This is a genomic window from Oceanobacillus sp. E9, assembly GCF_001741975.1.
Classification (GTDB): Bacteria; Bacillota; Bacilli; order Bacillales; family Amphibacillaceae; genus Oceanobacillus; species Oceanobacillus kimchii.
On the sequence record NZ_LSNA01000009.1, the window covers coordinates 230,685 to 288,355 of the forward strand.

Consider the following 57,671-nt stretch of genomic DNA (forward strand, 5'->3'; position numbering starts at 1 on the left):
ACATTCTTAGCTAACGCAATTCCATATGCCATTCCACTAATCATAAAGGGAGCATTAATTTCAAGTGGTTTTTTTGCTTTTGGTCCAATTGTTACTGAAATATCTACCGCTACATCGTGATCCGTTGGGAATTTCGCCGCTTGAGCTGGTATAAACGTAATGCTTTCAAAGTGCGGCCATTGTCTTGTAGATCCCAATGGACGATGCAAAATCTTTCCAAACTCTGACCTCAGATTATTCTCAAATGTAGTTTGAATTCCCATATGTTTAAAACCAGCCAACATTTCAATCAGATTTTCTTGATATTTATCAGACATAATAATGGAACCATATTTTTTTGTCATTTTTTTAATTATTTTACGCCAATTCAAAAGCGTGAATAGAAACCCTAAAATTACGATACATAGCAATATTAAAATGATTATGTCTATCATTGTTCTATTCATTTCCTTTCTTTATTCAGCTAATAAAGACATATTACTGTTGGTTTGATTTTGATTGCTCATCCTCTTCTTTTTTCCATTTCGGGTCGGTTAATTGATGGTACTTGAAATTAATATAATTTATAGTTATTGGAACTGCTATAGATAGTAAGAAGCATATCAACGCAATATTATTTAACCTGTCTGTGATAAAATCCATCAAACCAATCCCTCCTAATCCGTATCCACTGAATTTCCCGGTTCTTTAATATCAATATTTACTGATAACGTAATTTCCACATCCTTGAAATAATTTTCTCCATAGTCCCAATCATCTTTAACTTGTTTCCAAATCTTCGGCTCCTTGGTTATCAGATGTTCAGCAAGACCTAAAATATCAGTTTCATACTCATCCCTAACCTTCTCTATTGTTCCTGTAATTAAACTCTTCACTCTTGTTTCTAAAGAACTTTCCAATTTTTTCATGTTTTTATGTGCAAAAAAATCTTCCGAATAAAAAGTTTCCACTAACTCAGCATCTAGAAAAGTTTCAAATTCAAAGTGAAGATTTTCAGGGTCTTTATTTTTTAATTTTATCTTTGTTTTTCCATCTGGAATATGAAAAGTTGCATAGGTATTATCTAATTTTGTTGTTACTGAACCATTATACATAGGTTGTATAATCATATAACCTTCTAGATTGTCATCTTTTAAAGCTCCGATCATTTTAGAATTATCCCCACTAAAAACAGCTAGACCCGTCAAATCAATACCGGTTGAAGACCCTTCCGTAGTTAACAAGGGCAACGTAAAACTACGATTATTAATAAAGTATTGTTGCATATTTCCAAATCGTTGTGGATCTCCTCCAACTGATCGGTAATTTCCTATAATGAGTTGTGTTAAATATTGAGAAGGCAATTTTACATCTTGTGGTTCAATGTACAATAATTCCCCAGCAGATCCTTCCGCAATAGAAAGTATCACTTCTCTATTCATTCGTTTTTCACGCATAAATACATCTACAACATCTGCTAATTGATATTCTTCTTTCACAACTTCATCAGAAATAACTACAATCTCTATATGGCTACCATCTAATTTTCTATCCTCTTGTTTTTCTATTGCATCTCCTACTTCATAAATTGTTCTTCCTTCCTCCACAATATTTCGAAAACCTTTTCCAGTACCACTAGATGCTGGTAAGGTAATCAGCCCATTTGGAACTACAATTTGTTCGGTCACATTTAAAGTTTGGTTTGTATTGTCATGAGGAAGATCAATCGCAATTCCAGATAAAAACGCTCGCTCTTCTAATTCCAAACTATCCCAACAACCTGTTAAAAAAAGAAAAGAAGTAATTATAATGCTGACTAATAACTTTTTCATGGTTTTATCTCCTGTTTTTTCTTGCGTTTAAAAATATACATAATATATAAGAACAATATAGTTAAAATTGTCACGATAACGGATGAATAACTTATAATTGTTGCATATAACCCGAGTTGATAATAATTAGCCGGTAGTATGGATAACAAAAATGCAATAGGGGATACTCCAAACGCCACATATTTTTTATTAGCCTTAGGGAATAAATCTGTAATTATCATGACACTAACATCATATGCAAGGATACAAGTGAGAAATATGGTAGTGTTCCATATAATAAAATATAAAGATTCAATACGGTCCAGAAGGCCTGCTGAATGAATTGTGTTGGCAAGCTCCACTAATGGATAGATTGTATTGGCTGTCGTAACATTTCCTAACACAGCTATACAACTTAGATATATTGCAACATATAGTATTATTACAACTAACATTCCCACAGAGGCACTTTTAGGACCATTTTTTGGATCTCTATTTAATTTCATATAGAATAATAAAATAAAAGCTCCCGTATATGATAAAATGCCGTTTGGAAGTTCTTTTATATACGTCTTCCAATCCGTAGTAAAAATCGGTAATAGATGAATAAAATCACCAAAGGGCAATGCCATAATTACTAACACAACAGTTGCAATGACCGAAAAGGATATAAATCCAAAACACATACGAAACACTGCATTTCTTTCACCAGAAACTGCATACACAATAACTAATAAGAATGCTAATATAACAAATTCTGATGGAGTTCTATCAAAAAGATAATGTTGTGATATATCCGCAATAAACGCTAATTCATACCCTACAATAAACCAACAAATGATGATATATAAAAGCGAAAAAACAACTGCAACAGGCCGGCTTAACAAAAAAGATGCATAATCTAAAAATGACTGATTAGGAAATTTGGATGCTATATTCGCAATCAACCAAGTAATTATAATTGAGATCAATCCAGCAATAATTAATGTTACCCATCCATCCGCTGCCTCTGTCTTACTTGCTAATAAACGTGGGTAAGTTAGGATCCCTACAGCCACAATCATACTTGGAATCGAAAAACCAATTGCTCTATTTGAAATTCTCCCATCCGTATAGTTCACTGTTTTCATTAACTTTTCCGACCTTTTTTAGATTGATGTAAATTATTCTGCAAAAAATTCTCTCGCTTCGATAAAACAGTAATTGGTGCACGGATAATAGTATCTGATAAATCTCTTTTCACCATTGGCATAAGAGGAATACTGTATGGCACTCCAAAACTTTTTAGGTTAGTAATATGAATCACCATTACAATTAACGATAATATCAGCCCATACAATCCAAGTAATGCTGAGGCTAACATAACTCCAAAGCGAATTGCGCGAAAACTAATTGCTACACTATAATAGGGAACACAAAAGCTTGCAATAGCTGTTAACGCTGTCACAATAACGATTATCGGACTAGCAATTCCAGCATTTACAGCTGATTCCCCAATTACTAAACCTCCTACAATACTGATGGTTTGACCAATTACCCTTGGAAGTCGTATAGCAGCTTCTTGAAGCATCTCAAATACCATTGCCATTAACAACACTTCAACAGCTGCATTAAAGGGCATTCCCTCTCTACTAGCTGCTATAGAAAAAACTAAAGATGTAGGCAGCATCCCGGGATGAAAAGATACCAACGCGATGTAGATCGCTGGTAAAAATAACGCAATTATACATGCGATAAATCGCAAACTACGTATCAAAGAAGCAGTTATCCAACGTTGATTATAGTCTTCCATTGATTTCACAATATCATTTAAAACAATAGGTCCAATAATAGAAAAAGGAGTGCCATCCACCAAAATTACAAATTTTCCATGCAACATTTCAAATGACGCTTTGTCTGGTCGTTCTGAACTTATCATTTGAGGAAAAGGAGATAGTGAACTATCCTCAATCCATTGTTCAATTTGTGCAGAATCCGTTACGTATTCGGTATCTATAGATTGAAGTCTTCGTGTAACTTCTTCTAGAATATTAGGATTAATTATATCCTCTATATAGCAAAGCATTACCTTTTGTTTTGACCTAGATCCAATTTCAAAACTTTTAAAACGTAATTTCGGATCTCTTATATCTTTTCGAATTAAAGACAAATTCACCTCTAAATTTTCTATAAAACCATCTCTTGGTCCATGTATTAATGTTTCAGATTGAGGCTGCTCCACAGAGCGTTCTTTACCACCGGTAGAACCGATGATTAAAGCCTTCTTTTCACCATCAATAAAAAATACAGTCTGTCCATCTAAAATATAATCAATAATCTTATCCATATTCTCAGATTCTTCAATAGAAGTTATTGATATTACCTCTAACTTAATATTCTCTATTAGATCGACGTCAATATCTTTTAAATTTTGCTGAAGGTTTTTAATAATATTATTATTAATACGAATTTCATCGGTTATTCCTGAAATATAGGCAATCCCACAGTTCGTATTCATCTTACCGATTTTAATATTACGTAAATTTAAATCTTCTGGATTACCTATCGTATCCTTTATATTTTGAAGGTTAGTAATTACCTTACTTGATACCGATAATTTCGTGTTTGCAGATACCTGTATAGAAGTAGCACGTTTGTTATCTGATTGAATATTTTTTAATTTAGATAATATTGACCTTCTCAACATGATACCTCCAAACATACAGTTTTTTTTACCATTCCACATAACCAGTTAATTATTCTCTAGTTTGTATAAAATATACAAAAGTAAAAAAGAAAAAGTGAAGCTTCATTTAGTGGACTTTTCGCTCTTGACCACTTAGATGTTAGTCCCACAATGGTATGACCTAAAAACCTTTGAATAGAATCGGACATTTACGCAGTAATTCCCCACTTATCTTTTTTAGTTGCCCCCATCCTTTTTGAATTGTGGCAATTGTTTTTCGTAACATGTATCGGATCCTTCATTAATAAATGCCATTATTAAATTCCTTCTTTAGAATCATATTCATATCGCTAACTAATAATTTTGTTCTATATTGCCTACCTTTTATTGAATTTATTAATCAATACGATATAATCGTGAGATATATTTACAATATTTTCTGATTTTTGTTTTTTACATTTATAGGGTAATTAGCCACAAGGAGGTTGAATATGGAGGACAAGCAAGATATTTCCCGACAAAAAAGAAAGTCAAGATGGGTGATGCCCGATACATATGTCATTCTATTTTTAGTGTTATTAGTAGCTTATATAGCAACATATATTGTTCCCTCAGGTAGCTTTGAGAGAGAAAACGTTGATGGTGTTGAAAAAGTTATACCAGATACTTATCAATCAACGGATGGAAATTCATTAGGATTTTTAGATTTTTTTAATGCTATTCAAACGGGTATGGTTGAGTCTGCGGATATTATATTTTTGATCTTATTTACTGGGGGAATGTTTGAAATTATTGAACGTTCCGGTGCTTTAAAGGGTGTAATTAACCAAGCTGTACGACTCACTCGGGGAAATGAATTTTGGCTTATTGCATCAGTATCTACAATCTTTGCACTCATTGGAGCAGTTGGTGCGGTAGCAAATGCTGTTATTGCTTTTGTAATGGTCGGAGTAATAATTGCGAGAGCATTAAAGCTTGATCCAATTGTTGCAGCAGCTATTACATTTGGATCTAATTTTGTTGGATTTAGTGTAGGATTTTTAAATCCTTACACTGTGGGTATAGCACAAGATATTGCCGGTCTTCCGATATTTTCTGGGTTATTATTTAGAATAATTATTTTCATTTTGATGCTTTCTTTAACGATTGCTTACATTTGGCGATATGCAAAGAAAATCATAGAAAACCCAGAGTTAAGTATAGTAGGAACTTATGAAGCAACGAATGAGACGGATAGTTTAAATCCTTCTTTCACGAAGAGGCATCAATTAATATTAATTTTTGTGGCTCTTTGTCTAAGCTTTTTCGTTTATGGGTCTATTCAACTCGAGTGGACGATAAATCATATGTCTGCCTTCTTTATATTTATTGCACTTGGTTCTGGAATTATTGCAGGAATGCATTATAATACTCTAGCTGAAACATTTTTACATGGGGCTAAAAACCTTATTTACGGAGCCTTAGTGGTAGGGTTAGCAAGGTCAGTTATTGTTATATTAGAAGAAGCAATGATTATTGATACAATTGTATATGCATTATCAGTACCTCTTGAAAATTTAATACCAGTATTTTCAGCAATTGGTATGTTTATTTCAAATTCATTGCTTAACTTTTTAGTAAATTCAGGTAGTGGACAAGCAATGATAGCAATGCCGCTTCTAACTCCATTAGCTGATATGATTGGAGTCACTAGACAAGTTGCAGTTCAATCGTATCAATTTGGGGATGGGCTGACTAATTTAATCTTTCCTACGTCAGGAATTCTAATGGCTAGTCTTGCTGTAGCTAAAGTACCTTATACAAAATGGTTAAAATGGGTTTTCCCTCTATTTCTTGTCTGGCTAGTAATTGCAATAATAGCTTTGATAATAGGAGTTCTCATTCAATGGGGTCCTATGTAAGGAATTCATTATAATATATTCATCCCCAAATAAATAATTAGGCGTAAATACCTAATTATTTATTCAATTTAGTTGATATCCTTAAATAATTACCGATATAAGATTAGATATACAACTTAATTAGCGAGGAATGATGAGGAATGTCATTTAAGATTCCTCCCTACACTTCAAAGTACAAATTAATTGCTACTTACCGAAGTAACGGGGATATCTGGCTTGCCATGCTTATTGATGAAGAGCCTTTTAATTTCAAATGGAGTGAACTGGGCAGTATCCAGGATTTAGAATTAAAAAATTATCTATCTTCATTGCAATCCGATATAGAGGCAGGAAGATATGAAATAGAAAATCATTAAAAAATAACAAAACAACGAAAAACACCTCAAGTTTTGAGCTTAGAACAGAACGAAAGGAATGTTGAAGATATACGTAATCTCTACGGGAGGAAAAACAAAGAAACGAGTAAGCTGACAACCGCCCGTAGAAAGTCACGTATGGATTTTTCGATTTTTTCAGTTCACTACATTAATTATTACACCGTATATCTTTTTTCTTGTATACTCTTTTCTTCTCCACGTTCAAGTTGAAGGATTTCCAAAATTTCTGCCTTTAAAGTTGCCATCTCTTGACTGCCTCTTAATCTAGGTTTTGATTGTTCCAATACAATTTCTGCAGACACCGTTCCAGGCTGTCCACGTAAAATTAGTATTCTATCACATAAAAACAGAGCTTCATCAATATCGTGAGTCACCAGTACCATTGTTGTTTGATACTTACTCCATATAGACAATAATAAATCTTGTAATTGCATTTTCGTAAATGCGTCTAATGCACTAAAAGGTTCATCTAGTAATAGAATCTCTGGAGAAGTGACTAGAGCTCGAGCTATTGCTACACGTTGAGCCATACCACCTGAAAGTTGCTTTGGATAAAGTTTCTCCTTTTGAGAGAGTCCAACACTTTTCAAATAATCTAAACCTCGTTGCTTTTTATTTATTTTTTTACCTGTTAATCCAAATGTTACATTTTCCATAACATTTAACCATGGTAATAACCTCGGCTCTTGAAATATATAACCTATCGATGCTTGTATTCCCTTTGTTCGTTTTTGGTTAATGGTAATTTCTCCATAGTACCTGGTATCCAACCCAGCAATTGAACGTAAAATGGTACTTTTTCCACAGCCACTTGTTCCGAGTAGTCCTACAATTTCTCCGGATTTTGTTCGAAACGATATATTATTTATTGCAGGGGTACCATTAAAAGTTCGACTTACTTCTTTTAGTTCCAAACTCACGACCCATCCTCCTTTATTTTTAAGACTTTACGATTCGATCTTGCCAATGTAATGTTCGACTTTCTAGTTTTTTCAAAATCCAGTCTGTACCTTTTCCAATGAATGCAAATAACAATATACTAGCTAAAATCGTTTCAGGAGATAGTGTGTTTTGACCTGCAATCAATAAATATCCTAAACCTTGACTTGCGCCCATTAATTCAGCAGCTACAACAAACATCCATCCAAGTCCTAACCCACTTCGAAGACCTGTAAGAAAAGAAGGTAACGATGCGGGTAATATAATTCTTCGGACAAGTTGAAAGGTAGACAATCGATTCATTTTACCAACTTCAATCAACTTTCGATCAACGCCTGTGATACCACTTATGATATTTAAATACACTGGAAAGAAGACGCCGACACTAATCATGGTAATTTTAGAAACTTCACCAATTCCCATCCACAGAATAAATAACGGAACCCAAGCTAAAGAAGGAATAGCCCGAAAAGCTTGTATTAATGGATCAAATAACAATTCTGCTTTTCTATACAAACCTACGAGTCCACCGAGCATAAGAGCGGCAGCAGTACCTAGAAAAAATCCAGCAAATACTCTATATAAGGTAATACCTACATGCCCCCATAAAGATCCATCTTCAGCAAGATTGATGATCGTACCAACAACTGTCGTTGGTGCAGGTAATAAATACGTAGGAAAGTAACCAAATCTACTTAACACTTCCCAGACAATTAATAGCAAAATAGGAATAATACTTCCCATCCAAATTACTTCATATGACAAAAATGATTTGTTTCTCTTAAACTTATTTTTATCCCAATTAATAACTTCTTCAGACACCTTAGACAAGACAGCCACCTCTAATTATTAATTTAGCTCTTCTATAAATGATGGTTGGACAAGTTCATTTACAACCTTCTCAATGTCCGTATCAGCTTCAATAACTTCTCCCTCTAGAAGAACCTCTGCTGAATTTCTTAACGTATCTCGATGCTCATCTCCAGGAATGGAATTGGAAAAATCATTCCTCTCTAAAGTCTGTTTCGCTACATCTAGTGACATCTCTGCTTCTTCAGATAAAATCTGTGCAGCTGCTTCTGGATTATCTATTGTCCACTCTCTTGCTTTTTCATACGCTTCAATCACAACATGAACATAATCTGGATATTCTTCTGCAAAATCATCTCGCACGTTTAAAAAACCATATGTGTTAAATTCTTTATTTCGATAAAACAAGGTTGCATCAGATTCTAATTCGGCTCGAGCCATATGTGGATCTAGCCCCGCCCATGCATCTACGGAACCTTTAGACAAAGCAACCGCTCCATCACCATGTTGTAAATTGACAATTTCTAAGTCAGCCGCTGTTAATCCAGCTTCATTTAAAGCCCGTAGTAGAAAAATATATGGATCCGTACCTAACGTGGCAGCCACTTTTTTTCCTTTTAATTCTTCTACCGATTGGATTCCTGACTCAGAATCAGCAACTAAAGCTGTCCACTCTGGTTGAGAATAAATATATACATTTTGAATTGGAGAACCCTTGGCTTTAGAAACAAGCGCTGCAGATCCTGCAGAAGAACCAAAATCAATACTATCACTTGTTAAAAATTCTAAAGCCTTATTACTACCTTGACTTAGTACCCACTCCACACCTATTCCTTCATCTTCTAAGGCTTCTTCTAACCATCCTTGTTCTTTTAATACAAGGCTTGTTGGTGAATAATACGCATAATCTAACCGAATCTTATCAGGCTTTCCATCTGCTGCACTTGAATCAGATCCACATGCTGCTATTAAACTAATTATTATTATCACTAAAGCTATACTCATTAACTTACTTCTCATTAAATTCTCCTCCTTATAATTATTCAAATAAGATTACTTGGTTTTATAACAATGAGGTTCGTACTTCTCCAACTGTATCTAAATGAATAGTATAGGAGATTTACCATCAATATAAGATTTGTTATGCCTTAAATCGATAGCCTACATTATGTTCTTTTAATGTTTTATCTTTCCCAAACAAGAAATGCTTCTCCATATTAGGAGAATAGGGAGAATTAATGGTCTCCTTACCGACTGCCTCTGCAACAGCTCTAAGCATTGCTGGAGATGCTCCACAACATAACCCAATATAATTAACACCAATCCCCTTTGCTTCTTTTGCCCACTCTGCTAATTCATAACGGTTATGGTACAGTGGATCTAAAGCAGTTGGAAAAGTTGTTTCAGTAGGCAAATGGCAACTACAACCACCATCAGGTAAATTAAAAAATGTCGGATGCTCATCTGATGTACGATATGGAATGGGTAATGCTCCTACATAACCGTCTACATGCTTTCTAATTTTTGCAATATAAGGTTGCATCGTATCTGGACCTCGGAAACAATTCATTCCAACTACAAGTGCTCCCTTTTCCGATAATATTTTACAAGATTCCTCTACCGTATAGCCATCCCTTAAAATGTTTTCTCCCATTAACCCTAGTGTAATGACAGCTGGCAAGTCTTTTTTCAATATTTCTTCCAAAGCAATTTCTGCTTCTTCATGATAATAAAATGTTTCACCATTAATAAAATCAACATCTTCTTCTTTACTCCACTGAGCCATTTCAGCGAACATCTCTCTAACTTTAGATTTGCTTGATTCATCATAAGGGTCAAAGATATTTGTATTAGATATATTTCCTGCAACTAATGCTTCTTCCAATGGATGCTCTTTCGCTACTTCCTTTGCTAAACGAATAGCACTTCTATTCAATGGTTCTAATAATTCTTCCTTGCCAATAATGCGCATTTTTTCTCGATGTGCATTGTATGTAAATGCTAATACAACATCCGAACCAGCATTCATAAAATCACGATACGTTTGTTTTAAAGCATCCGGGTTCGCAAGTGCTACTTCTGGTACAAACGAACCTGCCTGTAAATACCCTCTCCTCTCTAATTCAAATAAATATCCTTCTCCTACTATTACCGTACCTTCTTGCAAACGTCTTTTTAAACTACGCTTCATCATAATCTCCTCCTTCATTATTTTTACAAACAAAAACCCTTCTTCCAAAAGTAAGAAGAAGGGTTAACCTACATTGTTCTTCTTATCTTTAAGGCATATAAGCCTATTGGAATTAGCACCATACCTTATAAGGCTGGTTGCTGAGACTTCATCGGGCCAATCCCTCCGTCTCTCTTGATAAGTCTAACTATATTTAATTTTTTAAAAATTAACTTTTTAATATCTTATATGATAACCATAAAATAATCAATAGGAAATTTAAATTATTCATTTATTATTTTTTAAATGATTTCCTAGTGAGTGATGCCGTGCCTGATAAAAAACTGCCAGTTGCAATCTAAATCAAAAATATATTGTAAATATTTGTTATACTATTATCAATCATAGGATTAGGAGTGATGAAAATGTATGAACTAAAAACAAAAGAAACAGAAAACAGTGTTATTCAATTCATCGAAAGTGTTGATCATCTTCAAAAGAAAGAAGATGCTTATAAACTATTAGATATATTTACCGAATCTACTGAGTATCCAGCAAAAATGTGGGGAACAAGTATTATTGGCTTTGGAAAATACAATTATAAATACGCTTCTGGCCACTCCGGAGAATTTTTAATAGTAGGATACTCTCCCAGAAAATCAAAAATTAGTCTCTATCTCGCAACAGATATTGTTCAAGATAGTGAATTAATGACAGCTTTAGGTAAATACACTACCGGAAAATCGTGTGTTTATATTAACAAACTCAGCGATATTAATCTTGATATCTTACGTCGTTTAATTAAACAATCACTTTTCCATATCAAATCAACTTATCCTGATACTGCAAAATAACTTAGCACTGTTCGATCAATATTGCCATTCCTTGGCCGCCACCAGCGCATAAAGTTGCTATACCATATTGCTGTTTTCTTTTTATTAGTTCATAGATTAATGTCGTAATTATCCGGGTGCCCGTAGCACCGACCGGATGACCTAACGCAATCGCCCCTCCATTAACATTTACTTTTTCATGATCCAAACCTAGTTCACGAATAACAGCAACGGATTGAGAAGCGAAAGCTTCATTCAATTCTAGTAAATCTATGTCTTGGATTGTTTTTTGATTTCGTTTAAGTAGTTGTTTGACTGCCGGTACTGGGCCAATTCCCATTATTTCAGGGGAAACACCCGCTGTACTCCAATCTACGATTCTTGCGAGTGGTTGCAAGCCAAGATGTTTGGCATGTGATTCTTTCATAATAACCAAAGCTGAGGCACCATCATTTCTGCCGCAAGCATTACCAGCAGTCACCGTCCCACCTGCTTCAAATACTGGATTAAGATTTGCTAGTTTCTCTAGAGATGTATCAAATCGAGGATATTCATCTACTTCAAATATAGATATCTGTTTCTTTTCCACAACCTCAATAGGAGCTATTTCATCTTTAAACCGTCCACTTTCTATAGCTTTTTTTGCTCTGCGCTGACTTTCTATCGCAAATGCATCTTGATCTTCTCTTGATATATTATATTTTCTAGCAACATTCTCAGCTGTAATACCCATAGATAGATTCTTACCATAGATTTCTTGAGGTTGTTGTCCTGCTTCTAAATTAGAATCGACAATGGTTGTTCGATCTCCTCCAAATCTAGTATTTCGTAAGTATATTGGAGAACGGCTCATACTCTCTGTCCCACCCGCTATGACAATATCAGCTTGATTACTAAGAATTTGTTGTACTCCAGATGTCACTGCCTGGATTCCAGATGCACATAATCTATTTACTGTAAAAGCAGTCACTTGTTCAGGGATACCCGCTCTTAGCGCTGCTACTCTAGCAATATTCGATGATTCCGTCGTTTGTCTTACTTCTCCTAAAATAACCTCATCTACGTGATCAGCTGGCATATAAACTCTTTGTAGCACTTCTTTAATCACATGACTTGCTAGATGACCAGAAGATACATTTTTCAATGATTTACCATATGCTCCAATTGGTGTTCTAGTTGCACTGACAATAACTATCGGATCGTCCATACCTATACCTCCCTACAACTTGCCCTTAGCTATAATGTTTCTTTAATTGTCCAGCAATAATATTCTTCTGAATTTCCGATGTCCCTTCATAAATTCGTGTAATGCGCGCATCTCTATAAAATCGTTCCACAGGAAAATCTGAAATATATCCAATCCCTCCATGAACTTGAACTGCTTTATCTGCTACTCGGTTGTATACTTCCGAACCATACAGTTTTAACATCGCTGCTTCCTTAATTACATTTTCTCCATTGTCAACCATCCATGCCACTTTATAAGTCAAAGCCCGTAATGCCTCTATCTCTACAGCCATTTCAGCTAACATGTGTGCAACTGCTTGGTGTTCAATAATCGACTTACCGAATTGTTTTCTTTCAATTGCATAAGTAGTCGACATATCTAATAACTTTTGGCTTGAACCTAAATTCCGAGCTGCCAAACCAGCACGACCATTGGTTAAAATTTTTAAGGCATTTACATACCCCTGACCCTCTTCACCTAGTAAATTTTCCGCAGGCACTTCACAATTCTCTAAAATTATTTCCGCTGAGTGAGAACCTCTCAGACCCATTTTTTCTTCAATCGCTCCTATATGAAATCCCGGAGCTCTCTTTTCTTCAATAAAAGAAGAGATGCCTTTTGCTCCTTTCGTTGGATCTGTAACTGCCATCACAGTAAACACTTCTGCTTCTGTGGCATTGGTAATGTAATGTTTTATTCCATTTAATATATATTTATCTCCCTTTTTAACGGCAGAAGTTTTTAAAGCACTTGCGTTCGACCCAGCTTCAGGTTCAGTTAGCGCAAATGCGCCTATTTTTTCTCCACTTGCCATGGAAGGCAAGTATTTTTGCTTTTGTTCTTCATTCCCCATTTCCACTATTCCAACAGTACCAATTCCAGTATGAGCTCCGATTAGAGTCGTATATCCATTATGCGTTGCTCCAATTTCTTCATATAATGCACACTTTCCTATCATTCCAATCCCTATTCCACCGTAGTGTTCAGGGATACTTAAACCAAATAACCCCATTTCTTTTGATAATTCAATTATTCGTTCGGGGATTCTATTTTTTTGTTCAATATCATCAGCGACCTGCTCTACCTCTGTTTGAATAAAGTTTCGAACGTTTTCTTTTAAAGATTGAATGTTTTTATCTAATTCAAAGTTCAAACTGTATGACCTCCTATTGTTGCAAGTTTCAATGTACTGTAGAAAAAAGCAAAGAGGCTGAGACAGGTATTTACTTAAACGAATGATATATAAAGAAAACTATCAGAAAAGAAATATACTCCGGTTGCTCATGCATAGGAGTCTGCACAGTCCTTCTCCCCCAAACCTTAATATTTCTTCTGCTTCTTCTAGTTATCGTTCGTTCTTTGAACAAAATCTCAACCTCTACTAGATGATTAATTCTTCGTAGATACTTTAATCAATTGGAATTCCTATTATTTCTCCATCTTCAACTGCACTAACTCTCGTAAGAATTTCGAATCCTCCATTTTCATCTATATTTGGAATGACATATACTTGTTTTTCTTCTGGTAACGCATCTAATCCAGCCTGTATATGCTCTCGAATTACAGTGGCATCCTCTACATTTCCTGCTGCTTTCATTGCTTCTACAAAAATATGCAAACTCACATAATGGAAACCAGCTTCTGATCCTGGTTCAATTCCGTGCTCTTCTGTATATTTCTCTACAAATGCTGGAACTCCAGGATAATCCGCTTCTACCAATGGCATGGTCCCAATTGCACCTTCTAGAACTTCATACGTTTCTGTAATTCGCTTCATTTCATCTAATTTTGCTTGGTCCATAATAATAAATCCACCTTCAAACCCAAGTTGTCTCGCTTGATTAACAACATTCGCTGTTGGTTCAGATGGTCCTCCTAGGAAAATTACATCAGGGTCTGACTCTAAGGCATTTGTCAATAATGTATAAAAATCCGTTTCTTTTGCAAAATCTACCGATGCCTCATGTACTACCTCTCCTCCTTGTTCCTCCCAATACGGAAGTAATTCATCAGCCCAATCTTGACCATACTGTGTTACTGGAGGAATCGCCGCTAATTTATTCCCAAACCGATCCATCGAATATTTTGTAAAAGGCTCGACATATCCATGATAACTAGGCGGAATTCTTACGGTTAATTCATTGCCTTGTTCTGTAATTGCAGGTTCACTAGAGTAAGCCCCAATAATAAAGTTTTCTTGTTCATTAAACACTTGAAGCGCTGCAATCCCCCCACTATGTGGAGCATAAATAATTGGTGTAGCATTTTCTTGCACTAATCGTTTTGCATTAGAAGCTGATTCATTTGGTAAATACTTATCATCAAGAGAAACAATATTTAACTTATATGTTTCACCATTAACCTCAAATCCTTCTTCATTAATTTCTTCTGCAGCCATCTCTAAACCATTTAAAGTATTTTCTCCATATAAAGCAGCAGAACCACTTAAAGGACCGGTATATCCAATGTTAACAACCTTCTCCTTTGTCTCCGCATTCGTACTAGAGTCCGTACTATTATTATTTGTTGTTGAACTACCATCAATGCACCCCGCTAAAACGACAATAACTAATAAGGAAATCAAACTTAAGAAAATTTTGTTTATTCTCATTATAATTCCTCCTATTTTTTAAATACAAAGGATTTAAGCCCCTATATAAGCCTTTCTAACTTCTTCGTTTGAAAGTAATTCTTCTTTTGAACCTTCTACTACAACCCCCCCGTTTTCAAAGACATATCCCTTATCAGCAATATTCAAAGCGGCATTTGCATTTTGTTCGGCTAGTAGAATAGTAGTTCCTTCCTGATTAATCTGTTGAATACTATCAAACATTTGCTCCACAATTAAAGGTGCTAACCCTATAGATGGTTCATCTAACAACATTAACTTAGGCTTCGCCATAAGCGCTCTTCCAATAGCTACCATCTGTTGTTGTCCTCCACTCAGTGAACCAGCCATATCATGGCGTTTCTCATATAATATTGGAAATAACTCATATACTTCCTTTATAGTCTGTTTAATTCTACTTTTTGTTTTCCGATGAATATAAGCTCCCATTATCAAGTTGTCATATACCGTCATTCGGGGGAATAACTTCCTGTCTTCCGCACATTGTACAATACCTGCTTGCACAATTTTATCTGGTGATTTTCCCTTCAACGCCACCCCTTCAAACTCAATTTCTCCAGAAGCTGTTTTTTTCAATCCACTTATCGAATGGAATACTGTACTCTTCCCAGCCCCGTTCGCCCCTAGTAATACAACAATTTCTCCCTGTTTAACTTGAATATTAATATTGTTTACAGCAGCATAATTTCCATATTTGACCGTAACTTTATTTAGCTTAAGCACTTGCACTCCCTCCTAAATAAGCACGAATCACTTCTTCATTTTGATTTATTTCATTTGGTGTGCCTTCAGCAATCTTTTCACCATAATTTAATACCATGATCTTGTCAGCTAATTCCATAATCATTTTCATCTTGTGTTCAATTAAACAAATAGTTATTCCTTGTTGCGCCATTTTTTTAATTAAAGCGGATAATTCTTCGGTTTCATCCGGATTAACTCCAGCTGTCGGTTCATCTAGAAATATAATTTCAGGATCTGTTGCTAATGCAAGTGCAAATGCTACTCTCTTTTTCTCTTCTTGCGATAAATTTGCAACAGGTACATCGGCTACATTGGATAAGCCAACAAAGGATATGACTTCTAGTGCTTTCTGATTTGAACGCTCTTGTTCTTGCTTTAACCGTTTTGTTCGAAAGATCGCATCCCACAAATTTGATTGGGTTCGTAAACTATGACCAACGACAACATTTTCAAAAACATTTGACTTTTCAAATAGATGTGTAGTTTGGAAAGTTCGTGCAACCCCTAATTCAGCTATCTTATTTGCTGGCAATGTAGAAATATCTTTGCCTTTAAACATCACTTGCCCTGAGGTAGGTTTGTAAACACCACTGATTAGGTTAAAAAATGTTGTTTTCCCAGCACCGTTTGGGCCAATAATTGCGTTTATTTTCCCTTTATCTATTGAAAAATCAACATTATTTACGGCTCTTAAACCTCCAAACTGCTTGGATAATTCCTTTGTTTCAATATACATGTATGACACCCCTTTCTAAGCTTCTTTTTTTTGTTCTTTTTGCCGTAAAGTTCTTTTTTGCTGTAAGTTTTGCTTCATACTAGAAAACATACCTACTATACCTCGAGGTGAGAAGATGATTAATAATGCTAGTAATGGACCAAAGATTAACATTCGATAATCTTGTAAGAATTGTAAGTTCTGAGAAAGCCATACTACTAGAAGTGTTCCTATAATCGGACCAGATAATGTACCAATACCTCCAACAATTAAATACATCAGTAGATCAAATGTTATATTTGTAGAACCGATATCTGGACCTAAAAAACGTATAAAACTTGCATATAACGCACCGGCTAACCCAGCAAAAAAGGTAGATAAAACAAAGGCAAGTAGTTTATTTTTTTTCGTTGAAATACCTAATGATAGTGCAAGTTGTTCACTATTTCGAATTGCAACTAGCTTTCTTCCGACTATGGAATTTACAATTCTATAAATAACGAAAATAGAGAAAAGCAATACGACTAAAATGAAATAATATTGTGCGATGTTACTTTCAAAAGAGATCGGTCCAATATCAGATGGTAACGGTATTCCCATTAAACCTCGAACACCTTCTGTCAAACTATCCCACTTATCAATTAATAAATAGATGACATACCCTACACAAAGCGTATATATAGCAAAGAAGTGTTCCTTGGTGCGCAATGCAATTAATCCAATACCAAACCCAATGATTGTTGTTATAATTGGTGCTAAAAATAGAGCTAGCCAAAAACCTACTTCTGCTTTCACCGTTAATAACCCTAATGCATATGCCCCTATTGCAAAAAATCCAGCATGAGCAAGTGATAAATAACCAGTATATCCTGCCAGAATATTTAAGCCATACACGGCTATCATCCATATAAACGATAAAGTCATTACATGAATATAGTAATTATTTTGTGTGAATAGAGGGAAAAGAAGGGCAACTAAAAGCAATCCTAAAACAATGTATTTTTGTGTATTATTTTTGATCAATTAATGTTCCCCCTTTGCAAATATGCCATTAGGTTTGATAGAGAGAATAATGATCAGAAGAACGAAAGCAATGATATCTTTATAATCACTCGAAATATAGGTTGCCCCAATACTTTCACTAAATCCTAAAATGTAACCACCTACAATGGCACCAGGTATACTCCCCATACCACCGATAATAATAATGACAAATGCCTTTAAAATAACGAGATGCCCCATGCCCGGAAATACTAGATTAATCGGTGATGTAAGCGATGCTGCAATTGCCGCTAGAGCACCAGCTATAAAGAACGTCAACATGGCAACTTTATTCGCATTGATTCCAACCAAAAACGCTCCTTCTCGATTTTGTGACAATGCAATGATTGTTCGACCTATAAACGTTTTTTTAAGAAAAACATAAAGTAGTATCATGACAACAATTGCTGCCACAACAATTAAAATTCTTTGGACAGTAAATGTTAATCCAAATACGTTTACGACCTCATTATATGGTGTTGGCATTTCGCGATAATCCGGTCCCCAGAACAACTGAGCAAACGCTTCTAAAAATAACAACATCCCAATTGCAGCAATCATACTATTAATGGATATAGAATTTCTTAGAGGATGAAATATGAGACGTTCCATTAATAATGCTAGAGTTCCAACCACCAGTACAGAGATAATCATAGCTAGCCAATAGGATAATCCCGCATAGACCATCATGGTTAACGTTACATAACCACCAATCATATAAATAGCTCCATGAGCAAAATTTGGTACATGCAAAATCCCATAAACTAGTGTGAGCCCTAACGCTACTAAACTATATACACTCCCTATCGTTAACCCATTGAATAACTGCTGTATTAATATCTCCATGCATTCTCCCCCTTCTTTGTATAAATTTACATAAAGTGAGTCAATTTCATAATAGATATTTCATGTCAAATCTGAATGTCGACGTTTTGATTTTCATTGCAGACGGACGCTTTTTAGCAGGCAAAGTTTTTAGCTAACTTGAAAAGAAGAAATTTTTAAAGCGGATCTTCAGCTCGAGCTGTTCCTGTAGGAGTAACCGTCTTCCATTTCAAACAAAGCCAAGTTATCGCTATAATCCGAACTAAATTAAAGCGTTTACATTTTGTCCAGCAAAAATACTTTTCCAATTGATTATCTTCTACTTTCTTTGCTCTCGTTTTTACCAAATTGCGGATTTCTCTTTTCCTTAAACGCTTGCACTCCTTCTGCGTGATCCTCGGTTGTCACCATCGTCGCCTGAGTAATTCTCTCTTGCTCAAGAATTTCTGACAAACTAGAAGTAAGTGAGAGATTGGTAAGTTTTTTAATAAATCCATACGCATAACTAGGACCAGAAGCAATCTTAGACGCAAACTTTTCGACTTCATCATCAAATTGATCTACTGTATAGATTTGATTAACAATACCTAAAGAGTGCGCCTTCTCAACAGAGATTGGCTCTGCATTAAAAAATAACTCTTTTGCTAGGTATGGACCAACTATCCTTGGAAGAAAATATAATCCACCACCATCAGAAATTAAACCAACTTTAGAAAAACTAAGAATAAAATTACTTCCTTCTGTCGCTACAATTAAATCACTTGCCAACGCCAAGTTGAAACCAGCACCAGCAGCATACCCATGTACTGCAGCAATTATTGGCTTTTCTAAATTATTCATTTGAATGATTAACTCATTTAGTTTACCGATATGATCGTAAGTGTGAATAGGATCCTTCTTCCCCATTGTTTTTACATCCCCACCGGCACTAAAAGATCTTCCTGATCCTTTGATAACAATAGCTTTTACCCGATCATTCGTGTTCGCTTCGGTTAGAGATTCTTTTAAACCTAGTATCATCTCTGGACTAAACGCGTTTAAACGATCTGGTCGATTTAACGTTAGATACATTACGTTCTCTTTTATATCTACAATTACATCTTCATATTTAAAATCAGACATTTTCTTCACCTCTTAAATTTTTTATGAATCACATACGTACCATCTTTTAAATATGGAACTACAAAACAAACATCTTTTTTAGCTACATAGCCAATATCATGATGAATCCCCATCTCAACTAACTTTCTGCCTACCCGAGAGTTTAGTAATACTTCTTCTGCTTGATTAACTTTCCCAAGATAAAATTGATGTGCTGTCATGGCTGTATCTGTCAAATCCCACTCCAAACCCTCTTTAGAATATTTTTTGAGACATTCAATGAAATAACCAGCTCCATAGAAATCTTCTATATTAAATTCACCAGATGAACCAGAACATGCTAATATAATCGTTTCATTTTCGTAATATTGCAAAATTTCATTTGCTACAGAAACTGAATTTAATAATGAAGCAGCATATACTTCGTTTGCCGCATGAGCGTTCTTCATTGCAACAGTTCCATTCGTTGTAGAGAGTATGACCGTTTTTTCTTTCACTTGTTCAATGAGATTACTTGGACTAGGAGAAAGAAAACCCTCTAAAGTTAATCCTTGATATTCTCCGACCAATATACAGTTTTCCTTCCCTGTTTTACATGCTTCACGTTTCGCTTCTTCTCCATTAAGTACTGGAATAACTTCATTTGCACCATGCTCTAATACGGCAGTAATAGTAGAAGTAGCTAATAATATATCAAAAACAACAACTACCTTACCATCTAACTTTTTTCGATTTAAATCCTCTTTCTTGAGCAAAACATGAATTTTCCCCAATTAAACACCTCATTCAAATGGATTATATTTTTTTATGGGTATTTTCCAGTGCAAACGTGATGAGGTTTCTTACATAACCATTTAAATCCTTAAATCGTTCATCGTTTGTTTGACCTTGAAACCAACGATAATAAATTTGTTGACAGATTACTGCTAGTTTAAAATAAGCAAATGTTAAATAAAAATGGATATTGGAAACATCTCTTCCACTTTTTTTGGAATATGATTCTATCCAGTCATTTCTAGTCAAAAATCCTGAATATTTTGTCGTTACCTCTTTATCATCTAATCCTTTTTTCAATAATGGAGAATCAATTGCTTCTGTCCAATAACTCATCGCAACTCCTAAATCTGCTAAAGGATCGCCGACTGTGGTCATTTCCCAATCAAATAATCCGACAATTTCACTAAAGTCCTCATTAAACATTAAATTATTTAATTTATAATCATAATGAATAATGGTGGTTTCCGAAGAATTTGGAATATGTTTCATCAACCACGATTTCAGTTGTTCCACTCCGTTAATATCATCTGTTTTTGCTCGATCATACCTCTTTATCCACCCATGAACCTGTCTTTCTAAAAAGCCCTGGGGTTTTGTGAAATTCACTAAATTCGTTTGGGAATAATCTATCTGATGAAGCTCTACTAGTGTATCAACCATATTCTCTGATACTTTTCTGCATAAATCATCTGTAACCTGTGTCTCTTCAGGAAAATCCGTATCTAATACAATTCCTTTTTTTCTTTCCATTACAAAAAAGGGACTTCCAATGACATTTTCATCCCCGTATATATATGCTCTAGGAGCAGGAGAAAAATGGGCTTGTATTTCCTTTAAAATACTAAATTCTCTACCCATATCATGAGCTTTGGGAGCAACTGGACCTAATGGAGGCCTTCTCAAAACCGCTTCCCAATTCCCAACCTTCAATAGGTAAGTCAGATTCGAACGTCCTGCACTAAATTGCTTCATCGTTAAAGTTCCATTTGGTAAATCTGTTAGCTTTTCCCTTAAGAAATCTTCCAAAGCTCTCTGATCAATTTCTTCTCCACGACGAACTGGAATTGTCTCTGCTGCCATCTTTACCCTCCTTACTTAGAAAAATTCATTTCACAGTTGTTGTTAACCATGCTTCAAGATTTTCTCTTAATTGTACTGGGATAGCTACCGATTGTTGCTTCTCATAATTAAAACAAACAATTACAGCTGTCGCTTGGGCAATTTTTTCATGCTGTTTATTAACTAACATGTGTTGCATATGAAAACTCTTTCCACCAATTTTTGATATAGTTGTAATTACTTTTAATGTTTCATCACCATAAGCCTGCTTTAGAAAATCACATTTAATAGATGCTAATATAAATCCAAAGGAGGAATCTCGATTAGGATGGATTTTCTTAAAGAATTTAGTACGAGCCTCTTCGAAATATAAGAAATAACTCGTATTGTTTACGTGTCCAAGCATATCCGTTTCACTAAACCTTACATATACTTCAATTTCATCATTCATATATATCCTCCTTTCCATATAGCTTTCTATCTTTTTATTCCTGATTAATTCCGTTTAAAATTAACTCCATATAATAATTGGTAAGTTGTTTTTCAGATACTTCTCCATCTGGATTAAACCAATAGTAACTCCAGTTTGTAATTCCGAGAATTCCTAACGTTAAAATATCAGGACGTATATTTTTATTAAATTCCCCTGCTTCTATTCCCTTAGTAATAATACTTTGAGTGTTGTTTCTAAATTTATTTCGTATATGTCTAACGATTTCTAAGTTTTCACCTTGCAAATGACGAATTTCTCTTGCAAAGATTCTTGCACTTTGTCGCTGTTTTCGAATATTACGGATGATTAATAACACATTATTGTATAGCTTTTCTTTATAGGTCTGTGTATTATTATTCAAGATTTCTTCTTGCGCAAGCAGAAGATTTTGAATATAAGTTAAATTGATATCCTTTAATAACTCTTGTTTGCTCTTGTAGTAATAGTAAAAAGTACCTTTTGTAACTCCAATTGCATCGACAATATCTTGAATTGATGTTTCACTGTAACCATGTGTATCAAACAATGGTATACTCACTTGAATTATTTTATCTCTCATAATCTATGTTCCTCTCATTTTTGTGGGTTATATTATAGCATACATAATCCACACAAATGGTTATAAGTCCCAGAATTAACCTCACTACTACACACTTTCAATCAATGCGGAAATTCCTTGTCCCCCACCGATACACGCTGTTACAAGACCATATTTGCAACCACTTCGTTGTAACTCATAAACCATTTTTGTCATTAGAATAGCTCCTGTTGCTCCAAGAGGGTGTCCATGAGCAATCGCTCCACCATTTACATTTAATTTTTTTCTGTCAAATTCTAGCACTCGATCGCAGGCAATAACTTGAGCTGCAAATGCTTCATTTAACTCAATAAGATCGATATCTCTTAAATTTATATTTTCTCTTCTGAGTAGTTTTTGTGTAGCTGGTACTGGACCGATACCCATCACATTTGGATCCACCCCGGCTACTGCAGAATTTCTAATAATCGCCAATGGGCTTAAACCTAATTCTTCTGCCTTTTCTCTAGCCATAATGACAAGTGCAGATGCTGCGTCATTTAGTCCAGAACTACTGCCAGCAGTCACTGTCCCCTCCTTAACAAAAGCAGGTGGTAATTTTTCTAATCCTTCAATAGTCGAATTCGGACGTGGATGCTCATCAATATCGAATACAATTGCACTTTCTTTCCGTTTAGGAACTGAAATTGGTACAATTTGTTCTTTAAACCGTCCTTCACGCATTGCTTCTCCCATTCGTTGTTGACTTGAAAGAGCATATTCATCCTGCTCTTCTCTTGAGATGTTATACTTATTTACGAGGTTCTCCGCTGTTATTCCCATTGGCGGGTCACCTATACGATCTGGAGAGAGTTTGGATTTTCGAATCGTTGGCGGCACGGGACTATATGCTTGCTCTGGTCGATCCATCAAATATGGAGCACGACTCATACTTTCAATACCTCCAGCAACATAAATGTCTCCCATCCCCGACTGAATAGCTTGCTGTGCCAGAACAATTGCATTTATTCCCGATCCACACTGACGATCAACGGTTAGTCCTGGTAAATGAATCGATAAATCTGCTTGTAAAGCTGCTAATCGAGCAATATTCCCCCCACCACTTAGTACATTACCCATGATTACATCATCGATTAGCGCTGGATCTACCTTTGCACGCTTTACTGATTCTTTGATTACTTCTGCTCCAAATACATGTGCAGGTACGGTCGCTAATGCTCCTCCCTGCCTCGCAATTGCTGTTCGAACAGCAGAAACGATTACGGCATCTCTATTCATCATTTATTCACCTCACCTTTCGAAAATTATGATGCTACATTGCCGCAGATCCTCCATCTACTACTATAGTTTCTCCTGTGACAAAGTCAGAAGCAGCTGAAGCTAAAAATAATGCCACTCCTTTTAAGTCTGTATCTGTGCCGAACTTTCGTAGCGGAGTTCGGCTTAAAAACTTATCCTTGCTCCTTTCGATTAAAACCTTCGACATTTTAGTCGGGAAAAATCCGGGCGCAATGGCATTTACATAGATTCCACTTGGTCCCCATTTCACTGCGAGATCTTTTGTAAATGTAATTACTCCACCTTTACTTGTGTTATAACCAATGGCATCCATTAATTCAGGATCAGAACCTTTTAATCCAGCTACCGAAGCAATATTGATTATTTTTCCATATTTTTGATCTTTCATGACTTTACCTACCGCTTGTGACATCAAAAAGGTCCCGATAACATTGACATTTATCACTTTTTGAAAGGCTTCTAATGGCATTTCATCAACTGGAGCTCCCCAAGTTGCACCACTATTATTTACCAAAATATCAATGGCTCCAAATTTTTCAATGGTTTTTTCAACAACTTGGTTAATATCTTCAGGGTTGGTAATATCACACTTTAATGCTAGTGACTGTGCTCCAATTTTCTCTAGCTTTTCACTTACTTCCTTACAATTTTCTTCCTTCCTGGAACAAACCACTACATTTGCACCAGCTTCAGCAAAACCTTCAGCTATTTGTTCACCCAGTCCTCGTCCTCCGCCTGTAACCAGAGCTGTTTTTCCAGTGAGATTAAATAACTCTTTAACATGCATACACTCATCTCCCAATTATTGATACTTGTTCAATTCCCATTTTGCTATAGACCTGCGATGAACTTCATCAGGACCATCAGCAAGTCGTAACGTTCGTATATTAGCCCAACTTGCAGCAATTGGATAATCTTCACTAACTCCTGCTGCTCCCATCACTTGAATTGCTTTATCAATTACATCAAGTGCCATGTTTGGAGCAACTACTTTAATCATTGCAATTTCAGATTTTGCTTCCTTATTGCCAACGGTGTCCATCATATAAGCAGCTTTTAAAGTTAATAACCGAGCCTGTTCTATATTCATCCTTGCATTTGCAATCCACTCTTGAATAACACCTTGTTCTGCCAATTTTTTACCGAATGTCTCGCGACTTAGTACACGCTTACATAAAAGTTCTAATGCACGTTCCGCTGCCCCTATCGTTCTCATACAATGATGAATTCTCCCCGGCCCTAATCTCCCTTGAGCAATTTCAAATCCTCTACCTTCTCCTAGCAACATATTCGATGCGGGTACTCTCACATTGGTATACTCAATTTCTGCATGTCCGTGTGGTGCATGATCGTAACCAAAAACAGGTAATGTGCGTTTAATCGTCACACCAGGCGTATTCATTGGTACTAGAATCATTGACTGTTGTTTATGCTTTTTAGCAGTTGGATTACTCTTTCCCATTACAATCGCGATTTTACATCGAGGATCGCCAGCTCCAGAGGACCACCATTTTGTTCCGTTGATAACATACTCGTCACCATCCCGGACAATACTTGCTTTTATATTTGTTGCATCCGATGAAGCAACATCCGGTTCTGTCATCGAAAAACAAGAACGAATCTCTCCATTTAATAAAGGTTCCAACCATGCTTTTTTTTGCTCCTTAGAGCCATATCTTTCTATTGTTTCCATATTACCTGTATCAGGAGCAGCACAGTTAAATACTTCTGGAGCAAGACCCGAACGCCCCATAATTTCACACAATGGAGCATATTCCAAGTTTGTTAATCCCACTCCGTAGTCACTATCTGGTAAAAACAAGTTCCATAGTTTTTCATCTTTTGCTTTCTGTTTCAATTCTTCTAGAATTGGTGGGATGGTCGAAAAACGATCCATGGGGTCAAGTTGTTCTTGATATAATTTTTCATTCGGATAAATATACGATTCCATAAACGATGTCAATTTTTCTTGATAAGACTTCACTTTATCTGAGTACTCAAACTCCATCTATTTCACCCCAAATTCATCTATTCATCTTCAAATAATTTAAATTTAATCGACCCTTTAATAACCGATTTATCATGTTGATTAACAGCTTTGACATCAAATAGTAAGTTGTCACTCGCCTTATCGGATACTTCTGCCTGTAACGTTACCGTATCATTTAAAAATACCATTCCAGCAAAACGAATCTTATAGTCTTGAATAAATCCTTCTTCATAATATGGTGTAAATAACTTTGCTAGATTTCCCATGGTCCACATGCCATGAGCAATAATTCCCGGAAGGCCAGCTTTTTCTGCTTCTTCATCGATTGTATGAATTGGATTAAAATCAAGAGAGGAACCAGCATATTTAATTAAATCCATTCTCGATACAGGATGTAATGTGATTTGTTCTAATCTATCACCAGTCTGAAGTTTTACTAGATTACTCATACTCCCATCGCCTTCCTTACTTTTTCTGTAATTATGATGGTAGCTTCTTCGGTAAAAATAACATTTCCTTGTGAATCTTCACCGTATCTTTTTGTAACTAAAAAGCCCATCAAACCATTTTTACCTTCTTTTTCATAGTAATCTTTTATTTTTGTGTAACAATACAATTCTTCTCCTACCAATAAAGGTCGTTCATAGTGATAAATTTGTTCACCATGTATGAGTCCCTTATTTGGAAGTTGAAGTCCTTTAATCTCCCCATAGTCAAATACTCTTGGAAACGTCGGCGGCGCAATATTTCTTCCATACCTTGATTGTCGCCCGGTCTCTTCGTTCACATAAATTGGATGCAAATCACCAATTGATTCTGCAAAACGCTTAACAATACCTTTTTCTACAACATTTTTAATCTTATTTGACTCTTCTCCGATCACATGACGAAACATAGATTCACCTCATTCCTAAATTGAATATTATGCTTTTGGACCACCCGCGACATAAATAACCTGACCACTGACAAATGATGATTTCTCATCCGCAAAGAATGCCACTGCATTGGCAATATCTTCTGGTTTTCCACTTCTTCCAACCGGAATTTGACTCACACTTCCTTTTACGAAATCATCAAATGGTATACCAACTCTAGCAGCAGTTTCTTTAGTCATATCCGTTTCAATAAATCCAGGCGCAACTGCATTTGCAGTTATACCAAATTTCCCTAGTTCAATCGCTAATGTTTTAGTCAGCCCTTGTAAACCAGCTTTTGCCGTAGCATAGTTCGCCTGACCTCTATTGCCGAGAGCTGATGTCGATGAAATATTAATAATGCGCCCATAATTTTGCTCTACCATATACTGTTGAACTGCTCGTGTTGCATTAAAAGCTCCTTTTAAATGCACATCCATCACTTGTTGCCAATCATTATCCGTCATTTTAAATAACAAATTGTCTCTAATTACCCCGGCATTATTCACAAGAATATCTATTGAACCAAATGCATCATTGATTTCCTTTACCGCCAACTCTACATCACTTGCATTTACAACATCTGCAACCTTTGAATAAACTGTATAACCTTTTTCTGTAAATTCTTTCGTTGCATGTATTAAAGCTTCTTCGTTTACATCAATAATTGCAACCTTCGCCCCTTCTTCCGCTAATAATGAAGCGACACCTTTTCCTATTCCTCTACTGCCACCTGTAATTAATGCTACTTTTCCAGAAAACCTGTTTGTCATCATTTTTTCCTCCTATACGTATTGCCCTAATTTGACATGTCCTTTTAGTAAATTCCTAGATATAATCACACGTTGAATTTCATCGGTTCCATCATAAATCCTCCACAATCTCGCCTCTCGATACCAACGCTCAATAGGTAGTTCACGCGTATAGCCCATTCCACCGTGAATTTGCATGACACGATCAACGACTCTTGTACCCATATTTGCTCCATACAATTTAGCAATTGATGCTAAGTGTCGATTATCTTCCCCTTGATCAAGAGTGAATGCTGCATTAAGCACAAGCCATCTTGCAGCTTCTATTTCTACTGCAGAATCCGCAATTTGCCATTGGATTGCTTGCCTTTCAGAAATAGGTTTACCAAAGGTTTCTCGCTCTTTCGAATAGTTAATCGCCATTTGTAATAATCGTTCTGCAGCTCCGACAGCGCGAGCACCGACAATCCATCTCGCGAAACCAATCCACTCGAGTCCTAAATTATAACCTTTATGCAATTCTCCTAAAATATTCTCTTCTGGGATTCGAACATTTTCAAAAAACAAGCTAGCCGGTCCCCATTCTCCCATCGTATGAATATATTCAGAATCCCATCCCATATCCCGGTCAGCAATAAAACATGTAACTCCTTCTCTACCTTTTGTCTTTTGATGTATTTCCTTATCGGTAATTGCAATTACCATAACAAAATCCGCTTCATTTCCACCGGTAATAAATGTTTTTTCTCCGTTAAGCACCCATTCAGAACCATCCTTTACTGCAGTCATTTTAATATTCTGTGTGTCAGATCCTGCACCTGGTTCCGTCATCGCAAAGCATGATTTTTTATCCCCATTTATCGTTGGAATTAAATATTTCTTTTTTTGCTCTTCATTCCCGTAATATAAAATATTATCTGCTGATCCTCCAAATTGAAATGGAACGAATGTTTTCGATACCTCCATTGCAACAATTGCTTGCATCATTTGTCCTAGATCTGCTCCACCATATTCTTCCGGAGTATTTATCCCCCAAAAACCAGCATTCTTTGCTTTCAACACCAATTCTTCTTGTTTTTCTTTTGAAAGACTTGGCTTTCCTTCTCGTTCATTTCGTAGCACATCATTCTCTAAAGGAATAAGCTCCTTCTCTACAAATTTGCGAATCGTTTGCTGTACCATTTTTTGTTCATCCGTTAATCTTAAATGCATAATTTCTCTCTCCTTTTCTCCATCTATATGTTTAAAGCTTGCCTAAAATACTAACCGGTTGGTATGTTTGTATTAAAAAATTTTAAGTAATTGATTGAAGTTAATATATTTGGTATAAAATCCGAATGTTGCGCTGTTTGATTTCTATTGCAGCCGGACGCTTTTTAGCAGACACGGCCTCAGCTAACTTGAAAAGAAGACCACTTTTCAAGTGGATCTTCAAGCTCTGTTGATCTGAGCAGGAGTCGCCGTCTTCCATCCCAATCAAAGCCAAGTATTTCGTCAATTTGTATATAACTATCACTGCATATTTATATAGTAACTAACCATTATAAAATTAACTTAACTAAATTGTTCTTTTAGCTTTCTTTTTAGAATTTTTCCGACAGCTGTCTTTGGTAGCTCTTGCAAAAATTCAACCGATCGAGGTACTTTAAATGAAGCTAATCTATCTCGACAATACTGTATTAGATCATCCTCTGTTAGTGTTGCGTTACTTTTTAATACGACAAATGCTTTTACTGTTTCTCCTCGATATTTATCAGGCACCCCAATAATAGCAACTTCCAGTACACTTGGATGTTGATAGATCACATCCTCAATTTCAACAGGATATACATTGTAACCGCTTGCAATTATTAGCTCTTTCTTCCTTCCAGTTATATAGAAGAACCCATCATCATCCATCTTTGCTAAATCTCCAGTATATAACCATCCATTTCTAAGCACTTGATTCGTTTCATCTTCCATTCTCCAATAACCTTTCATTACTTGAGGCCCTTTAATTACTAGCTCTCCCACTTCCCCATTCGATAATGTCTCTTCTCCAGTTGCTAAATCGACTATTTTAGAATCTGTATTTGGTATAGGTATGCCAATACTCCCTGGTTTCTGTAATCCCTCAACAGGATTGCGATGTGTGACTGGAGATGCTTCAGACAAGCCAAATCCTTCAGCAACATTAGATCCACTTACATTATTAAATTGATTTATAATTTCAACTGGTAGCGGGGCAGATCCACTTGAACATGTTCTTAAACAACTTAAATCAAATTGCTTCTCTTCATGATAATAATTTAATAGAGCAATAAACATCGTCGGTACACCCATAAATAAGCTAGGCTTCACTTTCTCAATAATCTCCACCGTTTGTTCAACCTCAAACCTTGGAACTAGAATTAAATTTCCCCCAATAAAAAAGGTAAAATTCATACAACTAGTCATTCCATAAACATGAAATAAAGGTGATATTGTGAGAACCTTTTCTTCTCCTGTCTTTATGTTAATTTGCGAAGTACCGTAACTTTGTATCGTATTAGCAACCAAATTATAATGAGTTAGCATAACTCCTTTTGATCGCCCAGTAGTTCCTCCAGTATATTGCAAGACAGCAATATCATCGATCGGATCAATCGAGATCTCTGGTAATTTATATCCCTTGTCTATTAGCAATTCATTGAATTTGGAATCGTTTTCAAAAGAAACTGGGATAATACTTAATAAATCGGTTTGATCCTTAACTTCGTCTACTATAGGTAATAAACTATCCAAACAAATAATAACTTTTGCTCCTGAGTCATTTAATACATGTAAAAGTTCATTAGACTTATACATCGGATTAATTTGAACAATAATTCCACCACAGAGCAATGTAGCAAAATAACTAATCGGATATTGCGGACAATTCGGTAACATTAAAGCTATCCGATCCCCTTTTTCGATGCCTAAATTATAGAGGGAACTTGCTACAGTATAAATCATTTTTTCAAGTTGCTGATACGTATACGTCTGATCAAAAAAAGTCATTGCTACCTTGTCTGAGTAAGTTTCCACAGATTTCAAGAGTAGCTCTTGAAGTGAGATTTCTGGTATTTGGACATTGGTTGGATTTCCTTCTGGAATATGTTTTACCCATGGTCTATCCATCTATTCTCCTCCTTCATCACAAACATACTAACCATATGGTATGTTCAGAATATTATAATAAAATTATAACAGAGATTATTAAAAAATCAATTGGAAATTTATTAATTTTGGAAGCAAATTTCTCTTTTATTATATAAAATAAAGAACTAGGACAAGAAAGTTACTCGAATATTTCTCATTACATAAACCATTTACATTAAAAGAGAGGGGAATCACTCTCCCCCCTCTTTTAATTATTTAAGAACGATATGTTGCTTCATTCCATTTCAATTCATTTCTTAAATCTCTCAGTTTCGTATCCTTATCAATAACAATGCACTCTATATTCGTCATCTCTGCAAAATCATACAATTGTTCAGTCGTAACTTCGAATGACAATACTGTATGATGCGCACCGCCTGCATAGATCCAAGCTTCAGTTGCTTCACTAAATGAAGGTTCTGGTTTCCATAACACTTTTGCTACAGGTAAATGTGGTGTATGATGTTCAGGACGTTCGGCTTTAATTTCATTAATAATTAATCGATAACGCCCTCCCATCTCAACCAAAGATACATTCACTGCATCTCCTGATTTCCCATCAAATACTAATCGTGCTGGATCTTCTCTATCTCCCATGGATAGTGGATTTACTACAATTTTGGGCTTATTAGCTGCTACTGTAGGACAAACCTCCAACATATGGGAGCCTAATATCATTTCATTTCCTTCTTCTAAATGATAAGTATAGTCTTCCATAAACGAAGTATTCTTATTGCTTGAGATAATCTTCATCAAACGTAGTAATGCCGCTGTTCTCCAATCACCTTCTCCAGCAAATCCATATCCTTCTGCCATTAAACGTTGAGCTGCAAGACCAGGAAGTTGTTTCATTCCATGCAGATCCTCAAAATTCGTAGTGAATGCAGTATAGTTTCCTTTTTCTAGAAATGATTTCAACCCAAGCTCGATTTTTGCTTGATATAGTATGGATTCTTGAGCAGAGATATTTGTATCAATGTCAGATGGAAATTCATATAGCTGCTTATATTCTTCATATAAATCATCAATTTGATCTTCTGTGATCGACTCTATTTCAGCTACTAAGTCACCAATACCATAATAATCTACCGTCCAACCAAATTTGATTTGAGCTTCAATCTTATCACCATCCGTCACGGCAACATTACGCATGTTATCTCCAAATCTAGCCACTCGAATTGATGTACCCTCTGATACTGCTACTGCACTGTACATCCAATTAGAAATCTTTTGACTAACCTGTTTGTTTTCCCAATGACCAACTACAACTTTTCTAGGAATCGCTAATCGAGATACCATAAAACCGAATTCACGATCCCCATGTGCAGCTTGGTTTGTATTCATAAAGTCCATATCTATGGAATCCCAAGGAATTTCTTTATGGTATTGCGTATGAAGGTGCAGTAAAGGCGTTTGTAACTCTTTTAAACCAGCAATCCATGATTTCGCAGGGGAGAACGTATGCATCCAGGTTATTAGTCCCCCACAGTTCCCATTAGTGTTTGCTTCTCTTACTACTTGTTGAATCTCAGTGGCAGTAGTGACCACTGCTTTAAATTCAATATTAAACGGTAAGTTTCCATTAATTGCCTTGACAATTTGCTTCGAGTTCTCCTTTACCTCTTGTAACGTTTCTTCTCCATATAGGGATTGGCTTCCTGTTACAAACCAAAATGTGTACGGTTTAATTGCTAACATTTGCATACCTCCATTAATTATATGTTTACTTCTTCTTGAATGCGTAAATCTTTTAAACGTTTCATCACATCATTTTCACCACGCCCAAAATAGTCATGTAGACGTTTGTATTCTTGGAAAATCTTTTCATAAATGTATACGTTTTCAGAAATTGGTTTAATAACTTTCTCTTTTACACGCGCCATATTATTTGCTGCTTCTATTGCAGTATCATATCCACCATTAGTTGATCCTGCTGCTATTGCAGCAAACATCGCTGCTCCTAGTGCAGGTGTATGCTTCGAGTCAGCAATAACAATGTTTCGATTTGTAACATCGGCATATATTTGCATTAAAAGCTTACTTTTGTGGGATAATCCGCCACATGCATAAAGCTCATCAACCGCTACACCATTTTGATGAAATGCATCCACAATCATTCTCGTGCCAAATGCAGTAGATTCTAGTAATGCTCGATATATTTCTTCTGGTTTGGTTTGTAGTGTCATTCCAAGAATCATCCCACTCAATTCTGTATCTACAAGCACTGAACGATTTCCATTCCACCAATCTAAAGCTAATAAGCCAGACTCACCAGGCTGATAATTAGATGCTTTCCACTCTAAAAATTGATATATATCTAAATCATGGTTCCTTGCCTCTTCTTTTACTTCTGCTGTTACACCTTGCTGCACAAACCAAGCAAAAATATCACCAACAGCAGATTGGCCTGCCTCATAACCGTAATACCCTGGTATTATGCCATCCTCAACTACACCACACATACCTTCTATTTGTTTTTCTTCCTCACCAAGTAACATATGGCAAATTGAAGTTCCCATGACCATAACCATTTTTCCCGGAGCTGTTACGCCCATTGCAGGTACCGCAGCATGTGCATCCACATTCCCTACTGCAACAGCTATACCTGGTTTTAACCCGGTTAAAAGCGCCATTTCCTCCGTTAAACCACCAGCATTGGTCCCTAAAGGTACGATTTCTCCACGTAATTTCGTCTCCACTAAGTCTTCCAAACGAGGATCCAGCGATTTAAAATAATGTTTACTCGGAAAGCCTTCTTGTTTATGCCAAATCGCTTTATATCCTGCTGTACAACTATTACGGATAAGATTCCCAGATAATTTAGAAATTACCCAATCGGTTGCCTCTACAAATTTATCCGTAGCTTCATAGATTTCTGGAGCTTCATCTAGTACTTGCCAGACTTTCGCTATCATCCATTCCGATGAAATCTTCCCTCCATAACGAGGTAAGAATTTCTCTCTTCTTTGTTCTGCAATTTCATTAATACGATTTGCTTTATCTTGTGCAGCATGATGCTTCCATAACTTCACCCAACTATTCGGATTTTGTTTCCACTTAGCATTAAACATTAATGGTTCACCGTGTTGATCAACAGGTAGAATCGTACAAGCCGTAAAGTCAATACCAATTCCAATGACGTCTTCAGGATCCACTTTAGATTGCTCTAATACCGCTGGAACAGAATTTTGAATAACTTCGATATAATCAGAAGCATGTTGTAAGGCCCATTCATGTCCTAACTTCTCGCCTGTTTCTGGTAGTACGTCATCTATTACACCATGATGATAAGGGGTAACATGATCCGAAATTTCCTCACCAGTTTGTAATGATACCAATACTGCTCTCCCAGATTCTGTTCCATAATCAATCCCAATCGTATATTTTTCTTCCATTACAAAACCTCCTATCTTATCTATTAGCCATAATAAGCATGTTTGCCATTTTTACGTAAATAATGTTTATCTAGTAAAGATTGTTGTATCGGTGTAACTTCAGGATTAATTTGATATGTTTGCAAAGCCATTCTCGCTACTTCTTCTAGTACCACTGCCTGATGAACCGCATCTAATGGATTCTTTCCCCAATTAAACGGAGCATGACTATGTACCAAAACACTCGGAATTGCTTTGGCCTGTTTCCAATTCATAAGCACCATTGATTTCATCATCCGTCATTTGTCTAGTACAAGGGATTTCCCCATAAAAATAATCTGCCTGTGTAGTACCAAGTGCAGGAATTGCTTTACCAGATTGCGCCCAACTTGTTGCCCAAGGAGAATGTGTATGAACAACTCCACCTATTCCAAGAAAATTTTTGTACAGTACGAGATGTGTTGGTGTATCCGAAGATGGCTTCTTATCCCCTTCAACAACCTTTCCATCTAAATCTACGACTACTAAATCATTTAGTGTTAAATTCTCATAAGCTATACCACTTGGCTTAATTACAACTAGTTTAGATTCACTATCGTATCCGCTTACATTTCCCCACGTAAAAGTAACAAGATGGTGTTTAGGTAGATCCTTATTCGCTTGTAAAACCTCTTCTTTCAACCTTTCTAACATCATCACAGCACCTTTTCAAATAACGCACTTACTTGTACGTACGTTTGTTATTAATTTCTATAATATTATAAATTGTACGTACATTCAATGTTTTTTGATTAAATTTTTAAAATATTCTTTTTAAAATAGAAAAACCGTACAGGAAACGATGCCCATACGGTCTTCTTACTTGCATTAAATTAACGCTAGTCTAACCACTTTTCTTTTAAAAATAATGCGTACTTCATAAGATCTTCTGCTGCATCCTCAGATACTAAGTCATTATCAGATTGGTAGTTTAATAGATCGATTAAACCATTAAGGTGTTTATTGACTTTTGAGGTATCCTCCTTCTTTTCAAAGCGATCCACAGCTGTCAATTGCATCTTTAATGTTCGTACATCACTTGTATTTGTAAATGCATTCTCATTTGCAAAATGATCCACTAATAAACTCATATTGGTTGCCGTACCTACATTTTGACTATTATATAAGGCTATCCCTTCTACTTCATTATAGGTTGCACGCTTATCAAATAAAAATGGAATAACCCCCATTTTTGGTTGACTCATTGTTACATACTCACCTGCACTATAAACATTTTCTTTCTCTAGTGAGAAAAAATTCATATGCTTCTCCATTGCGTCCACTTGTACATTTGTAAGTAAATAACCAGTTGGTTTCTTTTCGATGACATTTGTTGGTTCCCAATTATCCGCTCCATCTAGATAAAAAGGCTGATTTTGTTCATTACCTAATGAAGCTTGTCTCTCTGGAGCTTCAGATACTGCTGAAGTAATTTCCTCAAATCGGTCATAGTAAAATGAAAGTACGCCTTCTACTGTTCGCATCTGCGCGTCTACTCGATAGTTAGGTTCTTGCAATCCTGCCGTTTCCGTTAAAAGTCCAAGCCCATTCCGTAATCCGAGCATATTACGCATTATACGTTCGTCTCCGCCACCAGCACCTCCTGGCGTACCGTATAAACCTGTAGAAAACCCATATCCTTCCACCTCAGGTAAAAGATGATCTTCTACCATTTCTTGATTTAGAGAGCGTAGTTGCTCATCTACATTTAAATTTCGTGGCCATAGCATCTCAATATCTGGGTTACCACTAGCTCTCGGGCGTTCATGACCGTCTACCGTAATATCTGGATTAAACTCATCTAAAACACTAGCTATTGCCTGTACCTCTAACGTGCGTAAGCTTAAATGTTCACGATTAATATCAATCCCTTCAGCATTACTTCTCGTATCTGCTTCTCTACCATCTGGATTAGCAGTTGGTATAAATAAAATTGTCGCATCTTGAAGAAGCTCTAATCGTTCTTCATCATCTGTAAAAGCTAAATCTCTTAATAATTTTAATGCCATCTCTCTTGGAGCTCCTTCATTTCCATGTTGCGTACCAATGACTAGCATATTATTTCCATTTGCAATATCTTCGTCTGATGGAGGTTCTGGAAATCCTACACGTACTAAATGCAGTGGTCTTCCTTCTACTGTAGTACCAATTTGACTATAGCTAACACGATCCGATAATGTAGCTACTTCTTCTAGAAACTCAATTTCTTCCTCATGTGTTGTCCAAGTTTCTCCATCTCGTTGTTCAAACCCGATTAAAGGCGGGTCCATATTGATATCATTCTCTTCCGCAAAACCTGTTAAAGGGAAAAGCGTTAACATTACCATAACAATGACTAGTTGGGACAAACGTTTCTTCCAAGTAAAATGATTCATTGTATCCTCCCTTTCAGCTATACATTATCAAATTATAGAGTACTAGCTTTATTGCCATTTTCCTGTTAGATACTCGATATCTGTTCTTAGTGTTTCATATGCATTATCTGTTATCGAATTGTTTTCTTTATAAAAATCAACTAATGTTTGGAAACCTTGTAAGTGTTTCCGAACTTTTTGTGCTTGATCAAGTGACTCAAAATGAGAGATTGCACTTAAGTGCGTAAGAAGTAATTGCGTTGCTGGTGTATCTGTAATTTCACCTCGATCAACCAAGCGTTCAACAAGAGACATCATACTTTCCGCATTCCAAGCATCGATTGCGGAGGCTGTTTTTTCCGATACCAATCGTCGAGTCGGATTCGTTGATACTGTATTTCTCGTTGGATGTACCCTATTTGTTAACAATATAGTAATAGATTGGTTGTTAGGACTGACCACGATGGAAGTACCTGTATACCCTGTATGCCCTATCGTATTTTGTTCTGCTAAATCATCCATGTACCAACTTTGATTTAATTCCCATCCCAACCCTTGGTCCTGCCCAGGGAAGGCACCATTCCAATTTGTGGTGATAAGTTCAAAGGCTTCCTCGGATAGAATCTGTTCACCTTGGTAACTTCCTTCATTTAACATCATCTGCCCAAACACAGCTAAATCTTCTGCCGAACTAAAAACTCCTGCATGTCCAGCAACGCCATCCAGTGCCCACGCTTTTTCATCATGAACACTCCCCCATACAAGTCCACGATTTACATTGGATTGATACTCTGTTGCAGCAATTCTCTCTTTTAGTGAAGCTGGTGGATTATACATCGTATCATTCATTTGTAGAGGTTCTGTTATATTCGCTGCTACATATTCATCTTGACGTTGCCCGCTTAGCCGTTCGATTAAAACTCCAAGTGTAATAAAATCAACATCACTATAGAGATACCGAGTACCAGGCGGCACTTCTAATGTTTCATTTAAGACAAAATCCAGACGATCTTCACGATCCCCTTCGATTTCATGAACAGGTACCGTGGTAGATGCACGAAAACCTGATGTATGGGTTAATAATTGCTTGATTGTTACATCCTCTTTACCATTAGTTGCAAACTCTGGAATGTATAATGCTACCGGATCATCTAATTCAAACAATCCTTCATCCCATAGCGTCATGATTGCTGTTGCTGTAAAAAGCTTTGAAATAGACGCTGTATCAAAGATGGTATTTTCCTGCATATCAATTGGATTTTCCATTTCTGTAAAATCGCCATCCGTATAGCGGGCAGCATAACCATATGCTTCATGTTTAACAATTTGTTCATCTCGAGCGACTAGAACAACTGCACCTGGCATCACCTGTTCAGATATTGCATTCTCAATCAATAGATCTATATCATCTAAAGGCTGTTGCAACATTTCAACATCATGGGCATCACTTGTATTTAAACCGCTCTCTGAAGCGTAAATACTAGCAGCCCCTGATATGAAAATGGAAAATAATAGGATAAACATAAATAGCAAGGGCAATACTTTCTTCATCATTATCTACTCCCTTTTTAGAAAAAAGCACTTATTTCGTTAGCTGTGTATAAAATTAGATTAATAGACTCCAACTGCATTGTAAGCCTGTTCTACTGCTTCTACATGAAATGAATTACTGCCATATAAATCAGTTGCTGCTTGAATTGCTGCCTGTCGCATCATGCTAAAATCTGAAGTACTCGTCAAATATAGATCAAGTGCACGGTAATAAATCTGTTCTGTTGCATCACGGCCAACTCCTTCAACAACCACATCATAATGTTCTCCACCCTCTGCAACTAAATAAGCTGCTTTATTGTTAATACTACTATTAATATGAACTCCACCATTGTCTAATGGACCAACATATCTTCTATCCCAATGGTCAGGATATGGCTCTTGCGTTCTTCGTTCAATCAATACTGCTGGGTCCTCTAATGAACGTAACGCAAGCGTACCATCCGCCATGATATCCTCACCCATCAACCAATTCTCACGATCTACCATCGCTCCAAAAATGTCTGCAAATGATTCGTTTAACGCTCCAGATTCATTCCGATAAATTAAATTTGCCGTATGTTGGATTACACCATGTGACATTTCATGGGCAGCTACATCAAGTCCACCAGCTAGCGGGTGGAATCGAATACCATCTCCATCACCGTAAGACATTTGTCTCCCATTCCATGATGCATTATTCCAATTATCTCCTACATGTACCGCCGAAATCAGAATCTGACCATTATCATCCACTGAGTTACGGCCAAACGTATCTAGAAAATAATCATATGTTTTCTGCGCATTTGCATGGGCATCTACGGCAGCTCCGTCGGTAAACATTTTGTTAAAACTTAATACATCTACGTTGGTCCCTGTTGTATTGTCATAAGTAACAACGCCATCCCCACGTGTTACATCGAATAGTCGAAACATATCTTCGTACTGTTGTGCCTCAAACTTTTGTCTTTCGCCAAACACACCTGTACCGAATGCAGTTACATCATGTGATGCATTAAAATTATCAATGATTTCTCCACTCTCCGCATCTATAAAATAATGCCAAAAGCCAACTTCTGGATAAGTTGTAGAAGCAGTAACTAGATAGGTAAAATGAAATTCATCATCATACTCGTAAATATATGGCTCTGCTTCAATCTCTCCATCGAATTGTTCAATATCCCCAATATTTTTTTCTAGATTCGCTTTAAAAATATCGATGATTTCTGCTATCGATTTTGTATTATCTACTGCAATACTTTCATCAATTCCAGTAACAACTTGGCCAAAGTAAGATGTAACATGGTTATTTTCATCTAAACTAATTGTTTGGTCGGCTCCATATATTGGAACCCCCTTATACGTTTGCTTCACTCTATAATGAGAAGTGTCCGTTTCACTATCTGCTGTAACATTATTTATTTCAAAACCAACTTCCGAATTACTGTTTAACTGAAATTCCTCTCCTTTGCTTTCGATATACGTTAAAACTACCTCTTTCTTTGATAAACCGCTAGGAGCCTTCCATTTTTCAATAATATATGAAGGAGTATCATAGGTTTCATTCATCTGCATGTTAATATCCTCAGCAAAAACTACTGAACTACCAATCCCGATGGATACAACTATTGCAAGTGCTGAAGAAACCACACGTTTATTCATTTTCAAATCGTTCACCCTCCTATTTTTAAATATCCTCACCAGATGATTGTGTTGCATTAAAAATCCATTCTAATTCTAAACTGTCCCCTTGATATTCGTTCTGATCTTCACCATCATCAACAAATTCAAACTCTACCCAAAAATCATGTGTCTCTTCCGCTTCTAGCCCACCATGTTGTTCCCATAAAGGATCCCAAATATCTCGTTTCACAACATCTGGATCCATTTCTTTTAATTCATATAAAGTAGTTTCAAACACCGGTTCACTTTCTTGCTCCCAGTTCCATAAAAAATTCACTTTAACATGTTTGCCAAAATCATCCGTATTGTCACTATTGCTATCTATGACAGAATAATTCGTATCTAAAAACACATTTTCAATTTTAAGGCTACCTGCATTTGATAACGAAAATTCACTTAACATCGTATCTCCTGGTTTAAAATTATCAATTTGAATAATTGCTGTAGGGTCTACCGAAAGATCTAATGTTCCAGCGGCAAATGAATTATTCGTTACTTCCTGATCACTGAAATAAGCGTAGGTTCCTCCTCCAATTAGTGTTAAACCTAATGTAGCTGATAAAATTCCAGCACTTAATTTTTTCTTTAAATTCATTCCATCTCCTCCAGAATTCATACTTTTACATTTTTCCAGCCATCATCAACACATTGACATCTTTTCTTCTTATTTGAAGAATATTGTTAGGATAAAACGATATATACCACACCTCCTAAAATTCAAAGAATAAGTGAATGGACCAAGTTGTTAAAGATAAATATAACAAAATCATTACAGAAAAGGTGTCAGTACATGTCGAATTAATTGAATAATTGAAAAATAATGAATATTAACTACTTTTATTGTCGTATTACATAAAATGGTAAAAATGTCCACTATTTTTCAGAGGGTTTTTAGGGATTTAGAGGTAAATATGCAAGTAAAAATGGAGTTTTTATTACATGGACGACTATAACAGGATAATTATCCTACCCTTACAAAATTCGACTTCTTGATTATGATCAGCACAAATACATAAGAAAGGACCTATTTATGGAAAACTAGCATAATTTTGTCTGCTAATTAAGATAATGAATTGTTATTTGAGGAGGTATTCTTATTTTATTACTCATTTTCATTTGTCTTTTATTATCATCTTTCATGGCAAGTTTGATTTATTTCATGGTGTACTTTCCATATTTTGACTTTTTAGGCTTTATTTTTGTATCTATTATTTACTTTTTCTGCTATCTATTCATCGCCTTCCCAACACAAATATATCTTCGAAGAAAGCCAAAAGTTTACTCGGTTAAATATTTAATAATATACTTGTTGGTATCTTTTTTTGGAACAATTATAATACTTCCGACGGTGCTAGAATTAAGTTTTACCATACATATTTCTAAAGAATTATTATGGCTATCAACCTTAAATGCTATTATTTTTTGGATCATTGATTCGTTGGTCATTAGGGAAGACCGTATACAAATTAAAAGTACTATACGTGAATTTATTCGATTTTATAATATAGGGAATTATTTGAGGGGGCATTAATAAAATCCTTGTTTTTTAATCTAAAATTCCCGAAAATACATTACTTCTTGAACAAATGCAAAACCGGACAAGAATGCCCGGTCTATTTTACAAATCTATTTACTTTTTTGATACAGGTTTTTCTGTTGTCATCAATGTCACAACAATTAACACGATAACCGCTACTGGAATAGCAACGATCACACTATTTAAATCAAATGGTTTACCTAAAATCAGTTCCCAAAGCAAAGTTGTACCTACCCCTGCAATCATAGAAGAGATACCACCTTTAGCATTCACTCTTTTCCAGAAAAATACTGCTAGTAATGCTGGTGTTAATCCGGCTCCATAAACAGTATAAGCATACATTTGTACCTCGAGTACCGTTGGGAAATAGTTCCCTAAGATAAATGAAAAAGCACCTAAAATGACAATAAATATTTTCGTATACAATACCAATTGTTTATCTGAAGCATCCTTCTTAAAGTATTTCCCAACGATATCATATGTAACGTTAGTTGCTGCAGATAGTAAATAAGAATTTCCTGTTGTTACAATAAATGCCGCTGCAGCTGCAAGTAAAATTCCCCCAACAGCTGTTGGTAAGACTGTTGTAGCTCCAATAAGTGCCATACCTGGATCGATATCATCAAAAAGCGAACGAGAAGTAAACGCAATCAGAGAAATAGTTGGTGTAATCAAAAGTATAGCCAATAGCCAAAAGATTTGTGCTTTCTTACTTGTTTTTACACCTTTTGACGCAGCAAGACGCTGATACATATTTTGATCGCCAAGCAATAAAAAGAATGAAGGTAATAAGAATCCTAATAATTGTACGGTGCTCAGAGTGCTTGTTGCAGTTAAATGCTGCTCTGGTACATTCGCTGTAATTTCTCCCCATCCACCTGCGATTGAGAACATAATGGGAAGAGCAAGGAATAAACCAATCAATGCTAGAAAAGCACTAATCGCATCCGTTGGTGCTACTGAACGAAGCCCACCAATCGTTGCTAGGAAGATTATTAGAACGGCACCGATTAGTGTTCCGATTTGTACAGACATACCTGTCGTCACATTTAATACAAAACCTAATCCTGTCATGGCATAAGAGACTATACCGACAAAAGCTAAAATGATAATGATACTTGCGATTAATTGAGCTGTTTTACCATATTTCGCTTCTAAAATACCTGAAACTGTAAATTTGCCAAACTCACGAATTTTCGGAGCTATAAAATATAAAATTCCAATACCTAATAGCGTTGGGATTGTCATCATGAGAGCAGGAATAATACCATATGAGTACGCCATTGATGTTTCCCCACCGGTTATGCTTCCACTTCCCATCCACGTTGCTAATAATGTACCTGCCAACACAAAGCTTCCTAGCCCTTTTCCGGCAAGAATAAAATCTTCACTGTTTGAGATCTTCTTGGAAAAATAGATACCAAGAATAATCATAAATACTCCATACCCAGCCACAAACCATAATAATGCTGGATTATTTGTTAATTCCATGCTGTGATTACCTCCTGAAGTTATGTAAATCATTAACTTTTAAGTTCTGCTCCCTACCATACAAATAATAAACCATACTTTGATAAGTCATTTGATAAGACTAAAAATCTTATTAAATATTAATTGAATATAGCTTATGAGAAATTTTATCTGTTGTTAGAAAAATAGAGATGTTTAAGATTCTACACATAAATCACCTTTCTATTAAAATACGAGAATAACAGAAAAATTAAATGACAAAAATCTCAAAAATTAACGATTTTTTTATTATAACAAAGCAAGATTATTTCTCAACTTGATTTCTGAATGTCTACCAATCGTTTCGCCCCTCAATCCTGGTATAAACGAAGTTATTGATTGTGTAGTTACAATTCCTTTCATTTACTCCATTTTTTAAGATTACTCCATTATGTGATAAATTCCACAATAACTTAAAACCGAAAAAGTAATACCTTTTAATCACGAATTTGTTACATAAGTTGCAAAGATTCACTACAAAGGAAATTATTGCTTGAGCAAAACTCTTTAAAAGTTAAGCAATACATGTTAGATTCATATCTTGTGCAGGATATTTCCTGCTTCTTATTTATTTGTATAATAGGAGGATTTACCTATGCGAAAAGTTATAACGCTATTAGTAACTAGTTTTTTACTAATCATTCTAACTCCTGTTGATGCTAGCGCAGCAGAGACAGAAGAAGAAATAGAGAAAGACAATAAATTGAGCATGCATCAGCTCAGTAATCATAAATCAAATGTTGAGGAATTAGAAATGATTTATATAGATGAAGCGACAGTAGATATGACAAATAATGAAAGAGATTTACTAGAAAGATTAGTACACGCTGAAGCAAAAGGAGAGCCGTACGAAGGTAAGGTAGCTGTTGCTGTTGTAGTACTAAATAGAGTAGATAGTAATCAGTTTCCTGACACTGTTTCAGAAGTAATTCATCAAGACAAGCAATTTACCCCTGTTAGTAACGGTAAAATTAATAAACCTGCTGGTGATTCCAGTAAAGAAGCAGTAGAAGAAGCCTTGCATACAGACAGAAGTCTCGTTACTGAGAGTTTATATTTCTATAATCCAAAAACAGCAACAAGTAGATGGTTAGATGATAAAGTCACGACTGAAGTAATTGGAAAACATGTATTTAAAGATTAGTACTACAAGTTAATTTAAAAGTCTGTTGACTGGAATAACGATGGTTCTTTTCCCAAGCTTATTCCAGTCTTTTTTGTATTAAATTACTCGACGCTTATAGGTATAATGATTTCTAAATACATTCTCAAATATAGTATCTATATAAACGATAATTCGATTAGGAACGCACTTTTAATCCTTGAATAATCTCTTCAGTCACCTCTGAAGTTGTATGTTTTCCACCTATGTCCGGTGTTAATATTCCTTTATTTGTTGTCTTTTCAATTACATCTAGTAACAAACTTCCTAATTCCTCTTCCCCAAAATGATCTAACATTAATTTAGCAGTCCAAATTTGTCCAATTGGATTCGCGATATTTTTCCCAATAATATCAGGTGCTGAACCATGAACTGGTTCAAACATTGAAGGATACTCTCCGTTAACATTAATATTTGCTGCTGGTGCAACTCCCACGCTTCCCATTATGGCCGCACCCAAATCACTTAATACATCGCCGAATAAATTACTAGCTACAATAACATCAAATCTCTCCGGATTCGTTACAAAGAAAGCTGCTAAGGCGTCAATATGCTGAGAATCTGTTTCAATTCCTGAATAATCTCTTGAAACATCTTTGAACACTTCGTCCCAAAATGGCATAGAATGAAAAATACCATTGGATTTCGTTGCACTAGTTACATGTTTTTTACGTTTATCAGCCAATTCAAAAGCAAAACGCATAACTCGTTCGGTTCCTCTTCTTGAAAAGATGCTATTTTGAATGGCAATTTCATCTTCTCCTCGAAAGATTCTGCCACCAACTTCACTGTACTCCCCTTCGCTATTTTCTCGAACCACAATAAGATCAAAGTCTTTTGGATTAACTATTTTTGATTTCACTCCAGGAAGAACTTTTGCTGGTCTATAGTTAATAACTTGTTCGAATTCTCTGCGAAATTTAATTAGAAGACCCCATAGCGAAATATGATCTGGCACAAGTTGGATATTACCAACTGCTCCTAAAAAGATGGCATGATAGTTCTTTAATATCTCCAATCCATCCTCTGGCATCATTTTACCGTGTTCCATATAATATTCACAGCTCCAAGGAAATTCATTGAAATCAAACCTTATTCCTCCATGGATATCGGATATAGCTTCTAAAACTTTTGTTGCTGCAGGTACGACTTCTTTTCCAATTCCATCTCCCGGAATATTAGCAATCATATACTTTTTCATCTTTACTCCCCTTATGTCTTTAGTTTCCTATACTTACTCGACCTCATTATGGTTAAAGTATAATTGAATGTATTTTACCAATCAATGAAATATTGAAATTTTTTAAGCTTATTTGTGAAAGAAGACTATTATTCAGTTTGATAAGCATTATGAATGGTTGGATTTTTCCCGCCATTCATATATTGTTAAAATAATATTACCTGTATAGGCAGAGGAAAAGTTTGACATCTTATTTTTTTACATTCGATCAATTCTTTATACGACTGTAGACTTTTTTACAAATACAAAAGGAGCTGACTTAAACGTCAGCCCCTTTTGTATTACTTCCTATCAGGTTGTTCTTCATCAATTTTTTGTTCTTTAGCTAGTTCACGGCTCACACGTGGTGCTGTCCAAAATGTGGTTAACATGAGTAAGGAAACCGGAACAGCCGTAACTACAATGAATGATTGCAGAGATCCTACACTATCCTCACCTATAGTAATTAATACTGTTGCTACAAGTCCCATGAGAATCGCCCAAATCACACGTAAATACTTAGCCGGATCTCCGTGACCAGTAATCGCCATCGAAATAGTTAATGACATGGAATCAGTTGTTGTTAGTACAAATATAATAGTTGCTAGTAGGAATAAGAAACCAAAAATTGTACCGAATGGCAGCTGCTCTGCAATTGCAATCATAGCTGCTGGAGGTCCAGCACTATTTAAAGCATCAGAGACAGAACCAGGATTATTCATTTCCGAAAAGATTCCTGTTCCCCCAACAACCGTAAACCAAAATGTTGTAACAACAGGTGCAATGACTACAACAGCAGTTACTAATTCACGAATCGTACGGCCACGCGATATACGACTAACAAACATAGCCATCATTGGGCCATAACCGATAAACCAAGCAAAGAAAAAAATCGTCCATAATCCAAGCCAAGCACCATCACTTCGGAAAGTGTTCAACGTAAAAAAGTCTTGTACATACAATCCAAATGATTGCACATACGAATCGAATATAAATAATGCTGGTCCTAAAATAAGGACACCGATCATTAATCCAACAGCAAGAATAATATTATAACTACTTAAAATTTGTATTCCTTTATGAATACCTGTTGCGGCAGAAATCCCAGCTGCAATAACAATTACTGCAACAATAAGACACTGCATGAGTAAATTATTTGGTAAACCAAACAATGCATTTAATCCATACCCAGCCTGTAAACCGAGAAAACCAATCGGACCAATTGTTCCTGCTGCCACAGATACAATCGAAAAGGCATCAACAAACGTTCCTAATGCACTTTTTTCCATAATTTTATCCCCAAATATCGGGTAAAGTAATGACCTTGGTTTTAATGGTGCATTTCGATGATAATGGGAATACATCAATACAATCGTACCTAATGTTCCTAAGATGGCCCAGGAAACAAAGCCCCAATCGACAAAACTAGTTGCAAGTGCTGGTACTATTGCTTCAGGTGTTCCTGCCTCAATCCCTGAAAAATGAGGAGGTACAGTTAAAAAGTGACTTAATGGCTCAGCTGCTGCCCAGAAAACACCACCAGCTGCGAGTAACGTACACATAATAATGGAGATCCATTTAAAGGTTCCAATCTCTGGTTTTTCTAATTTTCCTAAACGGATCTTACCAAACTTGGAATACCCAAGTATTAATGCAATAAATAAGGTTCCAACCATTAGAACTTGATAGATGGAACCGAAGTAAGTAACCGACCAATTAAACATTGTATTAACCGCATCAGTAACCATGTTCTTATTTATCAATGCTAAGATCACAAAGGCAAGTAATGCCCCTCCACTTAGAAAAAGTACTGGTTTATCTATAGTTTGATTTTGTTTCTTTATATTCTTCAAAATCTGCTCCTTTCAATCAACACAAAAAAACTCACATAATCATCACTGACTTTAATTTTTCCTATTTAGTCAGTTGTATGTGAGATTAAATTAATATTTTAAATTAAACTACAGCGATAAATAATACATTTCGTGTGAGTATATGTCAAGGCATAAAATGATTCGTTCTTAGGAAAATTACTGACCAAAACTTTCGTACGACACTTTGCTTTCATTTCTACATAATGGCAGTCCAGAAATCCCTTCTTCAAAGATAATCCGCCTTCTGGTGTAACCGGTACATTCATAAAAAATTGATGTTCGATGGTTTTGTTCCCCATAATCGGAGCTACCTTTATTGTTTGGCTGTTAGCTTTGCTTGATCTTTCCACTATATTAGGGAAATTATCATGGTTGGTTGTAGGTATTGTTTACTTGATTTATTTAACAATTTTTTTGAAAAACTTACAATGTAGAATCCATTCAAAATATAGACTCATCCCAACGAAATAAGCAATATAGTATTTCAGGAACAACGTTGAAAGCGTCCGTTCAGCTGTATTTTAATAGAATTTTTACTGTATTTAAGTTATATATTACACTTCATAGTTCAAAAAAAGAGAAGTGAATTTCCCCTTCTCTTTCTCGGTATTAAAGTCCTACTTGTTCTGCCGCATAATTAGCGTCCGCTTCGCTGTGACCTTCATATAATAATTGATCAATCAGTCCACTTCTTGAAAAGCCAGAGAAGTCAAGATAACTTTCTGCATGTAATACCGCTTGCGCTCTCCAATCAACTTCAATATTTTCAACTGCAAATGTAGCATCTTCTTTCGAGAATCCTTCATACTCTAATTGTTCAATTAATCCCGATTTTGAGAATGCACTAAAATCTAAATAACTTTCAGCCTGGCGAATTGCGTTTTCTTGTGAAACCGACATTTTCAGAGAAAGCAATACCTGCACAAGTATAATTTTCCTTAGTTGTCAGCAGTCAACATGGATTAAAAGTTTTTCGTAGATAGTATTCACTAAAAAAACATTAGCTTTTTGTGAAAAGTAGTTAGGTCGTTCCGTTTTTTATCATCGATTAATCCAGCTTAAAAATAACTCAACAGTCTTTTTACTGACTTTTCCACCTGAAAAGCGGTCAATTTGCCTAAATGGCATGTTGATAATAAAGTACACGTTATTAGCCGTTAATGGTTTTCCAATCTTCTTGAAGAAAACATGGAATAAAATAATGAAGTTATATAACGTTTTTCCCAACCAATTCTTATATTGTGCTTGGTTAATAGTGTCATTCATTCCTAATTCTTTATCAAGATCCCAATTTTTCGGTGGAAGTTTTCTTCCTAATATTTTCTCAAATTCTTCATCAGGAATAGCCTTTACACTTGCCGATGCATAGTTTGGAAATTCATTTTTTAAGTATACTGATGAAACAACACCATCCATATCAATAATTTCCTCTAAATGAATCTCTCGAATTGAACTACCGATTTGAATCTTGTAATTTCCCGTTTCAATTTCCCAATCATTTATTACAGTATTATAGTAAGAGAAATCTCGTCTTGTTAACTCTATCGTAATTCGCTTCGTTTCACCAGGATCCAAATAGACTTTATCAAAACCTTTTAGTTCCCTTTTCGCACGAAAAATTTTCGAATCTACTTTTTCAATATACAACTGCGCAATTTCAGCTCCAGCCATTTCACCTGTATTTGTCAGATCAAAACTAACAGTTAAACCATCGATTCCAATGTTGCTATATTCAAAAGTAGTATAAGAAAGCCCGTATCCAAAAGGAAAACGCACCGGTAGATTAGCTGTTTCAAAGTATCTATAACCGATGAATAACCCTTCTTTATGTTCACTTGTTGCTTGGTCTCCCGGATAGTAATCCGAGGAAGGCACATCACTATATTGAATTGGGAATGTTTCGCTTAATTTACCACTTGGATTGTGTTTACCGATAAGAAGATCAACTACCGCTTCCCCACCACCTTGACCAGAAAGGTAGGTATGCAAAATACCTTGTACATGATCTGCAAAAGGTAATTCAAGTGCTCCACCACCAACTAAAACCACAATCACATTCTTATTTACCTGTACTACAGATTCGACAAGGTCTAGCTGATTTTGAGGCAGTTTTAAATCTTCTCGATCTACTCCCTCTGCTTCTTTACTTTCATCAAGACCAATAAATAAAATGACTGTTTCAGCAGATTCTGCAAGGCTTGTTGCTTCTTTCAGTAAATTACTACTTTTTCCTCCCATACGCTTAAACCCTTGTGCGTATCCAACTGTATTTAAAAAAGAATCTTCTAAACTTTTAAGCGGATTACTTAAGTTATAGGGATTGATTAAAGAACTACCTGCTCCTTGATATCGTGGATTTTTTGCAAAATCACCAATAACCGCTACTTTAGTTCCCGATTTAAGCGGAAGAATATTATCTTCATTCTTAAGCAGTACCATAGACTGACGAGCAGCATCTATTGCTTTATTGTGGTGCTCTGCATAATCTACTTGTACTGATTCTTTATCATCTAAACGCACTTTCTCTATAAGAGATAATAATTGATCTACAGCATCATCTAAGATTGATTCATCTAGTTCTCCTTCATGTATTGCATCAACAATTTCTTTATCAGTAATTCCATTTGTAGACGGCATTTCTAATTGATTATGAGCTTTCAAACCAGCAATACGGTCGTTATTTCCACCCCAGTCCGTTACAACAACACCATCAAACCCCCATTCAGAATATAATATGTCATTTGCTAAATGTTGATTTTCGTTTGCATATTCACCATTCACCTTATTATAAGAAGACATCATGGTATGAGGATTACTCTTTTTTACAACTTTTTCAAAGCCTGATAAGTATATTTCTCTAAGCGAACGTTCATCTACAATTTCATCAATTGTCATACGCATATGTTCTTGACTATTGACTGCATAATGCTTAGGACAGGCTGAAATGCCATTGGACTGAATTCCTTTCACCATTTCACTGGCAAGTTCACCAGTCAGAAAAGGATCTTCTGAGAAATATTCAAAATTACGACCACATAAAGGATTACGTTTAATATTTAAACCCGGTCCAAGTAAGACACTTACTTTCTCACTACGAGCTTCCTTACCGATATCTTGTCCTACGTTATTCACAAGTGTCCTATCCCAACTATTTGCTAACGTTGCTGCTGTTGGGTAACAAGTTGCTGGTAAACTTTTATTTAATCCTAAGTGATCCGCTTTCCCACCTTGTTTTCGCAGTCCATGTGGTCCATCAGTTAGCATAATGGATGGTATTCCAAGACGTTCTATTGCCTTTGTGTTCCAAAAATTATGTCCAGACATGAGGGAAGCTTTCTCTTCCAAAGTCATTTGTTTAATTATATTTTTATGTTTCATTCTACACCGTCCCTAAAGTTAATTGGCAAGAAGGCAGACTTAGTCCGCCTTCTTGCTCTATTAAATAATATTTTTAGTTAAACAGGTACGTTTGAAGTGTTGCAAAAAGTGAATTATGCATGCTATTTCGCAGTCCAACTGTAATCGCTTCTGGATGCTCCTCATATGCTTCTTCTAAAAGCTGAATTTGATTTGGAACAGTCATTATATCTAACATTAAATCATTACCAGATGTAATAGCTTGGGGTGCTTTCATAAATCCGAACACCGCATCTGAAGATACTACACCTTCAAATCCCCACTCATCTCTTAGCATTCCATTTAATAATGCAGGATTTGCCCATTTCCCATCAATGAAAGAAAAACTAGACATTGCACCATTTACACCAGCCTCTTTTACTGTTATTTCAAAAGGACGTAGGTGAATTTCTCTCATCGCTTGTTCATTAGACCATACTAGCATCCCTGAACGTGCATTTGTTTCTTGCTCATTCATGATAAAGTGTTTCATGAATACTATAACACCTTGATCTGATGCACCTTTCGACATACCAGCACCAATCATGCCGTTTAATACAGGATCCTCTGACATATACTCAAAATTTCTTCCACCTTTTGGTGAACGATGAATATTAAGAGCTGGAGCATACCATCCGCCAATTCCGTAGGCTTGTGCTTCTTGACCGATCATTTCACCCATCTCATATGCTAAATCTTTATTCCAAGTGGATGCCACAACGATCTCCGTTGGGTAAGCGCCGGCTGCAAACTGTTTGAAGCCGAAGAAACTAAATCCGGCAGGTCCATCCATTAAAACTGTATTCGGAACACCAAGTTCATCAATCTCTTTTGTATGATAAGCACCTTCTGATACAAAAGAGATCATTTGATCCACAGTCAATTGGTCTAAGAATTCACTCCACAAAGGATCATCATAATCTAACCCTTTTAGGTCTTCCAATTTAAGTCCATTATCAGCACCTGTCGTTGGCATCTGTACGTCATTATTATATTCATGCCCCTGTACTCTTTCAATTACTTTATCAGTTGCAATTTTTGAGTCATCTTGATCTGATGGATATGTTCCTTCCCAATCGTTACGAGAAAGAACTGTTAATTCGTTTTCTGATTCAGTAAAACGATTTTGATATTCTGTTCTTGTTACAGCATCTGTTTGATACAGAATATCTTCAGCTAATTCATAGTTTACTGTACTGTCGATTTCATGGACATTCTTACCAAGTTTAATTTCGTAAGTTCCATTTTCTAAAATATAGTTCTCATTTTCCATATCATAAGAAGCCATGTCTCTTGTATCATATTGAATAGTTAATACTTCAGACTCTCCCGGTTCTAATGATTTGGTTTTTTCAAATGTAACTAAGTTAATAGCTGACTTCTCAATTCCTCCTGGTGTATAAGGAGCAGAATAATAAACTTGAACGACGTCTTTACCAGCAACTTCACCTGTATTTGTTACTTCTACTTGCAATTCAATAGAATCGCTATTTAATTCTTGATTAACTATATTCCAGTCAAATGTTGTATAGCTTAGACCAGATCCAAATGGAAATTGAACAATTTCATTGTACCCATCTTCATTTCCTTGATAGAAAGTTTCGTAGAACCTGTATCCTATATAAATTCCTTCTTCATAGTTAAGGTAAGCTTTATCTAAATTTTCATACTGGTAGTCCCCAAAATTTTCACTCGCTGGTGAAGATTCAACATCGTAAGCATACGTATCTGTAATACGTCCAGAAGGATTTATTTCGCCTGATAATACCTTAGCAAGAGAATTCGTTCCAAATGGCCCAGGTGTTCCAACCCAAATAACAGATTGAATACTTGGATGTTCCTCAACAAAACCTAGTTCTAAGGTGTTACCAGCATTTACTACAATTGTAACGTTGCTAAAGTTTCCAGCTACTTTTTCAACTAAATTATGCATTTCATCTGATAATTTTAATTGATTTTCATTTACATCTGAAGCTTCTACGGCATCACTTTGTACAATAATCATCGCATTTTCGGAGTACTCTTTCGCTTGAGCTATTGTAGTATCTGGAAGATCTGGTTCACCAGCTTCCTCATCATTACTTAAAAATCCCTTAACAACTTGAACAATACCCGTGTCCGAATTTCCTGTCGTTTCTTTTATTTCTGGCAATTTCACATAGTAATCATATAATTCCTTATTATATTCAATACCTGCATTCGTAAGGGCTTCAAATAAACTCACAGCACGAGTCAAATCTGAAGCACCAGAACCACCCCCACCATATTTAAAAGTAAAGGCTGTAGAACCAAATACATTCAATTTTTTATCTTCTAATGGCAGGGAATTATTTTCATTTTTTAATAAAACTAATCCTTCATTTGCAATCTTTTCTGAAACAATATCAGCAGCTTCCCTTGCTTGAACAGCTTCTGCACTTGTTGTATCAATAGTAATATGTTTACCACTCATGTTTTCAACTATGGTTGTAACTGTCGGTCCTACTGTTACACCAATAAATAATAACAATGCAGCAAAGACAGCCCAGCCCGTGAAACGCCTTGGTCTATTTTTTAACTTTTTATACACCTTAGCTTCTTTTTTTGCTGCTTTATTTTCTTTACGGCTTAACGATTTAATTTCTTCTTTTCTTTGTTTTTTCTCCTTTTTTCGCAATAGTTTATTGCTTGAAATTGCTTCCTTACGCTCTTCTTTTGGTAAAGCTTTAATTTCCTGCTTTTTTTCTTTTTGTTTTACCTTATCTTCCTTCACTTGTTGCAATATTTCTTGCTTCTTATATTTTCTTTTTTTGAAGTATTCTAACATGATGTTCCCCCCCAGCTTTTGCTTTATTTCATTTCACATATATCAAGATATCTGTTTAAAATTTATATTTGAAGGCGTTGTTATTCTGACTACCTATTAGTTATATAAGAAAAATATGATCTTTAAATAATGCACCTTGCTCTTACAAACCAAATGGTATAACATTAATTAAACTTATATGAGTAGTAGTATCAACTTGAATAACAAGATAACGCTTCCATTCATGCGCTAAAAATTCACACTTCAATTATTTTTTTAAACTATTTTGTAAACCATTCAAGATTTTTCCTCTCTGCCCCTTTATTACATTTAAAATTATTTATGGGAAAGCGCTCTCCTACAGGTTAATTCAAATATACTCTCGAACACTATGAAACACATTCCAATATTTAAGAAATGCTATTCCAATTATTGACTTTTATAGTAAAATAGACAGTGCCATTATCCATGACACTGTCTATTTTGTATTGCTTTTCTGTTTAGATGTATGGAGTTTCAGACTTAATTATCGTTATCAATACCGGCGTTTTATCTCAATTAATTGTATTTCATGAGGTTCTAATAACGAATGAAAACTATATTTTCCCTTGGCAGAAATATGTTGTATTTTAATTCCTGGTTCCGCCCTTCCTTTAATATAGTTAACTGTGTCATTGTCCATATCACTAGGTGCTCCGGTATCTACCCAAGCATCATAGGAAGACCCCTGTTGCCTATTAACATATTGCTTCTTAATTATATACTCACCATATAAGCTCTCCAAAGTTAACTGAATTGACTTGACACGTTCATCTTCAAATATCTTATAGCGACTAGTTGGAGACAGTTGAGAATAATCAAATACGCTGTATAAATGATTGGGATGGCTATAATTGAAAAGTAGGATTTGGTAATCTTCACCGCTTTTAGTGACAATCATATCTGCTTCTTTTGAAACTAAATATTCACCAAGCCTGCTTAGGAAGAAGAAGGCATGATATCCAGCCTTTTTGATACCATTATAGGTCAATAATCCAAACCCACCATGAAAGAGTGGCTGCTCCAATTGAAACTCATCAAATATGTCAGTAAATGTCCAAAAACCCATTCCTTTTACTTTTTCAAAGTTTTCTATAACATTTTTAGTGATAAAAGCTCCCATATAACATGTATCGTGTAATAAATCTCTACTATCAGAATTTGCGTTCCATTCTGTTATCCAAAGTTCTCGATTTAGTGACGGCAATTCTTTGCTCTTACTAATGATCTGATCAATGCATGTTGTAAAATTATTTTCATCACCCAGCATAATGCCTGTAAATTCAGCTATATTTTGTATAACGGTTCCTGTTAATTCATTTTCACCGACCGTTTGAATCGATTCTGGTTTGGGTAAAAGTTTTTGGGATAAATTGTAAACATGAAATGAAAAGAAATCCACATCAACTTTTTCATTTTGGGCAAAGTGATCAAAATCATTAAGCCAATTTTGATTTTTGGAAAAGTCAATTGTTCCAAATCCTCCAAGTTTTATTTCAGGATCAATTGCTTTAATACATTTATAGCTTTCAGCATAAAAGTTAAAAAACTCCAGTCTTGTACCACCCCAGAAATGTTGAACTTCAGGTTCATTCCAGAACTCAAAATACCATGTCCTTACTTCTTGCATTCCATATCGATTAATCAAATGTCTGATAAAAGAATCCAATAATTTAAGCCATCTATCCATTTTCTTTGGAGGTGATACAAATGCATCCCACCAAAATATCTTATTTTCAGTACTTGCTAAACTTTTCGGCATAAAACCAATTTCAATAAATGGCTTTAAATGGACAGCAACTAAATTATCCAATAGAGAATCAATGTGATTAAAATTAAAGTAATAGGTTCCATCAGACTTCTCGTTATATACCATGAGTTGGTCTGAAAAAATTCCATGAAATCGAATGTATTCGAATCCTATTTCACCCTGAACCTGTTGCAATTGTTCATAGAAATCTTTTCTCAGGGCATGGGGAGCATATCCAAAAGTCATTAATTTTGTGAAAGATCGATTAATCTTGTTTGAAAAATTGGTAACATCAATAGTTTTTATTGCCTCTTTTTTTATTTGAAAATCGCCAATATCCTTACGATCTAGATATTTGAATAGATTTCCAAATGACTCCTTGCTATTGATGCTCAGATAATCATTTATAATTCCCTTTTTGAGCTCTATTCGATATTGACCTCGATACTGCATTGGTGTTATCCCTAACACTTCCTTGAAGACTCTGTAATAGGCTTTACTGTCTGGGAATCCAAACTTAAGAGCTATTTCAGTAACAGTCTCATCTGTGGTTCGCAAAGTAAACAATGATTTGTTCAAACGCATATTATCTAAATATTTCTTTAGAGAAACCCCCACATTTGACTTAAAATACCTCGACAAATAGTGTGGATTTAATGAGAACTCTTTTGCTACACTCTGTAGTCCAAAATGTACTTCTATACAATGTTCATTCATATATTGAAGTATTTCTACAAGTCTTTCGTCATCTTTCATTTGCTCACTCTTTGTTGTTGTCGGAACTTCAAAATGCTCTAGAAGAAGAATCACAAGATCTAATAGCATTTTCGTAACCTTAAGACTGTAAAGGTTTTTTTTATTCAATACTAGATCCATCATATTGGCTAGAATATATTTAATTTCATCTAAGACAAAAATAGATTCTTCTTCTACATCTCCTGAGTTCATATAGAATCTTTTTTGTTCAACATCAATGCCCAGTTTCTTAAAATACCTGTTGTCAAATTGCAGAGCCAACACATGAGTTTGTCCAAACACTGTTCTAGAGTTAATAAAATGTAGTTCATTTCCATTCACAAGAAAAACATCTCCCATTTTCAGTAGATAGTCATCTTGATTAATCCTAATATCTAATTCGCCTTCCAGTACAAAAAGAATTTCAGTAGCTTCGTGCCAATGAAAAGGAAATTGTTCTACTGTATGTGTAAAAATGTTAATTGGTAAATCAACTTGATAATCTATCTGCTCATATTGGTATTGCATGTTTCCCATCCCTTATCCAATAATAATTATCCATACTTTAGCATAAGAAAAATATCTACACAATCATTCAATAGTTTTAACTTATCTGTAATTTCTTACATCTAAACTTATGAAAGCCTACCTTTGTCCTTGATAACTTTGTTATTTTAGCAATAAACCATTCGCTAATAAAGCAAAGAAGAAAAGTTTGGATAATCTTGTGCTGATCTGGACTATTAGAAATCAACAATTTGACGGTAATGCTTACAAAAAAAGAGGCTTCTCAATTAACTAATGAGAAATCTCTTTTATATACCTGTCATTAACATATTGGTACCAATTCTTCAAAATGTTTACCAAGGGATTGGGCAGTTATTACATCATGCCGCCCATGCACGACTGGCATACTATCGCTTATAATAGATGATAATTATGATTGATTTGATTGCGGTTGCAAGAAATATGAAGGATTCAAAAAACACATAGATAAAGATAAAAGAGAAGGTACACGTCTCACCGCTTTAGATATGCCTAAAGGGAAGAGAAATAAAAGTGGTGTTAAAGGTGTTTGTAAACATAGAGGTAATAAGTGGCGTGCGAATATCGGATTTAAGGGTAAACAAATTAATCTAGGTGTTTATGATGATAAAGAAGATGCTATAAAAGCAAGAAAACAAGCAGAAAAAGAATATTATGAACCAATAAAATAAGCACTCGATTATGAGTGCTTTAATTATGAAAGTTTATCTGATGTTAAGACAATCTTATCGTTGATTTTTCTTTTCATTTTACTCTGCACAATCCCTAAATGAAATATGCAAATAGCGCAATCACATTCTATAAAATATTTTTAACATCATTTCACCTCTTGTACTGGATTTCTCCTAACTCTTGACGCTTTGTTATATAAAAATTTATAATAATCAGTTCTTAACATGGCTACTTCTGATTTCATTTCTCTAGTGGTCGGTGCACTATTAGCTTCAAATAAATAAAAATTTAAATTATTATCAATACCAATATCAAGTCCTATAGTCATCAGTTCTTGCATTCTTATTTCTTCAATCTTTTTCGCTACTCCGAAAGCGAAATCTCGCATTCTTTGTATTAATGGTTCTGCTATTTCCCCGTAACAAGCATGGAGAAATTTTTCTGGATCAGCGACTCCCCCACCGTCATTAACATTAGAAACAATTTTTTGACCTATTCCAATTCTAATATAACTTTTAGGGATAACCCAATTACCTTTACCATTTTTCTCTAAATGAATCCTGCAATCAAACGGGTCTCCTTGCGGTGTCCTGCATTCAATATACTGTTGCACGATATGTTTTACACCTTTTATTTTATCATCGAAAAAGCTTTTTAACTCGTTCAAATTAACCTTATACGATTCTCTTTTATGTCCAATTATGTATTCATCGTCATT

49 protein-coding genes, 1 pseudogene and 1 riboswitch (2 of these 51 cut by a window edge) are annotated in these 57,671 nt (G+C 35.5%); of the genes and pseudogenes, 6 read left to right on the forward strand and 44 right to left on the reverse strand.

Annotation, left to right across the window (positions count from 1 at the left end; all coding sequences use genetic code 11):
• The 5 genes in view from AQ616_RS17285 to AQ616_RS17300 are tightly spaced (at most 43 nt apart) and all read right to left on the reverse strand, a layout consistent with a single transcriptional unit that may run on beyond the window.
• On the reverse strand, positions 1-434 hold the start of the coding sequence (locus tag AQ616_RS17285) for an FMN-binding glutamate synthase family protein (protein ID WP_069686402.1). The gene continues 1,015 nt to the left of window position 1, outside the view; the window shows 434 of its 1,449 coding nt (coding positions 1-434); its start codon is at positions 432-434; its stop codon lies beyond the left edge, outside the window.
• 43 nt (positions 435-477) lie between these two features.
• Complete coding sequence (locus AQ616_RS19700; RefSeq protein ID WP_168156660.1) at positions 478-642, reverse strand: hypothetical protein; 165 nt, start codon at positions 640-642, stop codon at positions 478-480.
• Between the two features lie 14 nt (positions 643-656).
• Positions 657-1,811, reverse strand: coding sequence for a Ger(x)C family spore germination protein (locus AQ616_RS17290; protein ID WP_017795816.1), 1,155 nt, complete (start codon positions 1,809-1,811; stop codon positions 657-659).
• On the reverse strand, positions 1,808-2,920 hold the full coding sequence (locus AQ616_RS17295; protein WP_069686403.1) for a GerAB/ArcD/ProY family transporter: 1,113 nt from the start codon (positions 2,918-2,920) through the stop codon (positions 1,808-1,810). Before AQ616_RS17295 ends, AQ616_RS17290 begins: the two co-directional genes overlap by 4 nt.
• On the reverse strand, positions 2,920-4,473 hold the full coding sequence (locus tag AQ616_RS17300; protein ID WP_017795814.1) for a spore germination protein: 1,554 nt from the start codon (positions 4,471-4,473) through the stop codon (positions 2,920-2,922). The genes AQ616_RS17295 and AQ616_RS17300 overlap by 1 nt, the downstream gene beginning before the upstream one ends.
• A gap of 473 nt (positions 4,474-4,946) precedes the next feature.
• Between AQ616_RS17300 and AQ616_RS17305 the strand changes: the two genes are divergently transcribed.
• On the forward strand, positions 4,947-6,356 hold the full coding sequence (locus AQ616_RS17305) for a YfcC family protein (RefSeq protein WP_069686404.1): 1,410 nt from the start codon (positions 4,947-4,949) through the stop codon (positions 6,354-6,356).
• A 140-nt stretch (positions 6,357-6,496) separates the two neighbouring features.
• The gene (locus tag AQ616_RS17310; protein ID WP_017795812.1) at positions 6,497-6,712 is read left to right on the forward strand and encodes a hypothetical protein; all 216 of its coding nucleotides are present in this window, start codon (positions 6,497-6,499) and stop codon (positions 6,710-6,712) included.
• A gap of 176 nt (positions 6,713-6,888) precedes the next feature.
• Here the strand turns inward: AQ616_RS17310 and AQ616_RS17315 are convergent, their stop codons facing one another.
• The 4 genes from AQ616_RS17315 to AQ616_RS17330 form a co-directional block, all read right to left on the reverse strand.
• Positions 6,889-7,653: an ABC transporter ATP-binding protein gene (locus AQ616_RS17315; protein WP_069686405.1), complete on the reverse strand. Its 765-nt coding sequence runs from the start codon at positions 7,651-7,653 to the stop codon at positions 6,889-6,891.
• A gap of 19 nt (positions 7,654-7,672) precedes the next feature.
• A complete protein-coding gene (locus AQ616_RS17320) occupies positions 7,673-8,503 on the reverse strand; it encodes an ABC transporter permease (RefSeq protein WP_017795810.1) in 831 nt (276 codons plus the stop codon).
• Between the two features lie 18 nt (positions 8,504-8,521).
• On the reverse strand, positions 8,522-9,502 hold the full coding sequence (locus tag AQ616_RS17325) for an aliphatic sulfonate ABC transporter substrate-binding protein (RefSeq protein ID WP_069686406.1): 981 nt from the start codon (positions 9,500-9,502) through the stop codon (positions 8,522-8,524).
• A 121-nt stretch (positions 9,503-9,623) separates the two neighbouring features.
• Positions 9,624-10,673, reverse strand: a complete 1,050-nt coding sequence (locus tag AQ616_RS17330) for a homocysteine S-methyltransferase family protein (RefSeq protein WP_205634389.1) — start codon at positions 10,671-10,673, stop codon at positions 9,624-9,626.
• A gap of 79 nt (positions 10,674-10,752) precedes the next feature.
• Positions 10,753-10,857: riboswitch (SAM riboswitch) on the reverse strand.
• A 220-nt stretch (positions 10,858-11,077) separates the two neighbouring features.
• Between AQ616_RS17330 and AQ616_RS17335 the strand changes: the two genes are divergently transcribed.
• On the forward strand, positions 11,078-11,506 hold the full coding sequence (locus AQ616_RS17335) for a DUF1801 domain-containing protein (protein ID WP_017795807.1): 429 nt from the start codon (positions 11,078-11,080) through the stop codon (positions 11,504-11,506).
• Between the two features lies 1 nt (position 11,507).
• On the opposite strand, the gene AQ616_RS17340 is transcribed toward AQ616_RS17335, so the two are convergent.
• The 27 genes and pseudogenes from AQ616_RS17340 to AQ616_RS17470 all read right to left on the reverse strand — a co-directional run bounded on the left by AQ616_RS17340 (position 11,508) and on the right by AQ616_RS17470 (position 40,324).
• Positions 11,508-12,692, reverse strand: a complete 1,185-nt coding sequence (locus tag AQ616_RS17340) for a thiolase family protein (protein ID WP_017795806.1) — start codon at positions 12,690-12,692, stop codon at positions 11,508-11,510.
• A gap of 25 nt (positions 12,693-12,717) precedes the next feature.
• On the reverse strand, positions 12,718-13,866 hold the full coding sequence (locus AQ616_RS17345) for an acyl-CoA dehydrogenase family protein (RefSeq protein WP_069686408.1): 1,149 nt from the start codon (positions 13,864-13,866) through the stop codon (positions 12,718-12,720).
• A 255-nt stretch (positions 13,867-14,121) separates the two neighbouring features.
• Positions 14,122-15,324 (reverse strand): ABC transporter substrate-binding protein, encoded by a 1,203-nt coding sequence (locus AQ616_RS17350; RefSeq protein WP_017795804.1) that lies wholly within the window; start codon positions 15,322-15,324, stop codon positions 14,122-14,124.
• A 33-nt stretch (positions 15,325-15,357) separates the two neighbouring features.
• A complete protein-coding gene (locus AQ616_RS17355; RefSeq protein ID WP_017795803.1) occupies positions 15,358-16,065 on the reverse strand; it encodes an ABC transporter ATP-binding protein in 708 nt (235 codons plus the stop codon).
• Positions 16,058-16,822, reverse strand: coding sequence for an ABC transporter ATP-binding protein (locus AQ616_RS17360; RefSeq protein WP_069686409.1), 765 nt, complete (start codon positions 16,820-16,822; stop codon positions 16,058-16,060). The genes AQ616_RS17355 and AQ616_RS17360 overlap by 8 nt, the downstream gene beginning before the upstream one ends.
• Positions 16,823-16,837: 15 nt before the next feature.
• Complete coding sequence (locus AQ616_RS17365) at positions 16,838-17,824, reverse strand: branched-chain amino acid ABC transporter permease (RefSeq protein WP_069686410.1); 987 nt, start codon at positions 17,822-17,824, stop codon at positions 16,838-16,840.
• Positions 17,825-18,688, reverse strand: coding sequence for a branched-chain amino acid ABC transporter permease (locus AQ616_RS17370; RefSeq protein WP_017795800.1), 864 nt, complete (start codon positions 18,686-18,688; stop codon positions 17,825-17,827).
• Between the two features lie 291 nt (positions 18,689-18,979).
• The gene (locus AQ616_RS17375; protein ID WP_069686411.1) at positions 18,980-19,789 is read right to left on the reverse strand and encodes an enoyl-CoA hydratase/isomerase family protein; all 810 of its coding nucleotides are present in this window, start codon (positions 19,787-19,789) and stop codon (positions 18,980-18,982) included.
• Positions 19,790-19,794: 5 nt separating this feature from the next.
• On the reverse strand, positions 19,795-20,541 hold the full coding sequence (locus tag AQ616_RS17380) for a 2-phosphosulfolactate phosphatase (RefSeq protein WP_069686412.1): 747 nt from the start codon (positions 20,539-20,541) through the stop codon (positions 19,795-19,797).
• A 22-nt stretch (positions 20,542-20,563) separates the two neighbouring features.
• The gene (locus AQ616_RS17385) at positions 20,564-21,625 is read right to left on the reverse strand and encodes a phosphotransferase family protein (protein WP_069686413.1); all 1,062 of its coding nucleotides are present in this window, start codon (positions 21,623-21,625) and stop codon (positions 20,564-20,566) included.
• 25 nt (positions 21,626-21,650) lie between these two features.
• Positions 21,651-22,055 carry an acyl-CoA thioesterase gene (locus AQ616_RS17390; RefSeq protein WP_069686414.1) on the reverse strand — a complete coding sequence of 135 codons (405 nt, stop codon included), beginning with the start codon at positions 22,053-22,055 and terminating at the stop codon, positions 21,651-21,653.
• Positions 22,056-22,089: 34 nt separating this feature from the next.
• The gene (locus tag AQ616_RS17395) at positions 22,090-22,656 is read right to left on the reverse strand and encodes a TetR/AcrR family transcriptional regulator (protein ID WP_069686415.1); all 567 of its coding nucleotides are present in this window, start codon (positions 22,654-22,656) and stop codon (positions 22,090-22,092) included.
• An 87-nt stretch (positions 22,657-22,743) separates the two neighbouring features.
• Positions 22,744-23,913, reverse strand: coding sequence for a thiolase family protein (locus AQ616_RS17400; RefSeq protein WP_069686416.1), 1,170 nt, complete (start codon positions 23,911-23,913; stop codon positions 22,744-22,746).
• A 34-nt stretch (positions 23,914-23,947) separates the two neighbouring features.
• Entirely contained in the window at positions 23,948-24,721 is a 774-nt protein-coding gene (locus AQ616_RS17405; RefSeq protein ID WP_069686417.1) for an SDR family oxidoreductase, read from the reverse strand.
• A gap of 15 nt (positions 24,722-24,736) precedes the next feature.
• The gene (locus tag AQ616_RS17410) at positions 24,737-25,942 is read right to left on the reverse strand and encodes an acyl-CoA dehydrogenase (RefSeq protein ID WP_017795792.1); all 1,206 of its coding nucleotides are present in this window, start codon (positions 25,940-25,942) and stop codon (positions 24,737-24,739) included.
• A gap of 20 nt (positions 25,943-25,962) precedes the next feature.
• Positions 25,963-26,373 carry a MaoC family dehydratase gene (locus AQ616_RS17415; RefSeq protein ID WP_069686418.1) on the reverse strand — a complete coding sequence of 137 codons (411 nt, stop codon included), beginning with the start codon at positions 26,371-26,373 and terminating at the stop codon, positions 25,963-25,965.
• Complete coding sequence (locus tag AQ616_RS17420; RefSeq protein WP_017795790.1) at positions 26,370-26,819, reverse strand: MaoC family dehydratase N-terminal domain-containing protein; 450 nt, start codon at positions 26,817-26,819, stop codon at positions 26,370-26,372. Before AQ616_RS17420 ends, AQ616_RS17415 begins: the two co-directional genes overlap by 4 nt.
• Positions 26,820-26,846: 27 nt before the next feature.
• The gene (gene fabG / locus AQ616_RS17425) at positions 26,847-27,611 is read right to left on the reverse strand and encodes a 3-oxoacyl-ACP reductase FabG (protein WP_069686419.1); all 765 of its coding nucleotides are present in this window, start codon (positions 27,609-27,611) and stop codon (positions 26,847-26,849) included.
• Positions 27,612-27,623: 12 nt separating this feature from the next.
• Complete coding sequence (locus AQ616_RS17430; protein WP_069686420.1) at positions 27,624-28,802, reverse strand: acyl-CoA dehydrogenase family protein; 1,179 nt, start codon at positions 28,800-28,802, stop codon at positions 27,624-27,626.
• Between the two features lie 342 nt (positions 28,803-29,144).
• Positions 29,145-30,728, reverse strand: a complete 1,584-nt coding sequence (locus AQ616_RS17435; RefSeq protein WP_069686421.1) for a long-chain-fatty-acid--CoA ligase — start codon at positions 30,726-30,728, stop codon at positions 29,145-29,147.
• Between the two features lie 237 nt (positions 30,729-30,965).
• A complete protein-coding gene (gene araA / locus AQ616_RS17440; RefSeq protein WP_069686422.1) occupies positions 30,966-32,447 on the reverse strand; it encodes an L-arabinose isomerase in 1,482 nt (493 codons plus the stop codon).
• Between the two features lie 17 nt (positions 32,448-32,464).
• Positions 32,465-34,144: a ribulokinase gene (locus AQ616_RS17445; RefSeq protein WP_017795785.1), complete on the reverse strand. Its 1,680-nt coding sequence runs from the start codon at positions 34,142-34,144 to the stop codon at positions 32,465-32,467.
• Positions 34,145-34,167: 23 nt separating this feature from the next.
• Positions 34,168-34,816 (reverse strand): annotated as a pseudogene (locus tag AQ616_RS17450) (L-ribulose-5-phosphate 4-epimerase).
• Between the two features lie 185 nt (positions 34,817-35,001).
• On the reverse strand, positions 35,002-36,537 hold the full coding sequence (locus tag AQ616_RS17455; protein ID WP_069686423.1) for a M14 family zinc carboxypeptidase: 1,536 nt from the start codon (positions 36,535-36,537) through the stop codon (positions 35,002-35,004).
• Between the two features lie 48 nt (positions 36,538-36,585).
• Positions 36,586-38,070: a serine hydrolase domain-containing protein gene (locus tag AQ616_RS17460; RefSeq protein WP_069686424.1), complete on the reverse strand. Its 1,485-nt coding sequence runs from the start codon at positions 38,068-38,070 to the stop codon at positions 36,586-36,588.
• A 57-nt stretch (positions 38,071-38,127) separates the two neighbouring features.
• Entirely contained in the window at positions 38,128-39,708 is a 1,581-nt protein-coding gene (locus AQ616_RS17465; protein ID WP_205634391.1) for a M4 family metallopeptidase, read from the reverse strand.
• A 25-nt stretch (positions 39,709-39,733) separates the two neighbouring features.
• A complete protein-coding gene (locus tag AQ616_RS17470) occupies positions 39,734-40,324 on the reverse strand; it encodes a CalY family protein (RefSeq protein ID WP_069686426.1) in 591 nt (196 codons plus the stop codon).
• A 519-nt stretch (positions 40,325-40,843) separates the two neighbouring features.
• On the opposite strand from AQ616_RS17470, the gene AQ616_RS20225 reads away from it, so the two are divergent.
• A complete protein-coding gene (locus AQ616_RS20225) occupies positions 40,844-41,260 on the forward strand; it encodes a UPF0715 family protein (protein ID WP_407719668.1) in 417 nt (138 codons plus the stop codon).
• 99 nt (positions 41,261-41,359) lie between these two features.
• Here the strand turns inward: AQ616_RS20225 and AQ616_RS17475 are convergent, their stop codons facing one another.
• A complete protein-coding gene (locus AQ616_RS17475) occupies positions 41,360-42,757 on the reverse strand; it encodes a sodium:solute symporter family protein (protein WP_017795779.1) in 1,398 nt (465 codons plus the stop codon).
• A gap of 613 nt (positions 42,758-43,370) precedes the next feature.
• Here AQ616_RS17475 and AQ616_RS17480 point away from each other — a divergent pair.
• Positions 43,371-43,919, forward strand: coding sequence for a cell wall hydrolase (locus tag AQ616_RS17480; protein ID WP_069686427.1), 549 nt, complete (start codon positions 43,371-43,373; stop codon positions 43,917-43,919).
• 157 nt (positions 43,920-44,076) lie between these two features.
• Here AQ616_RS17480 and AQ616_RS17485 read toward each other — a convergent pair whose 3' ends face one another.
• The 6 genes from AQ616_RS17485 to AQ616_RS17510 form a co-directional block, all read right to left on the reverse strand.
• Positions 44,077-45,138, reverse strand: coding sequence for a tartrate dehydrogenase (locus tag AQ616_RS17485; protein ID WP_017795776.1), 1,062 nt, complete (start codon positions 45,136-45,138; stop codon positions 44,077-44,079).
• A 320-nt stretch (positions 45,139-45,458) separates the two neighbouring features.
• The gene (locus AQ616_RS17490) at positions 45,459-47,009 is read right to left on the reverse strand and encodes a BCCT family transporter (RefSeq protein ID WP_069686428.1); all 1,551 of its coding nucleotides are present in this window, start codon (positions 47,007-47,009) and stop codon (positions 45,459-45,461) included.
• Between the two features lie 630 nt (positions 47,010-47,639).
• Positions 47,640-47,930: an Ltp family lipoprotein gene (locus AQ616_RS17495; RefSeq protein ID WP_069686458.1), complete on the reverse strand. Its 291-nt coding sequence runs from the start codon at positions 47,928-47,930 to the stop codon at positions 47,640-47,642.
• Positions 47,931-48,071: 141 nt separating this feature from the next.
• Positions 48,072-50,408, reverse strand: a complete 2,337-nt coding sequence (locus AQ616_RS17500) for a glycoside hydrolase family 3 C-terminal domain-containing protein (protein ID WP_069686429.1) — start codon at positions 50,406-50,408, stop codon at positions 48,072-48,074.
• A gap of 73 nt (positions 50,409-50,481) precedes the next feature.
• The gene (locus tag AQ616_RS17505; protein WP_069686430.1) at positions 50,482-53,232 is read right to left on the reverse strand and encodes a glycoside hydrolase family 3 protein; all 2,751 of its coding nucleotides are present in this window, start codon (positions 53,230-53,232) and stop codon (positions 50,482-50,484) included.
• A 514-nt stretch (positions 53,233-53,746) separates the two neighbouring features.
• The gene (locus AQ616_RS17510; protein ID WP_069686431.1) at positions 53,747-56,263 is read right to left on the reverse strand and encodes a GH39 family glycosyl hydrolase; all 2,517 of its coding nucleotides are present in this window, start codon (positions 56,261-56,263) and stop codon (positions 53,747-53,749) included.
• A gap of 506 nt (positions 56,264-56,769) precedes the next feature.
• On the opposite strand from AQ616_RS17510, the gene AQ616_RS17515 reads away from it, so the two are divergent.
• The gene (locus AQ616_RS17515) at positions 56,770-56,952 is read left to right on the forward strand and encodes a hypothetical protein (protein WP_069686432.1); all 183 of its coding nucleotides are present in this window, start codon (positions 56,770-56,772) and stop codon (positions 56,950-56,952) included.
• A 146-nt stretch (positions 56,953-57,098) separates the two neighbouring features.
• Here the strand turns inward: AQ616_RS17515 and AQ616_RS17520 are convergent, their stop codons facing one another.
• Positions 57,099-57,671, reverse strand: the 3' portion of a protein-coding gene (locus AQ616_RS17520) for a YheC/YheD family protein (RefSeq protein WP_069686433.1). 468 nt of this gene lie beyond the right edge of the window; only the last 573 of its 1,041 coding nucleotides appear in the window; its start codon lies off the right edge, out of view — the gene reads right to left on this strand; the stop codon is at positions 57,099-57,101.

Coding starts and splice junctions, on each gene's coding strand:
- AQ616_RS19700 (WP_168156660.1), bottom strand. CDS start 642: ATGGATTTTATCACAGACAGGTTAAATAATATTGCGTTGATATGCTTC.
- AQ616_RS17290 (WP_017795816.1), bottom strand. CDS start 1,811: ATGAAAAAGTTATTAGTCAGCATTATAATTACTTCTTTTCTTTTTTTA.
- AQ616_RS17295 (WP_069686403.1), bottom strand. CDS start 2,920: ATGAAAACAGTGAACTATACGGATGGGAGAATTTCAAATAGAGCAATT.
- AQ616_RS17305 (WP_069686404.1), top strand. CDS start 4,947: ATGGAGGACAAGCAAGATATTTCCCGACAAAAAAGAAAGTCAAGATGG.
- AQ616_RS17310 (WP_017795812.1), top strand. CDS start 6,497: ATGTCATTTAAGATTCCTCCCTACACTTCAAAGTACAAATTAATTGCT.
- AQ616_RS17325 (WP_069686406.1), bottom strand. CDS start 9,502: ATGAGAAGTAAGTTAATGAGTATAGCTTTAGTGATAATAATAATTAGT.
- AQ616_RS17330 (WP_205634389.1), bottom strand. CDS start 10,673: ATGAAGCGTAGTTTAAAAAGACGTTTGCAAGAAGGTACGGTAATAGTA.
- AQ616_RS17335 (WP_017795807.1), top strand. CDS start 11,078: ATGTATGAACTAAAAACAAAAGAAACAGAAAACAGTGTTATTCAATTC.
- AQ616_RS17340 (WP_017795806.1), bottom strand. CDS start 12,692: ATGGACGATCCGATAGTTATTGTCAGTGCAACTAGAACACCAATTGGA.
- AQ616_RS17350 (WP_017795804.1), bottom strand. CDS start 15,324: ATGAGAATAAACAAAATTTTCTTAAGTTTGATTTCCTTATTAGTTATT.
- AQ616_RS17360 (WP_069686409.1), bottom strand. CDS start 16,822: ATGTATATTGAAACAAAGGAATTATCCAAGCAGTTTGGAGGTTTAAGA.
- AQ616_RS17370 (WP_017795800.1), bottom strand. CDS start 18,688: ATGGAGATATTAATACAGCAGTTATTCAATGGGTTAACGATAGGGAGT.
- AQ616_RS17375 (WP_069686411.1), bottom strand. CDS start 19,789: ATGTCTGATTTTAAATATGAAGATGTAATTGTAGATATAAAAGAGAAC.
- AQ616_RS17385 (WP_069686413.1), bottom strand. CDS start 21,625: ATGGCAGCAGAGACAATTCCAGTTCGTCGTGGAGAAGAAATTGATCAG.
- AQ616_RS17390 (WP_069686414.1), bottom strand. CDS start 22,055: ATGAATGATGAAATTGAAGTATATGTAAGGTTTAGTGAAACGGATATG.
- AQ616_RS17395 (WP_069686415.1), bottom strand. CDS start 22,656: ATGAGAGATAAAATAATTCAAGTGAGTATACCATTGTTTGATACACAT.
- AQ616_RS17400 (WP_069686416.1), bottom strand. CDS start 23,913: ATGAATAGAGATGCCGTAATCGTTTCTGCTGTTCGAACAGCAATTGCG.
- AQ616_RS17405 (WP_069686417.1), bottom strand. CDS start 24,721: ATGCATGTTAAAGAGTTATTTAATCTCACTGGAAAAACAGCTCTGGTT.
- AQ616_RS17410 (WP_017795792.1), bottom strand. CDS start 25,942: ATGGAGTTTGAGTACTCAGATAAAGTGAAGTCTTATCAAGAAAAATTG.
- AQ616_RS17415 (WP_069686418.1), bottom strand. CDS start 26,373: ATGAGTAATCTAGTAAAACTTCAGACTGGTGATAGATTAGAACAAATC.
- AQ616_RS17420 (WP_017795790.1), bottom strand. CDS start 26,819: ATGTTTCGTCATGTGATCGGAGAAGAGTCAAATAAGATTAAAAATGTT.
- fabG (WP_069686419.1), bottom strand. CDS start 27,611: ATGACAAACAGGTTTTCTGGAAAAGTAGCATTAATTACAGGTGGCAGT.
- AQ616_RS17430 (WP_069686420.1), bottom strand. CDS start 28,802: ATGCATTTAAGATTAACGGATGAACAAAAAATGGTACAGCAAACGATT.
- AQ616_RS17435 (WP_069686421.1), bottom strand. CDS start 30,728: ATGGATAGACCATGGGTAAAACATATTCCAGAAGGAAATCCAACCAAT.
- araA (WP_069686422.1), bottom strand. CDS start 32,447: ATGTTAGCAATTAAACCGTACACATTTTGGTTTGTAACAGGAAGCCAA.
- AQ616_RS17445 (WP_017795785.1), bottom strand. CDS start 34,144: ATGGAAGAAAAATATACGATTGGGATTGATTATGGAACAGAATCTGGG.
- AQ616_RS17455 (WP_069686423.1), bottom strand. CDS start 36,537: ATGAATCATTTTACTTGGAAGAAACGTTTGTCCCAACTAGTCATTGTT.
- AQ616_RS17460 (WP_069686424.1), bottom strand. CDS start 38,070: ATGATGAAGAAAGTATTGCCCTTGCTATTTATGTTTATCCTATTATTT.
- AQ616_RS17465 (WP_205634391.1), bottom strand. CDS start 39,708: ATGAATAAACGTGTGGTTTCTTCAGCACTTGCAATAGTTGTATCCATC.
- AQ616_RS17470 (WP_069686426.1), bottom strand. CDS start 40,324: ATGAATTTAAAGAAAAAATTAAGTGCTGGAATTTTATCAGCTACATTA.
- AQ616_RS17475 (WP_017795779.1), bottom strand. CDS start 42,757: ATGGAATTAACAAATAATCCAGCATTATTATGGTTTGTGGCTGGGTAT.
- AQ616_RS17480 (WP_069686427.1), top strand. CDS start 43,371: ATGCGAAAAGTTATAACGCTATTAGTAACTAGTTTTTTACTAATCATT.
- AQ616_RS17485 (WP_017795776.1), bottom strand. CDS start 45,138: ATGAAAAAGTATATGATTGCTAATATTCCGGGAGATGGAATTGGAAAA.
- AQ616_RS17495 (WP_069686458.1), bottom strand. CDS start 47,930: ATGTCGGTTTCACAAGAAAACGCAATTCGCCAGGCTGAAAGTTATTTA.
- AQ616_RS17500 (WP_069686429.1), bottom strand. CDS start 50,408: ATGAAACATAAAAATATAATTAAACAAATGACTTTGGAAGAGAAAGCT.
- AQ616_RS17505 (WP_069686430.1), bottom strand. CDS start 53,232: ATGTTAGAATACTTCAAAAAAAGAAAATATAAGAAGCAAGAAATATTG.
- AQ616_RS17510 (WP_069686431.1), bottom strand. CDS start 56,263: ATGCAATACCAATATGAGCAGATAGATTATCAAGTTGATTTACCAATT.
- AQ616_RS17515 (WP_069686432.1), top strand. CDS start 56,770: ATGCCTAAAGGGAAGAGAAATAAAAGTGGTGTTAAAGGTGTTTGTAAA.